Source organism: Actinoplanes derwentensis, assembly GCF_900104725.1.
GTDB lineage: Bacteria > Actinomycetota > Actinomycetes > Mycobacteriales > Micromonosporaceae > Actinoplanes > Actinoplanes derwentensis.
In genome coordinates, this window is record NZ_LT629758.1 from 9,900,001 (window position 1) to 9,957,671 (window position 57,671).

At 69.8% G+C, this 57,671-nt stretch carries 51 protein-coding genes and 2 rRNA genes (2 of these 53 only partly in view); 34 read left to right on the plus strand and 19 right to left on the minus strand.

Annotated elements, in window-relative coordinates; genetic code table 11:
• Positions 1-1,000, plus strand: a 23S ribosomal RNA gene (locus tag BLU81_RS44280) (it extends 2,115 nt beyond the left edge of the window).
• Between the two features lie 160 nt (positions 1,001-1,160).
• Positions 1,161-1,277, plus strand: a 5S ribosomal RNA gene (gene rrf, locus BLU81_RS44285).
• Positions 1,278-1,344: 67 nt separating this feature from the next.
• Here the strand turns inward: rrf and BLU81_RS51730 are convergent.
• Positions 1,345-3,354, minus strand: coding sequence for a beta strand repeat-containing protein (locus BLU81_RS51730; protein ID WP_092555328.1), 2,010 nt, complete (start codon positions 3,352-3,354; stop codon positions 1,345-1,347).
• Here BLU81_RS51730 and BLU81_RS51225 point away from each other — a divergent pair.
• The 3 genes from BLU81_RS51225 (at position 3,313) to BLU81_RS44305 (ending at position 6,947) form a co-directional block, all read left to right on the plus strand.
• On the plus strand, positions 3,313-4,407 hold the full coding sequence (locus BLU81_RS51225) for a tetratricopeptide repeat protein (RefSeq protein WP_092555330.1): 1,095 nt from the start codon (positions 3,313-3,315) through the stop codon (positions 4,405-4,407). The genes BLU81_RS51730 and BLU81_RS51225 overlap by 42 nt on opposite strands.
• The gene (locus BLU81_RS44300; protein ID WP_092555332.1) at positions 4,404-5,420 is read left to right on the plus strand and encodes an HAD-IIA family hydrolase; all 1,017 of its coding nucleotides are present in this window, start codon (positions 4,404-4,406) and stop codon (positions 5,418-5,420) included. The genes BLU81_RS51225 and BLU81_RS44300 overlap by 4 nt, the downstream gene beginning before the upstream one ends.
• A 525-nt stretch (positions 5,421-5,945) precedes the next feature.
• Complete coding sequence (locus tag BLU81_RS44305) at positions 5,946-6,947, plus strand: methyl-accepting chemotaxis protein (protein WP_407923908.1); 1,002 nt, start codon at positions 5,946-5,948, stop codon at positions 6,945-6,947.
• A 63-nt stretch (positions 6,948-7,010) separates the two neighbouring features.
• Here BLU81_RS44305 and BLU81_RS44310 read toward each other — a convergent pair whose 3' ends face one another.
• A complete protein-coding gene (locus tag BLU81_RS44310; protein ID WP_092555334.1) occupies positions 7,011-7,346 on the minus strand; it encodes an SCP2 sterol-binding domain-containing protein in 336 nt (111 codons plus the stop codon).
• Positions 7,347-7,441: 95 nt separating this feature from the next.
• Here BLU81_RS44310 and BLU81_RS44315 point away from each other — a divergent pair, with 95 nt between their 5' ends.
• The 13 genes from BLU81_RS44315 to BLU81_RS44375 all read left to right on the plus strand — a co-directional run bounded on the left by BLU81_RS44315 (position 7,442) and on the right by BLU81_RS44375 (position 22,675).
• Positions 7,442-8,347 carry a phasin family protein gene (locus BLU81_RS44315; protein WP_092555336.1) on the plus strand — a complete coding sequence of 302 codons (906 nt, stop codon included), beginning with the start codon at positions 7,442-7,444 and terminating at the stop codon, positions 8,345-8,347.
• 4 nt (positions 8,348-8,351) lie between these two features.
• Positions 8,352-8,654: a hypothetical protein gene (locus BLU81_RS44320; protein WP_092555338.1), complete on the plus strand. Its 303-nt coding sequence runs from the start codon at positions 8,352-8,354 to the stop codon at positions 8,652-8,654.
• Between the two features lie 42 nt (positions 8,655-8,696).
• On the plus strand, positions 8,697-9,527 hold the full coding sequence (locus tag BLU81_RS44325; protein ID WP_092555340.1) for a TlyA family RNA methyltransferase: 831 nt from the start codon (positions 8,697-8,699) through the stop codon (positions 9,525-9,527).
• Entirely contained in the window at positions 9,524-10,411 is an 888-nt protein-coding gene (locus BLU81_RS44330) for an NAD kinase (RefSeq protein WP_092555342.1), read from the plus strand. The genes BLU81_RS44325 and BLU81_RS44330 overlap by 4 nt, the downstream gene beginning before the upstream one ends.
• A gap of 51 nt (positions 10,412-10,462) precedes the next feature.
• The gene (gene recN, locus BLU81_RS44335) at positions 10,463-12,220 is read left to right on the plus strand and encodes a DNA repair protein RecN (protein WP_092555344.1); all 1,758 of its coding nucleotides are present in this window, start codon (positions 10,463-10,465) and stop codon (positions 12,218-12,220) included.
• Between the two features lie 53 nt (positions 12,221-12,273).
• Positions 12,274-13,467, plus strand: a complete 1,194-nt coding sequence (gene steA, locus BLU81_RS44340) for a putative cytokinetic ring protein SteA (protein WP_172890902.1) — start codon at positions 12,274-12,276, stop codon at positions 13,465-13,467.
• A gap of 7 nt (positions 13,468-13,474) precedes the next feature.
• On the plus strand, positions 13,475-14,404 hold the full coding sequence (locus BLU81_RS44345) for a copper transporter (RefSeq protein WP_092555346.1): 930 nt from the start codon (positions 13,475-13,477) through the stop codon (positions 14,402-14,404).
• Between the two features lie 25 nt (positions 14,405-14,429).
• Positions 14,430-15,257, plus strand: a complete 828-nt coding sequence (locus BLU81_RS44350) for a hypothetical protein (protein ID WP_092555349.1) — start codon at positions 14,430-14,432, stop codon at positions 15,255-15,257.
• Complete coding sequence (gene murJ, locus BLU81_RS44355) at positions 15,215-16,876, plus strand: murein biosynthesis integral membrane protein MurJ (RefSeq protein ID WP_231953823.1); 1,662 nt, start codon at positions 15,215-15,217, stop codon at positions 16,874-16,876. Before BLU81_RS44350 ends, murJ begins: the two co-directional genes overlap by 43 nt.
• 34 nt (positions 16,877-16,910) lie before the next feature.
• Entirely contained in the window at positions 16,911-18,032 is a 1,122-nt protein-coding gene (locus BLU81_RS44360) for a glycosyltransferase family 4 protein (protein ID WP_092555351.1), read from the plus strand.
• Positions 18,033-18,109: 77 nt separating this feature from the next.
• Positions 18,110-20,272 (plus strand): hypothetical protein, encoded by a 2,163-nt coding sequence (locus BLU81_RS44365; RefSeq protein ID WP_456236557.1) that lies wholly within the window; start codon positions 18,110-18,112, stop codon positions 20,270-20,272.
• Positions 20,273-20,391: 119 nt separating this feature from the next.
• Entirely contained in the window at positions 20,392-22,095 is a 1,704-nt protein-coding gene (locus tag BLU81_RS44370) for a CTP synthase (RefSeq protein WP_092555353.1), read from the plus strand.
• A 1-nt stretch (position 22,096) separates the two neighbouring features.
• Positions 22,097-22,675 carry an NUDIX domain-containing protein gene (locus BLU81_RS44375; RefSeq protein ID WP_092555355.1) on the plus strand — a complete coding sequence of 193 codons (579 nt, stop codon included), beginning with the start codon at positions 22,097-22,099 and terminating at the stop codon, positions 22,673-22,675.
• 4 nt (positions 22,676-22,679) lie between these two features.
• On the opposite strand, the gene BLU81_RS44380 is transcribed toward BLU81_RS44375, so the two are convergent.
• Positions 22,680-23,843, minus strand: coding sequence for a macrolide family glycosyltransferase (locus BLU81_RS44380; protein ID WP_092555357.1), 1,164 nt, complete (start codon positions 23,841-23,843; stop codon positions 22,680-22,682).
• A 116-nt stretch (positions 23,844-23,959) separates the two neighbouring features.
• On the opposite strand from BLU81_RS44380, the gene BLU81_RS44385 reads away from it, so the two are divergent.
• Positions 23,960-24,547: a TetR/AcrR family transcriptional regulator gene (locus tag BLU81_RS44385; protein ID WP_092555359.1), complete on the plus strand. Its 588-nt coding sequence runs from the start codon at positions 23,960-23,962 to the stop codon at positions 24,545-24,547.
• A gap of 66 nt (positions 24,548-24,613) precedes the next feature.
• Positions 24,614-25,033 (plus strand): VOC family protein, encoded by a 420-nt coding sequence (locus BLU81_RS44390; protein WP_092555362.1) that lies wholly within the window; start codon positions 24,614-24,616, stop codon positions 25,031-25,033.
• On the opposite strand, the gene BLU81_RS44395 is transcribed toward BLU81_RS44390, so the two are convergent.
• Positions 24,985-28,398, minus strand: a complete 3,414-nt coding sequence (locus BLU81_RS44395) for an NB-ARC domain-containing protein (RefSeq protein ID WP_231954898.1) — start codon at positions 28,396-28,398, stop codon at positions 24,985-24,987. The two genes, BLU81_RS44390 and BLU81_RS44395, sit on opposite strands and share 49 nt — an antisense overlap.
• Positions 28,399-28,495: 97 nt before the next feature.
• Here BLU81_RS44395 and BLU81_RS44400 point away from each other — a divergent pair, with 97 nt between their 5' ends.
• Both BLU81_RS44400 and BLU81_RS44405 read left to right on the plus strand, forming a co-directional pair.
• Positions 28,496-28,867 carry a VOC family protein gene (locus tag BLU81_RS44400; protein WP_197686045.1) on the plus strand — a complete coding sequence of 124 codons (372 nt, stop codon included), beginning with the start codon at positions 28,496-28,498 and terminating at the stop codon, positions 28,865-28,867.
• A gap of 33 nt (positions 28,868-28,900) precedes the next feature.
• Positions 28,901-29,296 (plus strand): PPOX class F420-dependent oxidoreductase, encoded by a 396-nt coding sequence (locus BLU81_RS44405; protein WP_092555368.1) that lies wholly within the window; start codon positions 28,901-28,903, stop codon positions 29,294-29,296.
• On the opposite strand, the gene BLU81_RS44410 is transcribed toward BLU81_RS44405, so the two are convergent.
• Complete coding sequence (locus tag BLU81_RS44410) at positions 29,286-30,065, minus strand: SAM-dependent methyltransferase (protein WP_092555370.1); 780 nt, start codon at positions 30,063-30,065, stop codon at positions 29,286-29,288. The two genes, BLU81_RS44405 and BLU81_RS44410, sit on opposite strands and share 11 nt — an antisense overlap.
• Positions 30,066-30,118: 53 nt before the next feature.
• Positions 30,119-31,327, minus strand: coding sequence for a barstar family protein (locus BLU81_RS44415; RefSeq protein WP_092555372.1), 1,209 nt, complete (start codon positions 31,325-31,327; stop codon positions 30,119-30,121).
• A 37-nt stretch (positions 31,328-31,364) separates the two neighbouring features.
• Between BLU81_RS44415 and xerD the strand changes: the two genes are divergently transcribed.
• The 5 genes from xerD to BLU81_RS44440 all read left to right on the plus strand — a co-directional run bounded on the left by xerD (position 31,365) and on the right by BLU81_RS44440 (position 36,767).
• On the plus strand, positions 31,365-32,369 hold the full coding sequence (xerD, locus tag BLU81_RS44420) for a site-specific tyrosine recombinase XerD (protein ID WP_092555374.1): 1,005 nt from the start codon (positions 31,365-31,367) through the stop codon (positions 32,367-32,369).
• Between the two features lie 112 nt (positions 32,370-32,481).
• Complete coding sequence (locus BLU81_RS44425) at positions 32,482-33,414, plus strand: ParA family protein (RefSeq protein WP_092555376.1); 933 nt, start codon at positions 32,482-32,484, stop codon at positions 33,412-33,414.
• An 11-nt stretch (positions 33,415-33,425) separates the two neighbouring features.
• Entirely contained in the window at positions 33,426-34,097 is a 672-nt protein-coding gene (locus BLU81_RS44430; RefSeq protein WP_092555378.1) for a zinc metalloprotease, read from the plus strand.
• Between the two features lie 538 nt (positions 34,098-34,635).
• Positions 34,636-36,024 carry an AAA family ATPase gene (locus BLU81_RS44435; RefSeq protein WP_092555380.1) on the plus strand — a complete coding sequence of 463 codons (1,389 nt, stop codon included), beginning with the start codon at positions 34,636-34,638 and terminating at the stop codon, positions 36,022-36,024.
• Positions 36,021-36,767, plus strand: coding sequence for an HNH endonuclease family protein (locus BLU81_RS44440; protein ID WP_092555382.1), 747 nt, complete (start codon positions 36,021-36,023; stop codon positions 36,765-36,767). The genes BLU81_RS44435 and BLU81_RS44440 overlap by 4 nt, the downstream gene beginning before the upstream one ends.
• 43 nt (positions 36,768-36,810) lie before the next feature.
• Here BLU81_RS44440 and BLU81_RS44445 read toward each other — a convergent pair whose 3' ends face one another.
• Positions 36,811-38,529 carry a glycerol-3-phosphate dehydrogenase/oxidase gene (locus BLU81_RS44445; RefSeq protein ID WP_092555384.1) on the minus strand — a complete coding sequence of 573 codons (1,719 nt, stop codon included), beginning with the start codon at positions 38,527-38,529 and terminating at the stop codon, positions 36,811-36,813.
• A gap of 27 nt (positions 38,530-38,556) precedes the next feature.
• Positions 38,557-40,035, minus strand: a complete 1,479-nt coding sequence (gene glpK / locus BLU81_RS44450; RefSeq protein WP_092555386.1) for a glycerol kinase GlpK — start codon at positions 40,033-40,035, stop codon at positions 38,557-38,559.
• 82 nt (positions 40,036-40,117) lie between these two features.
• Between glpK (BLU81_RS44450) and BLU81_RS44455 the strand changes: the two genes are divergently transcribed.
• The 3 genes from BLU81_RS44455 (at position 40,118) to BLU81_RS44465 (ending at position 42,721) form a co-directional block, all read left to right on the plus strand.
• Positions 40,118-40,876 (plus strand): IclR family transcriptional regulator, encoded by a 759-nt coding sequence (locus BLU81_RS44455; RefSeq protein ID WP_092558547.1) that lies wholly within the window; start codon positions 40,118-40,120, stop codon positions 40,874-40,876.
• The gene (glpK, locus tag BLU81_RS44460) at positions 40,873-42,339 is read left to right on the plus strand and encodes a glycerol kinase GlpK (RefSeq protein WP_092555388.1); all 1,467 of its coding nucleotides are present in this window, start codon (positions 40,873-40,875) and stop codon (positions 42,337-42,339) included. The genes BLU81_RS44455 and glpK (BLU81_RS44460) overlap by 4 nt, the downstream gene beginning before the upstream one ends.
• Positions 42,340-42,490: 151 nt before the next feature.
• On the plus strand, positions 42,491-42,721 hold the full coding sequence (locus tag BLU81_RS44465) for a hypothetical protein (protein WP_157752032.1): 231 nt from the start codon (positions 42,491-42,493) through the stop codon (positions 42,719-42,721).
• Positions 42,722-42,757: 36 nt separating this feature from the next.
• Here the strand turns inward: BLU81_RS44465 and BLU81_RS44470 are convergent, their stop codons facing one another.
• The gene (locus BLU81_RS44470; protein ID WP_092555390.1) at positions 42,758-43,282 is read right to left on the minus strand and encodes a GNAT family N-acetyltransferase; all 525 of its coding nucleotides are present in this window, start codon (positions 43,280-43,282) and stop codon (positions 42,758-42,760) included.
• Between the two features lie 118 nt (positions 43,283-43,400).
• Between BLU81_RS44470 and BLU81_RS44475 the strand changes: the two genes are divergently transcribed.
• The 3 genes from BLU81_RS44475 to BLU81_RS44485 are packed head-to-tail and all read left to right on the plus strand — an operon-like array spanning position 43,401 to position 46,112.
• On the plus strand, positions 43,401-44,372 hold the full coding sequence (locus BLU81_RS44475; protein WP_092555392.1) for a segregation and condensation protein A: 972 nt from the start codon (positions 43,401-43,403) through the stop codon (positions 44,370-44,372).
• Positions 44,369-45,388 carry an SMC-Scp complex subunit ScpB gene (scpB, locus tag BLU81_RS44480; protein WP_092555394.1) on the plus strand — a complete coding sequence of 340 codons (1,020 nt, stop codon included), beginning with the start codon at positions 44,369-44,371 and terminating at the stop codon, positions 45,386-45,388. Before BLU81_RS44475 ends, scpB begins: the two co-directional genes overlap by 4 nt.
• Complete coding sequence (locus tag BLU81_RS44485) at positions 45,357-46,112, plus strand: pseudouridine synthase (protein ID WP_092555396.1); 756 nt, start codon at positions 45,357-45,359, stop codon at positions 46,110-46,112. Before scpB ends, BLU81_RS44485 begins: the two co-directional genes overlap by 32 nt.
• A gap of 39 nt (positions 46,113-46,151) precedes the next feature.
• On the opposite strand, the gene BLU81_RS44490 is transcribed toward BLU81_RS44485, so the two are convergent.
• The 7 genes from BLU81_RS44490 to BLU81_RS44520 all read right to left on the minus strand — a co-directional run bounded on the left by BLU81_RS44490 (position 46,152) and on the right by BLU81_RS44520 (position 53,086).
• Positions 46,152-47,120, minus strand: coding sequence for an ABC transporter substrate-binding protein (locus tag BLU81_RS44490; RefSeq protein WP_157752033.1), 969 nt, complete (start codon positions 47,118-47,120; stop codon positions 46,152-46,154).
• 193 nt (positions 47,121-47,313) lie between these two features.
• Positions 47,314-48,606 (minus strand): ABC transporter permease, encoded by a 1,293-nt coding sequence (locus tag BLU81_RS44495; RefSeq protein ID WP_231953826.1) that lies wholly within the window; start codon positions 48,604-48,606, stop codon positions 47,314-47,316.
• A 58-nt stretch (positions 48,607-48,664) separates the two neighbouring features.
• Positions 48,665-49,354 (minus strand): ABC transporter ATP-binding protein, encoded by a 690-nt coding sequence (locus BLU81_RS44500; RefSeq protein ID WP_092555402.1) that lies wholly within the window; start codon positions 49,352-49,354, stop codon positions 48,665-48,667.
• Positions 49,351-50,331 carry an efflux RND transporter periplasmic adaptor subunit gene (locus tag BLU81_RS44505; protein WP_092555404.1) on the minus strand — a complete coding sequence of 327 codons (981 nt, stop codon included), beginning with the start codon at positions 50,329-50,331 and terminating at the stop codon, positions 49,351-49,353. The genes BLU81_RS44500 and BLU81_RS44505 overlap by 4 nt, the downstream gene beginning before the upstream one ends.
• A gap of 142 nt (positions 50,332-50,473) precedes the next feature.
• Complete coding sequence (locus tag BLU81_RS44510) at positions 50,474-50,713, minus strand: hypothetical protein (protein WP_092555406.1); 240 nt, start codon at positions 50,711-50,713, stop codon at positions 50,474-50,476.
• Positions 50,713-51,498 carry a metallophosphoesterase gene (locus BLU81_RS44515; RefSeq protein ID WP_197686046.1) on the minus strand — a complete coding sequence of 262 codons (786 nt, stop codon included), beginning with the start codon at positions 51,496-51,498 and terminating at the stop codon, positions 50,713-50,715. The genes BLU81_RS44510 and BLU81_RS44515 overlap by 1 nt, the downstream gene beginning before the upstream one ends.
• Positions 51,499-51,733: 235 nt before the next feature.
• Positions 51,734-53,086, minus strand: a complete 1,353-nt coding sequence (locus tag BLU81_RS44520) for an AMP-binding protein (protein WP_092555410.1) — start codon at positions 53,084-53,086, stop codon at positions 51,734-51,736.
• A gap of 119 nt (positions 53,087-53,205) precedes the next feature.
• Between BLU81_RS44520 and BLU81_RS44525 the strand changes: the two genes are divergently transcribed.
• Positions 53,206-54,936, plus strand: a complete 1,731-nt coding sequence (locus BLU81_RS44525; RefSeq protein ID WP_092555412.1) for an ABC transporter ATP-binding protein — start codon at positions 53,206-53,208, stop codon at positions 54,934-54,936.
• A gap of 121 nt (positions 54,937-55,057) precedes the next feature.
• Here the strand turns inward: BLU81_RS44525 and BLU81_RS44530 are convergent, their stop codons facing one another.
• The 3 genes from BLU81_RS44530 to BLU81_RS44540 form a co-directional block, all read right to left on the minus strand.
• Positions 55,058-55,573, minus strand: a complete 516-nt coding sequence (locus tag BLU81_RS44530; protein WP_197686047.1) for an AAA family ATPase — start codon at positions 55,571-55,573, stop codon at positions 55,058-55,060.
• Positions 55,574-55,591: 18 nt separating this feature from the next.
• Positions 55,592-56,260, minus strand: coding sequence for an aminoglycoside phosphotransferase/kinase family protein (locus tag BLU81_RS44535; RefSeq protein WP_092558549.1), 669 nt, complete (start codon positions 56,258-56,260; stop codon positions 55,592-55,594).
• 142 nt (positions 56,261-56,402) lie between these two features.
• Positions 56,403-57,671, minus strand: the 3' portion of a protein-coding gene (locus BLU81_RS44540; RefSeq protein WP_092555414.1) for a 3-hydroxyacyl-CoA dehydrogenase NAD-binding domain-containing protein. 876 nt of this gene lie beyond the right edge of the window; 1,269 of the gene's 2,145 nt are visible here — the last part of the coding sequence; its start codon lies off the right edge, out of view; it ends in the stop codon at positions 56,403-56,405.

Here is a 57,671-nt window from a genome sequence, read left to right on the forward strand (position 1 = left end):
ACGGCGGTGGTAACTATAACCATCCTAAGGTAGCGAAATTCCTTGTCGGGTAAGTTCCGACCTGCACGAATGGCGTAACGACTTCCCCACTGTCTCAACCACAGGCCCGGCGAAATTGCAGTACGAGTAAAGATGCTCGTTACGCGCGGCAGGACGGAAAGACCCCGGGACCTTTACTATAGCTTGACATTGGTATCTGAATTTAATTGTGTAGGATAGGTGGGAGCCGGTGAAGCTCGGACGCCAGTTCGGGTGGAGGCAATGTTGAAATACCACTCTGTTGGGTTTGGGTATCTAACTTGCGGCCCTGATCGGGTCGAGGGACAGTGTCTGGTGGGTAGTTTAACTGGGGCGGTTGCCTCCTAAAGGGTAACGGAGGCGCCCAAAGGTTCCCTCAGCCTGGTTGGCAATCAGGTGTTGAGTGTAAGTGCACAAGGGAGCTTGACTGTGAGACTGACGGGTCGAGCAGGGACGAAAGTCGGGACTAGTGATCCGGCACTTGCGAGTGGAAGCGGTGTCGCTCAACGGATAAAAGGTACCCCGGGGATAACAGGCTGATCTTCCCCAAGAGTCCATATCGACGGGATGGTTTGGCACCTCGATGTCGGCTCGTCGCATCCTGGGGCTGTAGCAGGTCCCAAGGGTTGGGCTGTTCGCCCATTAAAGCGGTACGCGAGCTGGGTTTAGAACGTCGTGAGACAGTTCGGTCCCTATCCGCCGTGCGCGTTGGATACTTGAGAAGGGCTGTCCCTAGTACGAGAGGACCGGGACGGACGAACCTCTGGTGTGCCAGTTGTTCCGCCAGGAGCATGGCTGGTTGGCTACGTTCGGAAGGGATAACCGCTGAAAGCATCTAAGCGGGAAGCCTGCTTCGAGATGAGGTATCCCACCACCTTGAGTGGGTAAGGCTCCCAGCTAGACTACTGGGTTGATAGGCCGGAGATGTAAGCACGGTAACGTGTTGAGTTGACCGGTACTAATAGGCCGAGGGCTTAACCACCCTAAATTTTGTGCTTAGCGTCCACTGTGTGATTCACAGCAAACGAACAACCACCCTGATTTTTTGAGGGTTCTGGTTGGTTCCGACCTTTTATGTCGGTGCCGGCTGGGCCGGAGAAAAGGATGTCAGGTTGCTGGTTTTTCGCTGTGCTGACAGGTGTTTCGGTGGTCATAGCGGAGGGGAAACGCCCGGTTACATTCCGAACCCGGTAGCTAAGCCCTCCAGCGCCGATGGTACTGCACTCGTGAGGGTGTGGGAGAGTAGGACGCCGCCGGACTCAACGTGATCGGTCGAGGGCCGCCCCACTTGGGGTCGGCCCTCGACTGCGTTTGTGGGCAGAAGCCCTAGTAACTTTGTGATTCGTGAACAGCGTGTGTCGGAGCAGGGCCACTCGGGCCTCGGTAACCCGCCGCCGTACTGGAAGGAAATGATCCGTGACTACAGGACCGCAGGACGGCGGCTCCAGCAACCGCGACGACAACAGTCGTTCCGGAGGCGGTCGCGACGGAAGTGGCGCCGGAGGCCGTGGTGACCGTGGCAGCTCCCAGGGCGGCGGTGACCGTGGCGGCTTCCGTGGCGGCGACCGCGACCGTGGTGGCTCGCGAGGCGGCTACCAGGGCGGTGGCGGCAGCGGTGGATTCCGCGGCGGCGACCGCGACCGTGGCAGCTCGCAGGGCGGTGACCGTGGCGGCTTCCGTGGTGGTGACCGTCCGCAGGGTGGCGGCGGCTTCCGTGGTGGCGACCGGGACCGTGGTGGCTACCAGGGTGGACGTCCCAGCGGCGACCGTCCGGGCTACCAGGGTGGTGGCGACCGCGGTGGATTCCGTGGCGGAGACCGTGACCGGTCCGCCGGCGGAGACCGTGGTGGCTTCCGCGGTGGCGACCGTTCCGTAGAGCGTGGCGGCTATCAGGGTGGCGGCGACCGTCGTCCCAGTGGCGACCGTCCGGGTTACCAGGGTGGCGGCGACCGTCGTCCCAGTGGCGACCGTCCGGGCTATCAGGGTGGCGGCGACCGTCGTCCCAGCGGTGACCGTCCCGGTTACCAGGGCGGTGGCGACCGTGGTGGTTACCAGGGTGGGCGCCCGAGTGGCGACCGTCCCGGTTACCAGGGTGGCGGCGACCGCGGTGGATTCCGTGGTGGCGACCGGGACCGTGGTGGCTACCAGGGTGGACGTCCCAGCGGCGACCGTCCGGGCTACCAGGGTGGTGGCGACCGCGGTGGATTCCGTGGCGGAGACCGTGACCGGTCCGCCGGCGGAGACCGCGGTGGCTTCCGTGGTGGGGATCGTCCGGGTTACCAGGGTGGCGGGGATCGTCGTCCCAGCGGTGACCGTCCGGGCTATCAGGGTGGCGGGGACCGTCGTCCCAGCGGTGACCGCCCGGGTTACCAGGGCGGTGGCGACCGTGGTGGTTACCAGGGTGGGCGCCCGAGTGGCGACCGTCCGGGTTACCAGGGTGGCGGCGACCGTCGTCCCAGTGGCGACCGTCCGGGCTATCAGGGTGGCGGCGACCGTCGTCCGAGCGGTGACCGTCCCGGTTACCAGGGTGGCGGCGACCGGGACCGTGGCGGCTACCAGGGTGGACGTCCCAGCGGCGACCGTCCCGGTTACCAGGGTGGTGGCGACCGTGGTGGTTACCAGGGTGGGCGCCCGAGTGGCGACCGTCCGGGTTACCAGGGTGGCGGCGACCGTCGTCCCAGTGGCGACCGTCCGGGCTATCAGGGCGGTGGCGACCGTCGTCCCAGCGGTGACCGTCCGGGCTACCAGGGCGGTGGCGACCGTGGTGGATACCGTGGTGGGGACCGTCCGCAGGGTGGCGACCGTGGTGGTTACCAGGGTGGGCGCCCCAGTGGCGACCGTCCGGGCTACCAGGGCGGTGGCGACCGTGGTGGAGCCCGGGAGAGCTTCCAGGGTGACCGTGGTGGGTTCCGTGGTGGCGACCGGGACCGTGGCGGCTACCAGGGTGGGCGCCCGAGTGGTGACCGTCCGGGCTACCAGGGCGGCGGCGACCGGCCCAGCGGTGACCGTCCCGGTTACCAGGGTGGCGGGGACCGTGGTGGGTTCCGTGGCGGCGACCGTGACCGGTCCGCCGGCGGAGACCGTGGCGGTTACCAAGGTGGCGGGGACCGTCGTCCCAGTGGCGACCGTCCGGGCTACCAGGGTGGCGGCGACCGTGACCGCGGTGGCTTCCGGAGCGACGCCGAGCGTCGGCCGCAGGACGAGCAGGACAACGGGCAGGCCTCGTTCGTGGCGCCGGAGATCCCTGAGGACATCACGGCCAACGACCTCGACGGGGAGGTTCGCGCCGAGCTGATGAGCCTGGCGCGGGAGGTCGCCGACCGGGTCGCGCGGCACCTGGTGGCGGCCGGCACGATCATCGACGAGGACGCCGAACTGGCGCTGCAGCACGCGATCACGGCGCGGCGGCTCGCCTCGCGGATCGCTGTGGTGCGGGAGGCCGTCGGTCTGGCCGCCTACGCGGCGGGGGATTGGACGACCGCTATCGCCGAGCTGCGGACCTACCACCGGATGACCGGTCGGCAGACGCACCTGGCCGAGCTCGCCGACTGCGAGCGTGCGCTGGGCCGGCCCGAGCGGGCGATCGACCTGTACCGCGGTGCCGACGTGGAGAAGCTGGAGAAGGCGACCGCGATCGAGCTGCTGATCGTCGCCGCCGGAGCCCGGGGCGACCTGGGACAGCATGAAGCCGCGGTGGCGATGCTGCAGATCGGTGAGCTGACCGCTGAGGGCAACGCCGAGTGGGCGGCGCGTCTGCGTTACGCCTTCGCCGACGCTCTGCTGGCGGCCGGCCGTCGCGAGGAAGCTCGCGAGTGGTTCGCCCGTGCGGCTGAGGTCGACGAGGACCAGGTCACCGACGCGGCCGAGCGGCTGCTCGAACTCGACGGCGTCACCATCGAGGGTGACGACGAGGATGAGGACGAGGACGCCGAGGCTGTCACCGACCGTGGCCCGTCGAACGAGGACGACTCGGACGATGACGACCAGGACGAGGACGACGACGAGGACGACGAGGACGACGAGGACGAGGACGACGACGATCTCGGCGAGGACGACGAGGACGACGACGATCTTGAGGACGACGACGCGGACCTCGACGACGAGGACGAGGACGAGGATGCGGTCGTCGCTGCGACGGACGTGAACACTGACGGGCTCGTCAAGAGTGCGCCGGGGAGCAAGGTTTCCGCGGTGACGTTCTCCGAGCCGGCCGAGTCCGAGTCCGGCAAGCCGGTCGAGGCCGAGAAGTCGGTGGAGAGCGAGAAGTCGGTCGAGGGCGAGAAGGTCGTCGCGGACAAGCCGGCCGGTTCGGTGGCGAAGTCCGAGGAGAAGGCCGCGGGCGACGAGTCCACCGGTCAGGCTGACGCCGAGGAGAAGCCGAAGGCGTGAGCGACCACCTGGCCGGCAGTCACGATCTGGTCATCTTCGATCTGGACGGCGTCGTCTTCCTGATCGACGAGCCGATCCCGGGTGCGGTCGAGGCCGTGGAGCGGTTGCGGGCCGACGGCACCGCGATCGTGTACGCGACCAACAACGCGTCCCGGCGTGCCGCCGATGTGGCGGCGCTACTGACCGGCATGGGTGTGAGCGCGGCGCCGGCCGAGGTCCTGACCTCGGCCGGCGCCTGTGCCGCTCTCCTCGCGGAACGGCTGCCGGGCGGCGCGAAAGTGCTGGTGGTGGGTGCGGAGGCGTTGCGTGCCGAGGTGCGTGACGCTGGGCTGACCCCGGTCGACCGGGTGGAGGACGAGCCGGTCGCGGTGGTTCAGGGGTTCGGGCCGGAGGTCGGCTGGAAGGTTCTGGCCGAGGCGGTGCTGGCGGTTCGGGCCGGAGCGGTCTGGTACGCGACCAACACCGACCGCACCCTGCCCAGTCCGCGTGGCCCGCTGCCGGGTAACGGCTCGCTGGTCGCGGTGCTGCGGACCGCCCTCGACCGGGAACCGGACGTGGTGGCCGGCAAACCGCAGCCGGGCCTGTTCCGGACGGCGGCGACACTGTCCGGTTCAGTGCGCCCTCTCGCGGTCGGCGACCGCCTCGACACCGACATCCAGGGTGCGGTCACCGCGGGTTTCGACAGCCTGCTGGTGCTGACCGGGGTGAGTGGTCCGGCCGATCTGCTGGTGGCCGGGGAGAACCAGCGACCGACGTACGTGGCAGCCGACCTGTCCGGGCTGTTCCGTCCGGCGGACGGTGCCCGGGTGCCGGCGCCCGGTTCGGAGGCCGGTGGCTGGCGGGTCGTCCGGGAGGGTTCGCGGGTGTCACTGGACGGTTCCGGTGACCCGGTGGACGCGTTGCGCCTGCTGTGCGGGGCCACCTGGACCGGTGTTCCCCTCTCCGGGGTCACTCCGGTCTCGGGCGAGGCCCGGGAACTCCTGAACGCCTGGGGAGTCCGGAAGGACGATTGACGGGGTACTTCGACGCGGCCGGTTCCGGCCGCCGTCTCCTGACATGGGGACGGCGGCCGGAACCGGCCGTTTTTTCGTCTCCACCGCATTCGGCCCGGCGGCCGCGTCGAGGCCGGGACCAGCGGTGTTCTCGCGGGGATCGCCACGTGAGGTGTGGTGTGGCTGGGGAGGCGCCGGGCGTACCAGATGATGGGTTTTGTCCTTGGGGGTCATCGGGTGGGGCGATGTGCCGAAAGGATCGGTGTGAGCTCAATGACATTGCCCCGGGGCGCGCGGTTGTCCGAGACGTCCTGGCTGGCCCGGCACCGGATCGTGAGCCGGTTGCTCTGGTGGCACGTGCCGGTCTTCCTGGTGGTCGGGATACTCGGCCCGAGGCCGCCTTGGGAAGCTGTGCTGCTGACCGTGGCCGTCGCCGGGTGGGCCGCCGCGACGCCCGCCCTGCCGTCGCCGAAATCCAGGGCGAGCCACACCAGCGTCGGGCTGATCGCGTGTACGTTCGTGGCGATCGAGCTGTCCGGCGGTGCGATGTCGGCGCACATCCACCTCTACGCGGTGCTGATCTTCGTCGCCCTCTACCAGCAGTGGGCGCCGCTCGTGTCGTCGGTCGTGGTGGTCGTGGCACATCACGGTGTGCTCGGGCTGATCGCGCCGGAACGGGTCTTCGGTGATCACCACACCGGGATCAGCGTGGCGCTCGGCCTGGTCGCCCTGCATGCCGGGCTGGCCACCCTCGAGGTGGTCGGCATCGTGGTCTTCTGGCACTTCGCCGAGCAGGCCGAGCGGGAGAACGAGGTACTGTCCGGGCAGGCCGAGGACGCCCGCCGGGAGGTGGAACGAGCCGAGCAGGAGTCCCGGGAACGTGCCGCCGAACAGTTGCGGGCGCAGTCCGAGGAGGCGGCCGGCCGGGCCCGGCGCATCACCGCTGACGTGGCCGGGATCAGTGTCGAGGCGCACGCGGCGATCTCCGCGGTCGCCGCCGTCGACCAGGAGCTGGCCGCGCTCACCGCGTCGGTGCGTGACATCGCCGAGCGGTCCGCGCAGGCCGCCGGGACGGCGTCGGACGGCAAGGACGCGGCCTCGTCGGCGGGGGACAAGGTGCGGCGGCTGGAGAAGTCGGTCGGGGAGATCGCCGATGTCAACGCGATCATCGCTTCTCTCGCCGAACAGACCAACCTGCTGGCCCTCAACGCCACCATCGAGGCGGCCCGCGCCGGTGAACTCGGCAAGGGTTTCGCCGTGGTGGCCGGTGAGGTCAAGGACCTGGCCCGAGAGACGGCGACGTCGGTGGAACGGGTGAATCAGGTGATCACCGCGATCGTGGCGGAGACCCGGGACGTGGCGCAGACCTTCGCCGCCACCACCGAAGCCGTGGACGGCATCCACCAGCTCCAGCTGAACATCGCCTCCTCAGTGGAGGAGCAGGCCGCTGTGCTGGCCGAGGTGACCACCCAGTTGTCGACGGCGACGGCTTCCGCCGGGCACGTCCTCACCGGGCTCGAGACGCTCTCCGCTACGGCTGATCGCTGATCTTTGAACCGCCCTGCCGGTGGTGACCGTATCTCCGGGCGTCACCGGCAGGGCGGCGTCGTGTCAGAGGAGTTTGCGGAGCTTGAGCAGGTCGAACGGGTTCGCCTTGATGGCGATCTGGCGGCTCGCGAGTGCGCGGGTGACGTCCAGCTCGCCCGCGACCAGTTTCAGCAGGTCGTCGCTGGTGGTGACCAGGGCGATCTTCGCCTTCGGGTCGTCGCCGTCGGTGATGTCGAGCAGCAGGCCGCCGGCGATCCGGCCGTGGAAGGCCGTCCCCAGGTCGGTGACCCGGCACGCCAGAGTGCGGTCCAGGTCCAGTTTGCCCCGGGCCTCGGCGTTCGCCTGGAGGCGGGCGGCTAGGTCGTGCAGTGCTTTGCGGCAGTCGTCCACGGTGGCCATGGGGCCATCCTGCCTCACGACACCAGCCTGGTACCTCAGGAGTTTCCCGGACGTGCCCGGTAGCGTGGCACCCGACGCGCAAGAGGAGGCGGGACGTGGCGGACGCATGGCGGGCGTATCTTGACCTGGCACTCGGCTTGACGGAGGCACCCCGGAAGAAGGCCCAACAGGTCGCCGGGGACCTGCTCAACCGGGGCGGGACCACAGCGGCACAGGTGCAGGGACTCGTGGAGGACCTGCTGTCGACGGGGCTGGCCAACCGTGAGGCGCTGACCAGCATCGTGCGCTATGAGGTGGATCGGGCCCTCGTGCGGGTGGGATTGGCCACCGCTGAAGAGGTGTCGGATCTCACCGGGCGGGTGCACGACCTGGAACGGGAGTTGCGGGCGGCGCAGGCAGTGAGCACCGAGGGGGCGCGGCCGGACGAGCCGTTGCGGCCCGCTAAGAAGACAGTGGCCGTCAAGGCGGCTCCGAACGCGATGCCCGCAGCGGGTACCGAAGGCAATGGGCTCTCCGGGAACGCGGCGGCCGCTTCGGTTCCGGTCAGTGCGGCGCCCGCGCCGGTCGAGTCCGCGCCGGTGAAGCGTGCGCCGGTCAAGCGCGCCCCGCGGAAGGTGGCCGGTCCCGTCGCGGAGGTCGCGGCGGCTCCGGCCGCCGTGCCCGTTGCGAAGAAGGCGCCCGCGAAGAAGGCGCCCGCGAAGAAGGCTCCCGTGCGGAAGGCCGCCCCGGTGAAGCCAGCCGGGACCGCCCCGGTGAAGCCCGCCGTGGCGGCGCCGGTGAAGGCTGCCGAGGCGACGGCGGTGCCTGCGAAGAAGGCGCCGGCCCGGAAGGTTCCGGCGGCCTCGTTCGTCGCGCCGGTGACCGAAAACGATCCGCAAGCGGTGGAGGGTCCGCGACCGGTGCGGGCGCCCGCACCGCGGAAGGCTCCGGCCAAGCGGGCGCCGCGGGTGCCCAGCCAGGCGAAGCCGCGGCCGGAGACCGTCGAGAGCACGGAGGTGTGAGCCGGTGACGTTCGCCAGCGCGGCACAGCCCGGCCCGCGTCCGGGGCCGCCATCGGGTGGCTTCCGGCCGGGCCCGCCGCCGGTCGGGCCCCGGCCCGCCGTCACCGACACGGGTGCCGTGCCGCGGCCCGCGGTTGTCGATCCGGGTGTGGTTCCGGGAGACGGTGAGGGCAGCGGGCACCCGGCGGTGGACGCGGTGCTACGGTCGCTCGCCAATGCCGCGCGGTTGGCGCCGGCCGAGCAGATCGCCGAGTATGAGGCCGCGCATCAGGTGCTCCAGGAGACCCTGGCCGGCATCGATCGCTGACCGTCACCGAACCGTACCGCCGTACCGAATAAAAGGAACCTGATGGCCCGCCGTGCGCGTCTCGACGCGGAGCTCGTCCGTCGTAAGCTCGCCCGCTCCCGGGAGCAGGCCGCCACGCTTGTCGCGGCCGGCCGGGTGCAGGTGCGCGGCACCGTCGCCCAGAAGGTGGCGGCCATGGTCGACCCCGCCGACCCGATTCTGGTGACCGGGGAGGATCCGCAGACCGAGTACGTGTCGCGGGGTGGCCACAAGCTTTTCGGCGCGCTGGCGGCGTTCGGTCGCCAGGGTCTGCGGGTCGAGGGCCGCCGGTGTCTGGACGCGGGTGCGTCGACGGGTGGTTTCACCGATGTGCTGCTGCGGGCGGGGGCCCGGCAGGTGGTGGCGGTGGATGTCGGGTACGGGCAGCTGGCCTGGCCGATCCGGACCAATGAGCGGGTGGTGGTGCAGGAACGCACCAACGTCCGGACGATCACGCCCGAGTCGATCGGTGGCGAGGTCGATCTGACGGTGGCGGATCTGTCGTTCATCTCGCTGCGGCTGGTGTTGCCGGCGTTGTCGGCTTGTACCGGTCCGGACGGCGATCTGGCGCTGATGGTGAAGCCTCAGTTCGAGGTCGGCAAAGAGCGGGTGGGTACGGGTGGTGTGGTCCGGGACTGGCGGCTGCGTGCCGCAGCGGTCCTGGATGTGGCGGCGGCCGCCGCCGGGCTGGGTCTGGGGGTGGCGGATGTGACCGCCAGCCCGCTGCCGGGCCCGAGTGGCAACGTGGAGTTCTTCGTGTGGTTCCGGCGGGATGCCCCGCCGGCCGATTCGGCCTACATCGAGACGGTGGTCGAGGCCGGACCTCATGCTGTCGAGCTCTTGGAGGAGAAATGAGCCGCTCGGCCCTGCTGGTGACGCATACCGGGCGTCGGCAGAGCACGCAGCACGCCCGGGCGGTGGCCCTGGACCTGATAGCTGCCGGCTTCGAGGTCCGGGTGATCGCCGAGGAGGTCGACGACCTGGAGTTGCCACCGGGGGTGGAGCCGGTCGAGGGGCCGGCGGCGGCCGAGGGTGTGGAGATCGTGCTGGCGCTCGGTGGGGACGGCACGATTCTGCGGGCCGCCGATCTGGCCCGGCCGGCGAAGGCTCCGCTGCTCGGGATCAACCTGGGCAAGGTGGGGTTCCTCGCCGAGACCGAGATCGATCACATCGACGCGGCGGTCGCCGAGGTGGTGGCCGGTAACTACACGGTCGATGAGCGGTTGACGCTCGACGTGCGGGCGGAGTACGACGGCCGCCTGATCGCCGAGTCGTGGGCGCTCAACGAGGTGACCGTGGAGAAGGGGCAGCGGGCGCAGATGCTCGAGCTGCTCGTGGATGTGGACGGGCGGCCGCTGTCCCGCTACGGCTGTGATGGTGTGGTGTGTGCCACACCGACCGGGTCGACGGCGTACGCGTTCTCGGCCGGTGGGCCGGTGGTGTGGCCCGAGGTGGAGGCGCTGCTGCTCGTGCCGATCAGTGCGCACGCACTGTTCAGCCGGCCGATCGTCACGGCTCCGACGTCGACCTTCGTGCTGACGGTCGACCCGTACACGTCATTTGCGGTGTTGTGCTGTGACGGCCGTCGCACCTGGGACCTTCCGCCGGGCTCGCAGGTGACGGTCGAAAGGGGTCAGCTGCCGGTCCGTCTGGTGCGTCTGGCGCCGCGCCCGTTCACCGACACGCTGGTCGCGAAGTTCGGTTTGCCGGTGGTCGGCTGGCGGGGGAATCGACGCTGATCAGACCGACGCCGTTGGGCAATTGTCGGGGGGTGCCGATACTGTCTGGCTGTGCTGGAGGAACTGCGCATCACCGGGCTGGGTGTCATCGACGACACCACGCTGCGGCTCACGTCGGGAATGAATGTGATCACCGGCGAGACCGGCGCCGGCAAGACCATGGTGGTCACCGGCCTCGGGCTGCTGTTCGGCGGACGGGCTGACGCCGGCCGGGTTCGTGCTGATCCTGGCCGGGCGGTGGTCGAGGGCCGGCTGAAACTGCGCGGCAACCTGGGTGACGCGGTGCGGACCCGGGTCACCGACGCCGGTGGCGAGGTCGACGACGACGGCTCGATCCTGCTGACCCGCACCGTGACGGCTGAGGGCCGGTCCCGGGCGCACGTGGGCGGCCGGAGCATGCCGGTGTCGACGCTGAGCGAGCTGGGCGAGCAGATTCTGGCCGTGCACGGTCAGTCCGACCAGTTGCGGCTGCTGCGGCCGTCGGAGCAGCGGTCGGCGCTGGACCGGTTCGCCGGCCCGGGGCACGAGAAGCTGATCGAGTCGTACCGGGAGGCGTTCGCCCGCTGGCGTTCGGTGGTCGAGGACCTGGCCGATCGGCGGCGCAACGCGCGGCAGCGGTCTCAGGAGGCCGACCTGCTCAAACTCGGCCTCGACGAGATCACCCGGGTGGATCCGCAGCCCGGTGAGGACGACGATCTGCGTAACGAGGTGCAGCGCCTGGAGCACGCCGAGGGCCTGCGGGTGGCCGCCGCCCTGGCCGGGCAGGCGCTGGCCGGTGGGGTGGAGGCGGCCGACGACACCCCGGACGCGACGCAGCTTCTCGGGCTGGCCCGGCGGACCCTGGAGGGCCAGTCCGGCGTCGACGCGTCACTCGGTGACCTGGCGTCGCGGATCGAGGAGGCGGCGACCCTGGTGGCCGACGTGTCCTCAGAGTTGTCGGCCTACCTGAGTTCGCTCGACGCCGATCCGGCCCGGCTGGAGGCGATCTACGAGCGGCGGGCGGCGCTGCGCGCGCTGACCCGGAAGTACGCCGACGACGTCGATGGTGTGATCGCCTGGGCCGAGCACGCGCGCACCAAGCTGGGTGAGCTGGACTCGTCCGACGAGCTGCTGGACGAGCTGGACTCCGAGCGCAAGCGGCTGGAGGCGACGGTCGGCGAGCTGGCCGGGCGGCTGACCGCGGCGCGGCGCGAGGCGGCCGGGCGGTTCTCCGAGGCGGTCAGCGTGGAGCTGGCCGGGCTGGCGATGCCGCATTCTCGGGTCGAGGTGGCGGTGCTGACCCGGGCGCCGTCGCGGGACGAGCCGGCGGTGACCGTCGACGGCGAGACCCTGGCCGCCGGGGCGGACGGCGCCGACGAGGTGGAGCTGCGGTTGCACGCCCATCCGGGTGCCCCCGCTCTGCCCCTGCAGAAGGGCGCTTCCGGTGGTGAGCTGTCCCGGGTGATGCTGGCGATCGAGGTGGTGTTCGCCGGTGCCGGTGGCCCGCCGACGCTGGTCTTCGACGAGGTCGACTCCGGGGTGGGTGGCACCGCGGCGGTGGAGATCGGGCGTCGGCTGGCCCGGCTGGCCCGCACCCATCAGGTGCTCGTGGTGACGCACCTGCCGCAGGTCGCGGCGTTCGCCGACCGGCACCTGGTGGTCGCCAAGGACACCGGCGGGGCGATCACGACGAGTGGTGTCCGGATCGTGGAGGAGACCGAACGGGCTCGCGAATTGTCCAGGATGCTGGCAGGTCTGCCCGATTCTGACCTGGGTATCGCCCATGCCGAGGAGCTACTCTCCGTGGCTGCTCGGGAGAAACGCGCCTGATAAAGGTGAGCTGGCGCATGTCGTGGGGGAACAGTGTGCGACGGCATGTCAGGATGGCCGGGATGCGACTTCCCATTCCCACTCTGCGCCGGACCAGGAGTGCCGATCCTGGCCCGGTCTCCGGTGTGGCCAGGCTGGACCGGCGGACCAAACGCCTGACCGGCCGGCTGCGTCCCGGCGAGATCGCCGTGATCGATCACGTCGACCTCGACCGGGTGGCGGCCGATTCGCTGGTCGCCGCCGGGGTCATGGCGGTGCTCAACGCCAAGCCGTCGATCTCCGGGCGTTATCCGAACCTGGGCCCCGAGGTGCTGATCCAGGGCGGCGTGATCCTCGTCGACGACCTGGGTGAGGACGTGTTCACCGGGCTGCGCGAGGGCAAGGTGGTCGCGATCGAGGGCGACACCGTGTTGCTCGACGGTGAGCCGGTCGCGTCCGGGGTGCGGCAGGACGCGGAGACCGTCGCCTCGTCGATGGCCGACGCCCGCGAGGGCCTGTCGGTGCAGCTCGAGGCGTTCGCGGCGAACACGATGGACTACCTGAAGCAGGAGCGTGACCTGCTCCTGGACGGTGTGGGCGTGCCCGACGTGCAGACCCGGATCGGCGGGCGGCACGTGCTGATCGTGGTGCGGGGCTACGACTACAAGGAGGACCTGGAGGTTCTCCGGCCGTACATCCGGGAGTACAAACCGGTTCTGATCGGTGTCGACGGCGGTGCCGACGCGCTGGTGGAGAACGGCTACACCCCCGATCTGATCATCGGGGACATGGACTCGGTCACCGACGACGTGCTGCGCTGCGGTGCCGAGATCGTTGTGCACGCCTACCCGGACGGGCGGGCGCCCGGCCTCAAGCGGGTGGAGAACCTGGGTGTCGACGCGGTGACCTTCCCGGCCGCGGCGACCAGCGAGGACCTGGCGATGCTGCTCGCCGACGAGAAGGGCGCGTCCCTGATCGTGGCCGTCGGCACGCACGCCAACCTGGTCGAGTTCCTCGACAAGGGCCGCGGTGGCATGGCGTCGACGTTCCTCACCCGGCTCAAGGTCGGCGGCAAGCTGGTCGACGCGAAGGGCGTGAGCCGCCTCTACCGGCAGAGCATCTCCGGTTCGGCGGTGCTGCTGCTGGTGCTCTCCGCGGTCGCCGCGATGGCTTCGGCGGTGGCGGTGTCCACGGTGGGGAAGGCGTACCTCACCGTCGTGTCCGAGTGGTGGGACAATTTCGTCTTCCAGCTCGGCAATCTTTTCTGAGGGCGTCGTGATCAACTTCCGGTACCACGTGGTGTCGCTCACCGCGGTCTTCCTTGCGCTGGCGATCGGCCTGGTGGTCGGCACCGCCGCGCTCAACGGCCCGGTGTCCGAGAACCTGCGTAACAACCTGGCCGCGCTCAACAAGGACAACAACGTCCGCCGCGAGCAGGTCAACAAACTCAACGACGAGGTCAACCGCAACCAGGAGTTCGCCACCGAGATCGCGCCCATGCTGCTCGGCGGCAAACTGGCCGGCCGCAAGCTGACCGTGGTGTCGCTGCCCGGTGCGGAGGACTCGGCCACCGGCGTCGTCAAGATGCTGACCGCGGCCGGGGCCACGATCACCTCCCGGGTCGCGGTCGAGGAGAAGTTCTTCGACCCGAACTTCGTCAACGAACTGCTCGACCTGGCCGACCAGTCGACCCAGCCGAGCATCCAGGCGACCGGCCTGCCGCTCAACAGCAATGGTGTGGAGACGGCGAGCGCGCTGCTGGCGCTCACCCTGATGCAGGGCACCAGCACCCCCACTGCTGATGACGTGACCGCGGTGCTCGCCGCTTTCACCCAGCCCGGCTATCTGACCGTCGAGGACGGCGCGGCCGGTGGAGCCGAGGCGATCGTGCTGGTCGCCGGAGTTCCGGCCACCGATCAGGACGCGACGAAGAAGAGCGGGTACGCGCTCACCATGGCCGACCAGCTCGGCAAGGGCCGTGCGATGGTGGTCGCCGGTGACGACGCGGGCGAGGGCAACCTGGTCACCGGTATCCGCAACGACCCCACCCTCAGCCTGAGCATCTCCACGGTGGACAACGTCAGCACCGTGCAGGGCCAGGTCGCGACCACACTGGTCATGTGGGACCGGCTGGTGCAGGGCAAGGTCGGGCACTACGGGCTGGGCACGGGGGTCACCTCCATCGTGCCGTCGACCGCTCCGTAGCCCGGCCCCGATAGACTCCGCTGCCATGGCTTACCTCCGTTCCGCTGGTCTCGGTGCCCTGGTCGCGCGGACCGTTCTCGCCTGGGTGCGGCAGGATCCCCGCGCCGGTGAGCTGCGGCGGACCAACTTCCACGGGCGGACCGTCACGCTCGCCGGTGGTCCTGCGCTGGCGGCCGGCGCCACGTTCGGGGCGGTCTCCGGCGCGCCGACCGTCCGGCTCGCCACCGCTGCCGGGGTGGCCGGTGCGGTCAGCGGCGCGGTCGGTTTCTACGACGACGTGGCCGGCAACCGGCCCGAGCAGAAATCCGCCAAGGGTTTCGCCGGGCATCTGGGCGCGCTGCGCGAGGGTTACGTCACCAGCGGCCTCGTCAAGATCGTCGGAGTGGGCGCGGCCGGTCTCGCCGCGTCCGCGCTGATCGGCAGCAGACGTGGCAGCCGGCTCGGTCGCACCACCGACGTGCTCCTCGGCGCCGGGGTGATCGCCGGGACCGCGAACCTGCTCAACCTGCTCGACCTGCGTCCCGGCCGGGCGTTGAAGGCGGGCGCGGTCATCGGCGCGCCGCTCGCGGTCGGCCGCAACGCGGCGATGACCGCCGGAGCCCTCGGCGCCGGTGCCGCGATGCTGGGCGACGACCTCGGCGAACAGATCATGCTCGGCGACGCCGGGGCCAACTCGCTCGGCGCGCTGCTCGGGGTGGCGCTCACCGCCCGCACCGGCACCACCGGCCGGGCCGTCACGCTGGCCGCGCTGGCCGCCCTCACCGCGGCCAGTGAGAAGATCAGCTTCACCCGGGTCATCAACGACACGCCGTGGCTGCGCACGCTCGACGAGCTCGGCCGCCGCCCGCAGTGACCGGCCAGCCCGGCACCGGCCGGTCTTCCGGGCAGCTTCCTTCCGGCGCCAAGCTCGCCGGTGCCGCCGCGCTGATCGCGATCCTCACCGTGCTGGCCCGGCTCGCCGGCTTCGGCCGCACGATGGTGTTCTTCCACACGGTCGGCAACGGCGCGGCGGACGGCGGCCTGGCCAGCCTCTATCTGGCCGCCAACACGATCCCCAACATCGTCTTCGAGTTGGTCGCCGGTGGTGCCCTGGCCAGCCTGGTGGTGCCGCTGCTGGCGGGCGCGGTGGCCGTGGGTGACCGGGAACGGGCCGGCCGGGTCACCTCGGCCCTGCTGACCTGGGTTCTCGCGCTGACGATCCCCCTCGCTCTGGTGGTCTGGTTCGCGGCCGGGCCGATCACCGGGCTGTTCCAGGGGGTGCCGCCGGAGTACCAGGAGATCGCCGCCCGGATGTTGCGGATCTTCGCGCCGCAGCTGCCGCTCTACGGCATCGGGATCGTGCTGACCGGTGTGCTCCAGGCCCATCACCGGTTCGCCTGGCCGGTGATCGCGCCGCTGTTGTCCAGCGCGACGGTGATGGCGGCCTATCTCACCTACGCCGGGATCGATGGCGCGCAGAGCGGGTTCGCCGGTCTGAGCCGGGCCGGTGAGCTGACCCTGTCGGTGGGTACCACGCTCGGTGTCGTCGCGTTGAGCCTCTGCCTGGTGATCCCGGTCGCGCGTCTGCGGCTGCGGATCCGGCCGTCCTTCCGGTTCCCCGGTGACGAGGGCCGGCAGGCGGTGCGCCTCGGCTGGGCCGGCGCGGTCACGGTCGGCGCGCAGCAGGTGGTGGTCGCTCTGATCACGGTGCTCGCGTTGTTGCAGATGGCGCCCTACACCGGTGCGCAGACGCTGTTCCTGCTGCCGTGGGCGGTGCTGGCGGTCCCGCTGGCGACCGCGGTCTACCCCCGGCTGTCGGCGGCGGCCGCCAACGGTGACGAGGACGGTTACGCCACCGCGCTGTCCGGCACGGCCCGTTCGGTCGTGCTGCTGGCCGGTCTCGGGACCGCCGGACTGGCCGGACTGGCGGTCCCGATGACGTCGCCCTCGCTGATGAACGTGCCCAACGCCGTCCCCGGAGTGCTCGGGCTCGCGCCGGGCCTGCTCGGTTACGCCTTGTTCGCGCTGCTCTCCCGGGCCCTCTACGCGCGGGGCGCCACGGTCGCGGCGGCGGTCGCCTCGGCCGTGGGGTGGCTCACCGCCGGCCTCGGCGTGATCGTCACCACCCTGGTCGCCGACGGGGACGGGGAGGTGTTCGGTCTCGGGCTGGCCACCGCGACCGGGATGTCGGTGACCGGGGTGCTGCTGGTCCTCGCCGTTCGCCGGAACGCCGGTGCGGCGGCGCTGGCCGGACTGGGCCGGGCCGTGGTCGCGGCGGTCGTCGCGGCGGTGTTCGGCGGGCTCGCCGGGTGGGGCACGGTCGCCTGGATGGGGTCGGCCGTCTGGCCCACCCCGGGCGTGCTCGGCAGTCTCGTTGAGGGCATGCTGGGCGGTGTGGCGGTCGTGGCCGTGTTCGGTGCGGTGGCCTTCGCGCTCGACCGCCGGGACCTCGGGCCGCTGGCCGCCACCGTGACAAGACGTTTGCGCAGGTGATGGCCGTAGCGAGGCGATCACCGAGGAGAGGGGAATGCGGGTCGTGAGCAGCGACGAGGGATGGCGCGGCTCAGTCGTGCTGGTGGTCGCGTCCAGTACCGGCGGGATCGGCCAGCACGTCGCCTCCCTGGCCCGCGGCCTGGTCGCCGCCGGTTGCCGGGTGCTGGTGTGCGGGCCGTCCGCGGTCGACCAGCACTTCGGGTTCTCGGCGTCGGGGCTGGAGTTCTCGGTGGTGGAGATCCCGGCCGACCCCGGCCCGCAGGACTCCGGCGCGATCCGTCAGCTGCGCAAGGCGATCGCCGGCCGGGAGACCGAGGTGATCCACGCACACGGGCTGCGGGCCGCTTTCGTGGCCTCGGTCGCCCGTACCGGCGTGCCCCTCGTGGTGACCTGGCACAACGCCGTCCTCGCGCGGGGCATCAAAGGCCAGGCCGGAGCCCTGCTGGAACGGATCGTGGCCCGCAACGCCGCGATCACCCTGGGCGCCTCCGACGACCTGGTCCAGCGGGCGGTGCTGCTCGGCGCCCGTAACGCGCGCCTCGGCCCGGTCGCGACGCCGCAACTGGCGGCCCCGAAACGGTCCCGGGCGGCGGTGCGCGCCGAGTTCGGGCTGCGTGGCGGCACCCCGCTGATCGTGTCGGTCGGCCGGCTGCACCCGCAGAAGAACTACGACATGCTCGTCGACGTCGCCGCCCGCTGGCGTGAGCTGACACCCCCGCCGGTGGTGGTGATCGCCGGGTCGGGGCCCAGTTACATGCCGCTGGCCCAGCGCGCCTCGCGGCTGCACGCCCCGGTGCAACTGCTCGGGCACCGGGCCGACGTGCCGGACCTGCTGGCCGGCGCGGACCTCGCGGTGATCACCAGTGACTGGGAGGCCCGGCAGTTGTTCGCGCAGGAGGCGCTGCACGCCGGGGTGCCGCTGATCGCCACCGCGGTCGGCGGGCTGCCCGGCCTGGTCGGCGACGCCGCCGTGCAGATCCCGGCGCGGGACCCGGAGGCGCTCGACGAGGCGGTCCGCCGCCTGCTGGGCGATCCGGCGCTGCGTGCCGACTACGCAGCCCGCGGGCCCCGGCAGGCCGCCACCTGGCCCGGCGAACAGGACGTGGTCGTCGACGTGCGTTCGGCCTACGCGGAAGTCGCGGCGGTCCGCAGGTGACGCCGGCGACCGTGCCCGGTGGTGGCCTGGCCCGGCTGCGGCGGGTGCGCCCGCCGGGGACTCCGCCCGGCCCGCGGGTGCCGACCTGGGTTCCCTACCTGCTCACCGTGCTGGTCGCGGCGGTGAGCCTGGCCGGGCTGACGTTCCGTCCGGCCGGGCAGTCGGTGCGTGGTGACGCCGACTACGTGGTGGTCGCCGCAGCGGCCGGGCTGCGCTGGGAGGATCTCGATCCGGTGCGCACGCCGGCCCTGTGGCGGGAGGCGCAGACCGGTTCGGTGGGCTGGCTGTCGGTGCGCTCGGCACACGCGGTGACCTGTCCTGCCGACGGCTGGCTGACGCTGGGAGCGGGAAACTACGCGGCGTGGGACACCAGGGCGGTCTCCGGGCGCTGTCCGGACTCGGCGCCCGCGCTCACCCAGCCGGACGGGATCGGCGCGAACCTCACCGACCAGCCGAGCGTGGTGCGGACCAATCAGGACCGGCTGCCGTACGGGACGACGCCGGGCGCTCTCGCCGAGTCGGTCCGGTGTTCGGTGGCGGTCGGCCCCGGTGCCGCGATCGCCGCGGCCCGGCCGTTCGGGCGGGTCGACCGCTATGTCGCCGCACTGCCCGACGACCCGGCGCAGCTGCTCGACGACTGTGTGCTCAGCGTCGTCGACCTGGGCACGATCGCCGGTGACGGGGCGCAGCGCGCGGCCGCGGTTGAGGCCGCCGACCGGACCCTGGCCCGGGTCCTCGCGGCCCGCCCGCAGAACTCGATGATGCTGATCGCCGGCCTCGCCGACACCGACACCACCTCCCGCCTGCACGTGGCCATCGCCGAGGGCCCCGGCTGGCCGGCCGGCTGGCTCACCTCGGCCGGCACCGGCCGGGAAGGCTACCTGCAGCTGGTCGACCTGGCGCCGACCGTGTTGTCCGCGCTGGGCCGGAAGGCGCCGGAGAAACTCTTCGCCGGGTACGCCGCCACCTCCGCCCCGGGCCGTCCCGCCGACCCGGCCGAGGCCATGCAGGGCGCCCGGGACGCCGACCGGCGGGCCATCGCCCAGCGTGGTGTCACCGAGATCTTCTTCACCGTGCTGGCGATCCTGCAGCTGGTGCTCTTCGTCGCGGTGATCCCGGTGCTGATCCGGGCCCGCCGGCACGCCGGTCCGCTGGGGCCGCCGCTGCCCCCGCGCCGTCTGGTGGTGCTGGCCGAACTGGCGCTGATCGCGGCCGGGCTGGCCATCCCGGCGGCTCTGCTCGCCGACGTGGCGCCGTGGTGGGACAGCGACCACCCGGCCTGGCTGTTCGGGGCGACCACGGCCGCCCTGATGGCCGTGGGGACCCTCGTGGTGCGGCTGGTGCCCCGTTTCGAGCGGACGTTGTGGCCGATGGCCGCGGTCTCCGCGGTGAGCGTGCTGGTGGTGGCCACCGACCTGGTGACCGGGTCGCAGCTTCAGCTCAACGGTGTCGCCGGCTACTCGGCGATCCACGGCGTCCGGTACTCCGGGCTGGGCAGTGTCGGCCTCGGCGTGTTCGTGGCCGGGCTGCTCCTGCTGGCCGGATCGCTGGCCCAGTGGGTGACCCGGCGCTGGCGTCCGCTGGTGGTGGTCACCTTCGGCGGCCTCGGCGTGGTGATGGTCGGCAGCCCCTACCTGGGTGCCGACCCGATCGGTGCGATCGCGGTCACCGCCGGGGTGTGCGTGGCCGCGGCGATCAGCACCGGTGGCTGGCTGACCTTCCCCCGGTTCGCCTGGGCGGCGTTGTCCGGGGTCGCGGTGACGATCGCGTTCGCCGTGACGGATCTGCGCCGGCCGCCGCTGGAGCAGGGTGCGCTGGGCCGGATCCTGACCGCGCTCGGTGACGGTTCGGCCGGTCCGGCGATGCAGCGGTCCACCGCGGCCAACGGGGTGGCCCTGGTGGAGAGCCCGCTGACGCTGCTGGCTCTGCTCGGCGCGGTGATGATGGTGTTCTGCCAGTTCTCCCCGTGGGGCGGCCTGAACCGGGTCTACGGCCTGCATCCGGCGGTCCGGGCCGGGGTGGCCGGGACGGTGGTGGCGACCCTGATCGCGGGTGTGCTGAGCGGCACCGCGCTGGGTGCCGCCGGGGCCGCCGCGGCCGCTGCCGTGCCGGTGGCGGTGCTGACCGCGCTGCGGGTGCTGCTGCACGCCGCCGACCGGACCCCGCCGCCGGGCGAGACCGACGGCCCGGGTGGGCCCCTACTACGGAAGGCCGACGAGGATCAATTGACTGTGTCGTGACACGCAGGTCAGCCAGCCCGAACGTGGCGGTGGCGGCAAACAGTGTTACGGTGAACTCCCGTGGATGGGGCTTGCCCCGGCCGCAAGAACCGTAAGAACGGCGACCACGGGAGCGGGCCTTGGCCTCAACAGTGCGCGACACTCGGCACATCTTCGTCACCGGGGGCGTCGCCTCCTCGCTCGGTAAGGGCCTCACCGCCTCGAGCCTCGGCAATCTGCTCACCGCCCGCGGTCTCCGCGTCGTGATGCAGAAGCTGGACCCCTATCTCAACGTCGACCCCGGAACGATGAACCCGTTCCAGCACGGCGAGGTCTTCGTCACCGAGGACGGTGCCGAGACCGACCTCGACGTCGGGCATTACGAGCGTTTCCTCGACCGGGACCTCTCCGGCAAGGCGAACGTCACGACCGGCCAGGTCTATTCGGCGGTCATCGCCCGGGAGCGACGCGGCGAGTACCTGGGTGACACCGTCCAGGTAATCCCGCACATCACCAACGAGATCAAGAGCCGGATCTTCGCGATGGCCGATCCGGACGAGAACGGCCTCGTCCCGGACGTGGTCATCACCGAGGTCGGCGGCACGGTCGGCGACATGGAGTCGCTGCCGTTCCTGGAGGCGATCCGGCAGGTCCGCCACGAGGTGGGCCGCGATCACGTCTTCTACCTGCACGTCTCGCTCGTGCCCTACCTGGCCCCGTCGGGTGAGCTGAAGACCAAGCCCACCCAGCACTCGGTGGCCGCGCTGCGCAACATCGGCATCCAGCCGGACGCCCTGGTCTGCCGCAGCGACCGGGAACTCCCCGAGAAGATGAAACACAAGCTGGCGCTCTACTGCGACGTCGACGCGGAAGCCGTCATCGCCTGCCCGGATGCGCCGAGCATCTACGACATCCCGAAGGTCCTGCACGACGAGGGACTGGACGCGTACGTCGTACGCCGCCTGGGTCTGTCCTTCCGCGATGTGAACTGGAAGACCTGGAACGACCTGCTCGAGCGGGTGCACCACCCCAAGCGCACGATCACCATCGCGCTGGTCGGCAAGTACGTCGACCTGCCGGACGCCTACCTGTCGGTCAGCGAGGCGATCCGGGCGGCCGGTTTCGGCAACACGGTGAAGATCAAGCTGCGGTGGGTGCCGAGCGACGACTGTGTCACCCCGGCCGGTGCCGCGGCGGCGCTCAAGGGTGTCGACGGCATCGTGATCCCCGGCGGTTTCGGGGTTCGCGGCATCGAAGGCAAGGTCAACACTTCGCGGTACGCCCGGGAGAACCTGATCCCGATCCTCGGCCTGTGCCTGGGTCTGCAGTGCATGACCATCGACGCGGCCCGCAACCTGGCCGGTCTCTCCGGGGCCAACTCGGTCGAGTTCGACGAGAAGGCCGGTTACCCGGTCATCTCGACGATGGCCGACCAGGAGGACATCGTCGCCGGCAAGGGTGACCTGGGTGGCACCATGCGGCTCGGGGCCTACCCGGCGAAGCTCAAGGACGGTTCCATCGTCGCCGAGGTCTATGGCGCGACGGAGATCTCCGAGCGGCACCGGCACCGCTACGAGGTGAACAACGACTTCCGCGACAAGTTGTCCCAGGCCGGTCTGGTCTTCTCCGGCACCTCCCCGGACGGGCGCCTGGTCGAGTTCATCGAACTGGACCGCGACACCCACCCGTACTTCGTGGCCACCCAGGCCCACCCGGAGCTGAAGAGCCGCCCGACCCGGCCGCACCCGCTCTTCGACGGTCTGGTCAAGGCCGCTGTCGCGTACGCGTCGGCGGACGAACTGCCGGTCGCCCTCGAAGCGGCCGAGACCGTCGAGGCCTCCTGAGATGGGATTCGCCCACGAGACGGTGTCCCGGGACGAGCGGTACCACGGTGCGATCTTCTCGGTCTACACCGACCAGGTGACCATGTCCGACGGCAGCACCGCCGCCCGTGACGTGGTGGAGAACCGGGGCGCCGTCGTCGTGGTCGCCCTCGACGATCAGGACCGGGTCGTCCTGATCCGGCAGTACCGGCACCCGGTCAAGCAGCACCTGTGGGAGCTGCCGGCCGGGCTGCGCGACGTGGTCGGCGAGGACGAGGCCCTCACCGCCGCCCGTGAGCTGGCCGAGGAGGCCGATCTCACGGCCGGGCGGATCGAGTCGCTCATCGACCTGCACACCTCACCGGGTTTCGCCGACGAGTGGGTGCGGGTGTTCCTGGCCCGTGACCTGGCGCCGGTGCCGGAGGCGGACCGTTACGTCCGGACCGCTGAGGAGGCCGACCTCCAGGTGCGCCTGGTCGACCTGGACGAGGCCGTCGCCATGGTCTTCCGGGGCGAGATCACCAACGCGGCCGCGGTCGGCGGCATCCTGGCCGCCGCCCGGGCCCGCGACACCGGCTGGAAGATCCTCCGCAGCGCGTGACCTGTCATGCCGCGGCGTTCTCGATGAGCGTCGCGGCATAACCGGCACCACTGCGCCGGTGCAGTTCCGTGCTGATCTCGGTGCTGGCCCGGCGTACGGCCGGGTCGGTGATCAAGGCCTGGAAGATCTTCCGCAGGTCCACCGCGCTGATCTCGGTGTCGATCCGGTGGGCTACTCCCAGCTCGACCAGGCGGTCGGCGTTGCCGAACTGGTCGGCGGCCTGCGGCGCCACCAGCATCGGGGTGCCGGAGAACAGGCCCTCCACGGCGCCGCCCATGCCGCCGTGCGTGAGGAACGCGTCGGCCTGGCTGAGGATCCGCAGTTGCGGCACCCAGCGGTGGACTTCGACGTTCGGCGGCAGTACGCCGAGCGCCGCCTCGTCGACGTTCTTGCCGATCTGGAGAACCGTGTGCCAGTCCGGCAGGCCACCGAACGCCTCCACACAGCGCCGGTAGAACTCCGGGTGATCGGTGAACGTGGAACCCAGCGAGACGAGCAGCACGTTCTCGGCGGCCGGCGGGCGGGTCCAGTCGCCCTGGTCGGCGCGGTCGCCGAAGATCGGGCCGGCGAAGGTGAACACCTCCCGGTCGACTTTGCCGGCGGACGGCTGCATCGCCTCCGGGATCAGCACGATGCCGTGGTCGGGGTGGGCCATGAACGCGGTGCTGTCGGTGTTCCGCACGCCGATCTCGGACAGCCAGCGTCCGAACCGGTCGTAGTAGTCGGCGCCCCGCGGGTCGGCGCGCATCTGCTCGACCATCGGGGCCATCTCCTGCTCGTAGCCGTCCCACACGACGAACGTGGGGGACAACTGGATCGCTGGGACACCCCACTCGGCAGCGAGTACCCGGGCCGGGGCGCCGGCGATGTCGTACAGGAAGATGTCGGGTTCGTCGTTCTGGTAGGCCTCGCGGAGCTGGGGGAGCATTGCGATCGCGTCGTCCAGGAAGAGCGTCAGGTGGTCGATGGTGTCACCCGCCCAGTCGTCGTCCTTCGGCAGGGTGGACCGGTATCCCTTGAACTCGGCGCCGGTGGCCTCGACCTGATCCCGCCAGGACGGATCGTTCGCGTAGGTGACCCGATGGCCTCGGGCGACCAGTTCGCGGATCACCTCGATGCTCGGGTTGACGTGGCCGGGGAACGGGATGCTGACCATGGCGATGTGCATTGCGGGCTCCTTGGTGCGAATTTTCGGGACGGGACAAGACGAGACGTAGCGTCTCGCCGATTGGGGTCGCTGTCAAGACGAGACGTTGCGTCTCGTCATGAGTTAGGCTCGCGGCTGTGCCGAAACCACCCGACCCCGCCCGCCGCAGCGAACGCTCCCGCAAAGCGGTCCTCGACGCCGCCCTCACCCTGCTCGGCGAAACCGGTTACACCGGCCTGACCATCGAAGCCGTCGCGGCCCGGGCCGGCGTCGGCAAACAGACCATCTACCGCTGGTGGAGAGGTCGAGGAGAGATCGTCCTCGACGCCCTCGCCGATCAGCTCGGCGCCGCCGGGCCGCAAGCACTGCCGAACACCGGGGATCTCGACGCCGACCTGCGTGCCGTCGTCCGCGCCACCGTCGCCGAACTCGCCGATCCCAAGCTCTCCGAGATCACCCGGGCGCTCACCGTCGAATCGCTGACCAGCGAGAACTTCGCCGACCAGGTGCGGGACCGGATCCTGCGGCCGCAGCTCGACACGATCAAGGAACGCCTGTGTGGCCACGTGCGGGCCGACGTGGACCTGGACCAGGCGGTCGAACTGTTCGTCGGCCCGATGTACCACCGGTGGATGCTGCGCACCGGCCCGCTCACCGACGAGTACGCGGACGGCATCGTCGACCTGGCGCTCGCGGCACTACGGCCCGCCCCGAATCCGCGCTGACAGCACCTCGTGCCGATCAGCGGCCAGGGCGCGCATCAATCCACTGTGGGCGGGTACCCGAAGCCCATGACAGTGCCGATTCTTCGCTCGTTCGTGCTCGACTCCACCGACGCGCGGCGCCTGGCCGAGTTCTACCGCGAACTGCTGGCCCTGGAATACCGCAAGGGCGACGAGCCGCCCCCGGCGGGCACCGACGACCCGCGAGGCCGCGACTGGCTGGTCCTGCGCCCGGCCGACGGTGCGTGGCAGTTGGCGTTCCAGCAGACCTCGGGCGTACGCCCGACAAGCTGGCCGTCCGACGAGGTCCCCCAGCAGATGCACCTGGACACCGGCGTCGACTCGATCGAGGAGCTGAACCGGCAACACGATCGTGTGCTGTCCCTGGGCGGCGCGCTGCGCCTGGACCGCAGCGAGGACCCGGAGGAACCGCTCCGCGTCTACGCCGACCCCGACGGCCACACCTTCTGCGTCTTCGTGGCGGGCTGATTCCGGAACTCGAAGCGGTACTGCGTGTTGTCACTGCTGGTCAGCACGTGTCGTCCGTCTGGACTCCAGGTACATGTCTGGAGCGTGGAGTCCACACGGGTGACGGCGAGAAGACGGCCCGACACGATGTCGCTCACCCATAGTTCTCTGGAGTCGCTGACCGTGGCTACGAAACGGCCGTTGGGGCTGAATGCCAGGGATTCCACCCATTCGGGGGCTTTCGACACGGCAATCTGTCGCCCACTCTGGGCATCCCAGATGTGGGTCTTTCCGTCTCCGCAGGTGACGACACGCGTGTCGTCCGGCGTGAACGCGATGTACGACATCCAGGTGCCCGCGCTCCGCAGGACGAGGATCGGCCGACCCGTCTTGAGGTCCCAGAGATACGACTCGGCGCCCCCGGCCGCAGCTATCCACGACCCGTTTCGGGAGAAGGCTAGGCTGCGGAGCCATCGCTTTCCCCAGGAATCGGGAGCGAAGCGGCGTTTCCTGCCGGTTTCGACGTCCCAGACGAGAATCCCTCGACGACCTGGCGCGGCGACCCGTCTTCCATCAGGTGCGATACTGATCGAACGTGTCGATTGTCTGACGTCGAGAATGGTGGCCTCACGCTGGCCGGCCGCCACATTCCAAATTTCCACATATCCTGGGGAGAAGGTCCTCTCCACGGCGAGACGGCTTCCATCGGGGGTCAGATCGACCACCGCGAAGTGTTCGGAGCCGAGGTCGACCGTGTCCATCCGGTCCTCGTCGAATCCCGAGACGGCCACCGTCCCGATAAAGTTGTGGGTGGCCAGCACGGTGCCCTTCTGGATGATCCGGGTTCGTCGGTCCGGCACCGCGACCGGAGACGACTGGGTGAGGGCGGCGGCCACATCCCAGATGCGAACGAGTCCACCGACGCCGGCTGTGGCCAACGAGGTTCCGCTCTCGGCGACGGCGACAGCCTCCAACGAGCCAGTACGGTCCGTCAGCGATCCGATTCGCTCCCCGGTGCGCACTTTCCAGAGGTTCACCGTTGTGGCGTCCTCGATCGTGGCCACCCAGGTGCCGTCGGCGGAAGCAGCGATGCCTTTGACTGAACCAGAGGTCATGAAATTCGTTTGTTCACGGCCTGTGCCGATGTCGACGACTCGGATGACACGGTCGAATCCGGCTACGACGATCGTGGTCTTGTCACGGCAGAAGGCGATGTCTGAGACGAACTCGCCGTCGACAGCCAGAGTCATGACCTTCCGGCCGGCTCTGAGGTCCCAGAGGGTGATCGGCTTGCCTGAACCGGCGCAAGCCAGCAGGCTCCCGTCCCTGGAGACCGCTACCCTTTTGGCGTCGTCGGTGATGCGTCTGAGGAGCCGACCAGTGCTGGGGTCGGAGATGGTCACCACGCCTTCGGCATGGCGCGCGACAGCGAGTGTTCCGCCATCCGCAGAGAGCGCCGTATCCGACACACCAGGAGTTTCCCGAGATAGTGCGCGGTGGGGGAGCCGTCGGCCGGTCTCCCTGTCCAACCGTCGCACGGTCCCCCAGATGTCGACCACGGCGACCCAGTCGTCCTCCGGCCCGAAGACAATGTCCCGGGCAAGAATCGTCTCCGTGTCGAAGGCCCTGCGGAGTGCCGGATCAGGTAGGTCAGGAGGTGGAGTGATGCTGACGAGCCGAGGGCGTGAGCGCCTCTTGGCGAGTCGCCGTGTCTGTGCCTGCCAGATGGGATCGTGGGCCACCCGGTCCAGCAGGATGTCGGCACACGAGTGCGCGGCGGCGGTCGGGCCGAACAGGTGCGCGTTCCGGCCGAAGACCCCGGCGACATGGGCTGCACGCTCGGTAGCAATGAGTGCCAGATCCGCGGCCGGTCCGGCCGGTCCGGTCTCCTCCAAACGGGAGAGGACCCAGCGCAGATCCGTGGCCACGGCTTCCGCCTCGTCCTGACGGCTGGCACCCAGCAGGTGTTCTACGAGGTGATCACGGAGGTAGCGGCTACTTTCCGGAAGGGCCCACCAAGCGGTCACTGGCGGGCCACCGGGTCCGGTCGGTGCCGGACCTGCGGGGAGGGACTCCCGCGCCGAGTCGACGAGCGTGTGGTGCAGTTCGATCAAGGCCTTTTTCCCGAGGCTTTCGGCCAGGAAATCGCGAACGACGTCGTGCAAAGTGATTGCACCGCCGGCGTCGGTAGCGGTGAGATTCAGGAGCGCCAGGTCGGCCAGGCGGGCGCAAAGAGCCCGGGAACCGGCTGGGTCGAGATCGCCGGTGGCCGCCCACAATGTGGTGATCAGAGTGACCGGGACGGTCTCGTCCTCGGCGAAGACGGCGAGTTCGGCAAAACGGGCGTGCTCGCTGGTGCCGAGAAGGCCGGCACTGGCCTCGATGGTGGCCCGAATCGCCTCGTCGCGCTGATCCGGGTCGTTGACGTCGAGTTGCCGGACGCTGGCACCGGTCAGTTTGTCGACTTGGAGCGGCCCGTCGGTGCGGAGCTGGTCGAGGAGTTCACGAGCGACGTCGGCGACGTCGGTGCGGGAGCGTGCCTGATCCAGGATGATGCGGTTGACCAGCCGGAGAAGCAACGGCCACCGTCCAGTCTCTTCCAGCAAGCCGTCGATGATGGTCTGCGGCAACTGCTGTGGCAGTTTGGCGGTCAGGACGCGGCTGGCCTGAGCATCGGACATCTGGTCGACTTTCACCGGGACGGCTTCCGCTACCAGCGACGGGATGCGAGTGGTCACCAGACGGGCGCAGCGGCCGGCGACCGGGAACGCATCGAGTTGGTCCTCGAACCACACGTCGTCGACGATGATCAGGCGGCGGGGGCCGTCGGCCAGCACCGATGCCAGGTGCTCTGCTGCTAGACGTACGTCGGTGAAAGGTTGTGCTCTTGCCGAGTCGACTTGTTTGACCAGGTCGTTGATCTTCTCTACCAGAGCGCCACGGCGGGCGTCGCGGCCGAGCGTCACCCAGTAGACGCGACCTCCGAAACGTCGCAGCACGTGGCGATTCGCCCGAACCAGGCGCGCGACCGTGGTTTTACCGAAGCCACCGGCGCCATGCACGGCTGTGGTGATCCCGACTGTTGCCGCAGCCCGGCGGCGAGTGAGTGCACGGACGACCGCCGCGAGTTCCTGCGGCCGGTCGATCACCCATGATTCGGGCCGCTGCGTGACTGGAACCGTGGTGAGCAGACTCGCCGCGTAGGAGGCCTGGGCCCACCAGAGGGCCAGGCCAGCGATCAGGATCGCCACCAGTGAACCGGCGAGCCAGGGCAGCGGGTGGTCGTTCATGCTGGGGAACCACTCTGCCGGGCTGTTCGTGGCCACGTTTATCGCCAGCCCGGACAGTGCGGTCGCCAAGACCATCACCACCGACGTCATGATCACGGTGATCAACCATCGTCGTCGCACGCTGTACATCTAATCCGAAGAGGACGCCGGGGTACACCGCCCCTTGTACGGTTGGCCGAGTGGAGAAGAAGACGTGACCGTGATCCGTGGGATCGACAATGTGCTGTTCACCGTCGGGGATCTCGATGCCGCCGTGGAGTTCTACGCCGAGCGGCTCGGGCTTCCGGTGGCTTTCCGGCGGGACGAGTCGGGGGTGGCACTGTTCCGTCTCGGTGACGAAACGCCGGGTCTGCTGGTGCGCCGGACGGGTGAGGAGCCGCGCAACGTCACCGGGCCGCGGCTGTGGCTGGAGGTGGCGGACGCCCGGGCCACCGCCGACGAGCTGACCGAGGCCGGGGTGACGCTGCTGGCCGAGCCGTTCCCGGTGGCGATGGGCTGGACGGTGGAGATCGCCGACCCGTGGGGGAACGTGCTCGGTTTCACCGACTACACCGAGAAGGCTTGACCTGAATCCAGGTTGAGGTCGGAGGCTGGGCGGATGACGTTCACCGCATCGGAACTCGAATATCTCGCCGGTCAGCCCCTGGGCCGGCTGGCCACGGTCCAGCCCGACGGGACGTTGCAGAACAACCCGGTCGGGTTCCGCTGGAACGCGCAGACCCAGACGATCGACATCAGTGGTTTCCGGATGGCGGCCAGTCGCAAGTTCCGCAATGTGGCGGCGAACGGGCGGGTCGCCTTCGTGGTCGACGACGTGCCGTCGGTGGACCCGTGGCGGGTGCGCTGCGTGGAGATCCGCGGGCACGGTGAGGCGATCGACGGGCCGGAGCCGATCATCCGGATTCACCCGCGCCGGATACTCACTTTCGGTCTGGACGAGCCGGACCGTGAGGCACACAGCCTCACCGTGAACAAGCGGGACGTCAGCGTTTGACGGCGACTCCGCCGGACATCTGGACGTGGAAGTCGTCCGGGACCGGGCCGGCCGGCCGCCAGCGGTTGACCAGGGTGACGCCCGGTTCGACGATCTCCAGGTCGCGGAACAGGGCCCGGACCTCGTCGTCGGTGCGCGGCTTGGCCGGGATCCCGCGGGCCGTGTAAGCCTTGGCACCCTGGACGGCCTGCTCGTTGTGGGCGGTCACGGTGGAGATGGCGAGGGCACTGCCGGGGACGAGCCGTTCGGTCAGCGTGTCGATGATGGCGTACGCCTCAGCCTCGTCGGTGACGAACTGGAGGATCGCGAGAAGACTGATCGCAATCGGACGGCTGAAGTCGAGCGCCTGGATCTCCGCGGAGTCCAGGATCGCCTGGGCGTCCCGCAGGTCGGCGTCCAGGTAGGAGGTCGACCCCTCCGGCGACGAGGTCAGCAGCGCGCGGGCGTGCACCAGCACGATCGGGTCGTTGTCGACGTAGACGATCCGCGACGCCGGGTCGACACCCTGGACCACCTCGTGCAGGTTGGGCGAGGTGGGCAGCCCGGTCCCGATGTCCAGGAACTGGCGGATGCCGAGATCCTCAGCGAGGAAACGGCCGGCCCGGGCCAGGTAGTCGCGGTTGGCGCGCGCCGAGACCGGCAGGCTGGGCGAGTGCTTGACGATTTCCGCGGCGGCCTTGCGGTCGGCGTCGAAGTTGTCCTTGCCACCCAGCAGGAAGTCGTAGATCCGTGCCGAATGGGGAACGGACGTGTTGAGATCGACCGGCATGGCGGCAACCTACACGGTCCATAGTGAGCTATCCAAAAACTATTCGTAAACGGTCATCGAAGCTCTACCTCGACACCTGAGTCGGCGAGATAGCCGAGCAGATCGTCCATGGTCACGGCCGGGGCCCACCAGCGCCGGTCGTACCCGCTGCCCAGTTTTTCCCGGGCCACCTCGGAGTCGTGCCAGACCAGCCGGAACGCGGGTGCCGCCCCCCAGCCGCCGTTGGCGCAGTCGTGCAGGGCGCCCAGGTTCCAGCCGAAGTAGCCACCCGGCCCGTTGATCGCCTCACCGATGGCGCAGAAGAACCCCTCCACGTCGGTGATGTGCACCCCGGCCAGGTGGTAGGTGGCTCCGGACGGCCGGTCGGGGCGATGCTCGTGATGGGCCAGGGCCACGCCGACCCATTCGTGGCGCAGGTCGGCGTCGTGTTCGGCCCATTCGCCGAGCACGTCGGGGCGGCTGGCCCGCCACTGCTGCCACACGGTGCGGGCGCCGGCCGGGCGCGGGCCGCCGATCGCGTCGCCGTACGTCGGCTCGACCGTCACGTCGACCAGTCCGTCACCGAGCCGGGACGGGCGTACCTCCGCGACCTCGGCCCCCAGGGCCGCTCCGACCATGCCGACCGCGGTGCCGTCCCGGTCCACGCTGAAGATCGAGCCCTGCACCCAGCGCCGCCGCCGGGCCCCGCCCCGGGCCAGGGCGTCCAGGGCGCGCTGCAGCGGCGGCTCGGGCCGGCAGCCGATCAGGGTGGCGCCGCGCGGTGCCGGGGCGGGCCGACCACGGAAGACCCCGTCGACATCCCGGCAGGACCCGAAGTCCTGGTCACCGTGCCCGGTGACGCCGACCAGCCGGTAGCCGTCGGCCTCCGGCGCCTTGTCGGCGCCGCGAGCGAACCGGGCCAGCTCCTCGATCCGCAGCCGGCCTTCCAGGGTGACGTCGACCAGTCCCGGCGCGACCAGCGACGGCCGGGAGTCGAGCACGGTGATGTCGAGCAGTTCCTCGGCGCAGTGCCAGCAGTGCGCCGGATGTTTGGAGGACGGCGGGTGGACGGCGTCGAGGCCGACGTTGCCGAGCCAGGGCGGGCCGAAGCCGTCGCAGGCGTCCCGCAGGCGGCCCGCCGGGTCGCAGCCGAGCAGGGTGTACCGCTCGATCGGCGGCTGTGGCGGGTCGACGAACAGGCCGTCGATGTCCGAGCAGGCGGCGATCACGAGTTCACCGTCGTCGGTGTTCTGGTCCACCAGAAGCCAGGGAAAGCCGCTCATCGGGTGGAACCGTACAGGCCGGACCTTCGATGGGCGGATGCCGGTCGGTGAATCCGGGAAGATCAGCAGCTCAAGCGTAGGATCTGCCGAACACGAGGACGGACGCGACCCGGATGGAGGTGCCGCTCTGAGCCTGGACCAGGCGATCAGGACCTATCTCGACCATCTGACTGTGGAGCGTGGCCTGTCCCGCAACACGCTCTCCTCCTACCGCCGTGACCTGCAGCGATACGCCGAATGGCTGGCCGCCGCCGGGGTCACCGACCTCAGTGGGGTGAAGGCCGCCGACGTGTCCGGTCACCTGGCGGCGCTCCGCGAACAGGGCCTGGCGTCGTCGTCGGCGGCGCGGGCCGTCTCCGCGGTGCGCGGGCTGCACCGGTTCGCGGCCCGCGAGCGGCTGGTCCCGCACGACTCGGCCGCTGAGGTGCGCCCACCCGCCCCGCCGAAGCGCCTGCCCAAAGCCCTCGACGTGGAACAGGTCGGCCGGCTGCTGGCGGTGCCGGACGCCGACTCCCCGCTCGGGTTGCGCGATCGCGCGCTGCTGGAGTTCCTCTACGGCACCGGCGCCCGGATCTCCGAGACGGTCGGCGCCGACATCGACGACCTCGAACTCGACATCGATCCGGCCGTGGTGCTGCGGGGCAAGGGCGGCAAGGCCCGGCTGGTCCCGGTCGGCGGTTACGCGCGGTCCGCGGTGCAGGCCTATCTGGTACGGGCGAGGCCCGCACTGGCCGAGTCCGGCCGGGGCACCCCGGCAGTGTTCCTGAACGCCCGCGGCGGCCGGCTGTCCCGGCAGAGCGCCTGGACCGTACTGCACCGGTGTGCCCTCGCGGTGGGCCTCCCGGTCGACGGTCCGTACGCGGTGAGCCCGCACACGCTGCGTCACTCCTACGCGACACATCTGCTCGACGGTGGCGCCGACGTACGGGTGGTGCAAGAACTGCTGGGACACGCCTCGGTCACCACGACGCAGGTGTATACCCTGGTGACCGTCGAACGTCTCCGGGAGGTGTACGCGACCGCACACCCCCGGGCTCGTTAGAGGCTATGGATGCGTAGGAGCGACACGCCGACCAGCTGACCCCGGCACGGCGGCACGGTTGGCGTACAGTCGGGCATCGGCTCCGGCTGTGAGTCGAGAGGGGGCGAGGACGATGTCAGGGAACGGCGAGCGTGCGGAGGCCTGGACCTCCACGCTCCGCGAACAGCAGAACTCCCTGGATCTCGGCGCTGACCTCGGCCCTGCCGACCCCACGGCCTACACGATGCGACGCCCCATTCCCGAGCCGATGCCGAAGGACCGGCACGGCCCGGCCCGCATCATCGCGCTGGCGAACCAGAAGGGTGGCGTCGGCAAGACCACGAGCACCATCAACCTCGGTGCCGCCCTCGCGGAGTACGGGCGCAAGGTCCTCCTCGTCGACTTCGACCCGCAGGGCGCCTGCTCGGTCGGCCTCGGAGTGAACCCGCACAACCTCGACCTGAGCATCTACAACCTGCTCATGCAGGACGACGTCGCCACCGAGGACGTCATCATCAAGACCGACGTGGCCGGCCTGCACGTGCTGCCCGCCAACATCGACCTCTCCGCGGCCGAGATCCAGCTGGTCAACGAGGTCGCCCGGGAGATGGCCCTGGCCCGGGCGCTGCGCTCGGTCCGCAAGGAGTACGACTTCATCCTGATCGACTGCCAGCCCTCGCTGGGCCTGCTGGCGATCAACGCGCTGACCATCGCGCACGGTGTGCTCATCCCGCTGGAGTGCGAGTTCTTCTCGCTGCGCGGGGTGGCCCTGCTCCTGGACACCATCGACAAGGTGCGCGAGCGGCTCAACTTCGACCTTGAGCTGGAGGGCATCCTCGCCACCATGTACGACTCCCGCACCACCCACTGCCGCCAGGTGCTGCAGCGAGTGGTCGAGGCGTTCGGCGACAAGGTGTACCAGACGGTCATCACCAAGACGGTGAAGTTCCCGGAGTCGACCGTGGCGGGCGCTCCGATCACTACGCTGGACCCGGCGTCGTCCGGCGCCCGTAATTACCGTCAACTCGCTCGCGAGGTCATCGCCGCCCAGGCAGAACGAGGCTAGGTTCCGCACCCGTGCTCTTCGCCCTCGGCGAGCCGGTGGCTTTCGTCGCCCTGGTGGTCGCCTTCCTTCTCGGCATCGTCCTGCGTTCGGTGGCGATGCGGTTCACCGCGCGCGTCGTCGGCCTCAACGACGGCCGCCCACCCGCCCGTTTCAACGCCCGCCAGGAACTGGACCCGTTCGGCGCGGTCTGCGCCGCCATCGGCGGCACCGGCTGGGGCCGCCAGATCACCGTCGACGAGGTCCCCCGATGGCGGGGCCGAGGCCGGGCCGCCGCGGTGTTCGCCGCCGGGCCGGTAGCCTGCATCCTCGCCGGTGAGCTGGTGATAGCCGGTTACGCCCTGGTCTACGGCGGCGACATCCTGGCGTTCGTGGAGCCCGGCGTGCTGCTGCGCGGCAGCCTCCCCTTGCCTTTCGACCACCAGGCGATCCTCTCCCTCGGCGGCGGCCTACTCGGGTTCGGCCTGCTGGCCTTGATCCCGATCCCCCCACTGGACGGCTTCGGCATCCTGTGGCACGCGCTGCGCCGCCCCGGCCCGAGCATGAACTGGATGCGCCTCTGGTTCGAGGACAAGAACGTCGGCGCCCTGATCCTCCTGATCTTCGCCTTCTTCCCCCTCGGCTACCCGCTGCTCCTATGGGTCATCGACATCCTGGGCATCCTCTTCCTCCGCATCTGGGCCTGACCCCCACCCACCGCCAAAGTGCAAGATCAACCGCTTTGCGCCGGTACGATCAGCACCTCCCGCCGAACTCCACACGTCCCGCCCCGCCCCGCGAGGCGGCCCCACTCCAGGCCGTTCCCGCGACCGCCGGGACGAATGCGGTGGTAACCGCCGATCAGCTCATCTTTCGGGGATAAGTACGTTGGAGTACTCGATCCGCCCGGGAGCCATGGATGCACACCTACCGAGGAGCATCACGATGGACCAGGTTCGCCACTTCGAATCCCCTCCACCGCCCGTCACCAGTTCCGGCAGAGGCGCCCGGTAGTGCCCGCCAGGCAACTTCGGAGCGAGCTGGCCAGGCTCCGGCCATCCAAGGCCGAGGTGCTCGCCGAGGGCGGCGGTTGGGCGGTCATCCTGCCGGGCCTGCCGCTACACGGCGACGGTGACACCATGACAGTTGCCGCCGCGCGCACCTCGGCCGGATGAGCGCCGACCGCCACTTCTTCGGAGTCGCCGTCCGGGCGGCCGCCCGCGCCCGGCTGGATAGGCTGTTCGGGTGTACATCAAAGAGATCAAGCTGGAGAACGTGCGGGGATTCCACGGTTCCCGGCGGGTGTCACTCGATCTCACCCGGCCCGACGGCTCTCTGGCCGGCTGGACCGTCATCGCGGGCCGCAACGGCTCCGGCAAGACCTCTTTGCTGCGGGCGGTCGCGTTAGCCCTCGGCGGTCAAAGCGCCGCTCATGCACTGGTCAATGACTTCACAGCATGGGTCTCTGTCGGGTCGGCTTTCGGCTCGGCGGTCGTCGAACTGATCCGCGACACCGACGTCGACAAGTTCGTCGACGTCGGTCACGAGTCGTCGGAGACGTTCCGGCTGGGGCTGGGATGGAAACTTCCCCGAACGAGCCCCGCCGAGCCGGGTGATCTTATGCCCCTGATCGGACGGATGCATTTCGACGGTCAGGAGTTCCATGCGGACGACCGGATCGTAGACGTCGAGATCGCCGGTCCGTGGAACCAGAACTCCGTCGGTTGGTTTTGCGCGGCATATGGGCCTTTCCGGCGGCTGGCCGGAGGTTCGGCTGATGCCCAGCGGCTTGCTGCCACTCGCGGACCGGCAGCCCGGATGACCAGTCTGTTCCGGGAGGACGCCTCCCTTGCAGAAGGTGTGACCTGGCTTATCGAGCAGCATCTGCGGGCGCTGGAGGGCCGTCCCGGCGCTGAAGAATTGAAGCGAGGCACACTGGAGGTTCTCGGCGACGGGCTTCTGCCGGATGGCTACCGGATCCGTGAGGTCAACTCGGAAGGGCTCTGGGTCGAGAACGACGGGCGGCGGTTTCCGTTGCGGGAGATGAGTGACGGCTACCGCACGGTGGCGGCACTGGTCGTCGACCTGCTCAAGCAATTGCACGAGACCTATGGTTCGGTGTCCTTCAAACGCGAAGGCGGGTCGATATCCGTAGCCGATCCTGGAGTGGTCCTGATCGACGAGGTGGACGCGCACCTGCACGTCTCCTGGCAGAAACGAATCGGTGGCTGGCTCAAACAGCACTTTCCGCAGATCCAGTTCATCGTCACCACACATAGTCCGTATATCTGTCAGGCCGCTGACGAGCACGGTCTGATCAGCCTGCCCGGCCCTGGTGAAGACGAGCGGCCCCGGATCATCGGCACCGAGCAGTACCAGCGAATCATCTACGGCAGTGGTGACGACGCCATCATGTCCGACCTGTTCGGGCTGGACACGCCCTATTCGGCGACAGCTCTTCGTCTTCGCCAGGAACTCGCCGTTCTCGAAACCGACGTCCTCATCGGCCGGGCGGACGCCGCCGGCATTCGCCGTTACGAAGATTTGCGTGACCGTCTCAGCAGCTCACCCGCCGCACACGCCGAGGAGCTTGCGGCGAGGATCATCGTCGACAGGGAACGGCCCCGCCCGTGATCCCGATCGCCCGGGCCGCCCTGCCACCGGAAGTCGTCGACCGAATGACGGTGCTGACCGACCGTATCCTGCTGACAGCAGTGGAGGACCAAGCGTCGCGGGCGAAGGCCCTGTGGAGACAGGGCAATGTCCGTCGCGATGTCAAAGAGCCGGTTCGGGCTGTTCTGAAGCGGATGGCCGGCGGCCGTGACCGTTGTATGTATTGCTGGGACAGCGAGGGGACCGCTGTCGACCATCATGAACCTCTGGCAAGAAATCCGGTTCGAGCCTTCGATTGGCTGAACCACCTGCTGGCCTGCGAGGGGTGCAACAGTGATCGGAAAGGCGGCCGCTATCCGGTCGATTCCCGGGACCGGCCACTACTGATCGACCCCACCGCGGAGGACCCGTTCGACCGCCTGGTGCTGTCGCTGACCGTTGGTCATTATCTCCCGTTGACCGAGAAGGGCCGCCGCACCATCGAGGTCCTCGACCTGAACCGCTCCATCCTGACCCGAGGTCGTGTGACTTGCTATTCCACCGTGGTCCTCTGGCTTCGGCAATGGCCGGACGCTGTTGTGGGGAGAGGGTTCTATCGGCCGGAAGAGCTACTGGAGCAGATCCGGTGGCAGCCGTTCGCCGATGTGTGTCAGTCGATGTTGCGGCAGGTCGGGTTGCCCGGAGCGGCGACGATCTTCTCTCGCGAACCTGATGTGATCGACGTCTTGCGGGATGAGGCTGTGCGGCGGGCGTTGATGGTCTGACGGTTCCGGCGTATTTCCCCCAGCCGGAACCGTCAGACCGGAATCAGGACGCGGAGGCCAAGGTGACCGTGGGGACGCCTCGGAGGGTGGCGTCGGCGGTGGTGTCGTCGGGCTGGGTCTGGGCGGACAGTTCGGCGATCACGTGGGACTCGTAGGCGGCGGCCTCGCGTTTCGCGTCGGCTTCGGACCAGCCGAGAGCGGGGGCGATCAACACCGCCGCCGCGTGGGCTGCGGTGACGCCGCGGTCGGGGGTTTCGAACGCCACCCGGGTCCGGCGGGTCAGCACGTCCTCCAGGTGGCGGGCGCCCTCGTGGGTCACCGCGTAGACGATCTCGGCCCGCAGGTGGTCGGGCGCGCCGTCCAGGGGCAGGCCCAGCGACGGGTCGTCCCCGATCAGCGACAGCACCTCGTCGATCAGGGTGCCGTAGCGGTGCAGCAGGTGTTCGATCCGGTTCACCGTCAGGCCGGAGGATCGGGCCAGGGCGCTGCGGCGGTTCCAGGCGGCGCGGTACCCGTCGGCGCCGAGCAGCGGGACCTGGTCGGTGCAGGACGGCGGCACCCGGGTGGACATGTCACGGGCGGCGGCGTCCACGGCGTCCTTCGCCATCACCCGATAGGTGGTGTATTTGCCGCCGGCCACCACGATCAGGCCGGGGACCGGGTTGCCGACCGCGTGTTCGCGGGACAGTTTGGCCGTGCTGGCGGCTTCCGCGGACAGCAACGGGCGCAGTCCGGCGTACACACCCTGCACGTCGTCTCTGGTCAGCGGGGTGGCGAGAGCCTTGTTGACCTCGTCCAGCAGATAGTCGACATCCTTGCCGGAGGCGGCCGGGTCGGCCTTGTCCAGGTCCCACTTGGTGTCGGTGGTGCCGATGATCCAGTGCTGGTCCCACGGGATGACGAACAGGACGCTGCTGGCCGTACGCAGGATCATGCCGGTGTGGCCGGCGATCCGGTCGCGCGGGACCACCAGGTGGATCCCCTTGCTCGCGGTGACGGTGAACTCGCCGCGTTCGCCGGCGAGCATCGCCTGGCTGTCGCCGGTCCACACACCGGTCGCGTTGATCACGGTGCGGGCCCGGATCTCGAACTCGGCGCCGGTGGCCAGGTCACGGGCGCGGACACCGACGACGCGGCGGCCGTCGCGCAGGAAGCCGATCACCTCGGTACGGGACGCGACGTGCGCGCCGTGGGCCATCGCGGTCCGGACCAGGAACATGGTGTGCCGGGCGTCGTCGACCTGGGCGTCGTAGTAGCGGATCGCGCCGACCAGGGTCTCCGGGCGCAGCGACGGGAACGCCTTGAGGGCTTCGACCCGGCTGAGGTGCCGGTGCATGGGCACCCCGGCCCCGTTTCCGGACAGCGCGAGAATGTCGTACAGGGCCAGGCCGGCGCCCATGTAGAGGCGTTCCCAGGCACGCTTCTGCAGCGGGTACAGGAACGGCACCGGCCGGACCAGGTGCGGGGCCAGTTTCTGGATCAGCAGGCCGCGTTCCCGCAGCGCCTCCCGGACCAGGCTGAAGTCGAGCATCTCCAGGTAGCGCAGGCCGCCGTGGATCAGTTTGCTGGACCGGCTGGAGGTGCCGCTGGCGAAGTCACGGGCCTCGACGAGGCCGACGGAGAGTCCGCGGGTGGCGGCGTCGAGGGCCGATCCGGCCCCGACCACGCCGGCGCCGACGACCAGAACGTCCAGCTCATCGCCGGACGACAGGGCCGCCAGGGCCTTCTCGCGGGCCTGAGGTGAGATCACTCCGGTGTTCATGAAAGGGTCCTCTTTTCCTTCAGGCGGTCAGCTGACGCTGACCCAGTCGAGGGTGCGGTCGATGGCCGCGTGCCAGCGGGTGATGCCTCCGGCGCGGCGTTCCGCCGACCAGGACGGCTGCCAGCGCCGGTCCTCGTGCCGGTTGGCGCGCAACTCGTCGAGCGACTTCCAGAACCCGATGGCGAGCCCGGCGGCGTACGCGGCACCGAGCGCGGTGGTCTCGGCGACGACCGGCCGGCTGACCGGGACGCCGAGGATGTCGGACTGGAGTTGCATGCAGAGCGCGTTGGCGGTGACACCGCCGTCGACCTGCAGGGCGTCCAGGGCGGTGCCGGTGTCCTGAGCCATCGCCTCGACCACGTCACGGGTCTGGTAGCTGATCGCCTCCAGAGCGGCCCGGGTGATGTGGGCGGCGGTGTGGAAGCGGGACAGGCCGACGATGGCGCCGCGCGCGTCGGGACGCCAGTAGGGCGCGTACAGGCCGGAGAACGCCGGGACGAAGCAGACGCCGTCACTGTCGTCGACGCTCGCGGCGAGAGTCTCGCTGTCGGCTGAGGTCTCGAACATGCCGACCTGGTCCCGCAGCCACTGGATGGCGGATCCGCACGCGGCGATCGAACCTTCCAGGGCGAAGACCGGGGCCGCCTCGCCGAAGCGGTAGGCGACCGTGGTGATCAGGCCGTGGCTGGACCGGACCGGGGTGGTGCCGGTGTTCATCAGCAGGAAGCCGCCGGTGCCGTACGTGCACTTGGCCTCGCCGGGCTCGAAACAGGTCTGCCCGAACAGGGCGGCCTGCTGGTCACCGAGGGTGGCGGCGATCGGCACGCCGGGCAGGGCGGCGTCGGCGGTCCCGTAGATCTCGCCGGACGACTTGATCTCCGGCAGCATCGCCCGCGGGATGCCGAAGATCGCCAGGAGTTCGTCGTCCCAGTCCAAGGTCGAAAGGCTCATCAGCATCGTACGACTGGCGTTGGTGACGTCGGTCAGATGCTTTCCACCGGTCAGGTTCCAGATCAGCCACGAGTCGACGGTGCCGAACAGCACCTCGCCCTTCTCGGCCCGTGCGAGCAGGCCGGGGGTGTTCTCCAGCAGCCACTGGACCTTGGTGGCGGAGAAGTAGGTGGCCGGCGGCAGCCCGGTGCGGTCCTGTATCAATGCGGCGTCGAGCCGGGCCACCAGGTAATCGGTGCGGGTGTCCTGCCAGACGATCGCCGGGGCGACCGGTTCGCCGGTCAGCCGGTCCCACAGCACGGCGGTCTCCCGCTGGTTGGTGATCCCGATCGCGGCCAGGTCGGCCGGGGCCAGCCCGGTGTCGGCGAGCGCCACCGCGATGGTCTTGAGGGTGTTCTCCCAGATCTCCGACGGGTCGTGCTCGACCCATCCGGATCGTGGCTGGATCTGCCGGTGTTCCAGCTGGTGCCGGCCGATCTCGTGCCCCGCCCGGTCGAAGATCATGAACCGCGTGCTGGTGGTGCCCTGATCGAGCGCGCCGATGTACTGCGCCACAAGTGCCTCCCGTCCTCGACTTGCGCGACGTTAGGGAGCCGATCCGGGGTGCGGCAACGCGGTGCGTGCGACAATGTCGCACGTGCCCGGCCTGATCCAGTCCATCGAGCGCTCCTCAGCCGTGTTGCGCCTGCTCGCCACGGGGGAGGACCGGCTGCGCGTCAAGGAGATCGCCGACGCGCTCGGCTGGCCGAAATCGACCGCCCACGGCATCCTGCGCACCTTGGAGCACGTCGGTTTCGTCGAACAGGACCCGCGCACCGCCCGCTACCGCCTCGGCCGGGGGCTGCTCGACCTGTCCTCAGCCGGCATCGACGACAACGAGCTGCGCGGCCGCGCCCTGAACTGGGCGGACGCTCTCGCGGCACGCAGCGGCGAGGAGGCTCGGCTGGGAGTGTTCCGCGACGGACAGGTGCTCGTGGTGCACCACGTGTTCCGTCCCGACGATTCCGCCCAGAATCTGGACACTGGCGTACGTCTACCCGCGCACGCCACGGCCCTCGGCAAGGTGCTGCTGGCGTACCACGCCACGGCCGCCGCCTCGGTGCTGACGGCCGGGCTGGACGCGTACACCAGAAGAACGGTGACCAGCCACGACGGCCTGCGCCAGGACCTGACCGTGACCCGCGCCCGCGGCTGGGGTCTCTCCGTCGAGGAGTGGCGTCCCGGACTCGCCGCGGTCGCCGCGCCGGTGCGCACGTCCGGTGGCCTGGTCGTCGGGGCGATCGGCATCGCCGGCCCGGTGGAACGGGTCACCGACACCCGGCGCCAGCCCCGCCCGCACCTGGTGGACCAGGTCGTCGCGGCGGCCCGGTCGATCTCCCGCGAGGTGCAGTCATGAGTTACGTGCTGGCGGTGGATCAGGGGACCACGTCGACGCGGTGCATCCTGTTCGACCGGCGCGCGACAGTGGTGTCGGTGGTGCGGGTCGAGCATCAGCAGTCCTATCCCCGGCCCGGCTGGGTGGAGCACGACGCCGCCCGGATCTGGCGGGACCTGCAGAAACTGATCAGGAAGGCACTGCGCGAGGCGGGCATCGAGTCGTCGCAGGTGGCGGCGATCGGGATCGCCAACCAGCGGGAGACGACGGTGCTGTGGGACCGGGCGACCGGCGTCCCGGTGGCTCCGGCGATCGTCTGGCAGGACACCCGCACCGACGTCTCCACCATCGACGTGGACTTCGTGCGGAACAAGACCGGGCTGCCACCGGCCACCTACTTCTCCGCCACCAAGATCCAGTGGCTGCTGGACCACACACCCGGGCTGCGGGACCGTGCGGCACGCGGGGAAGTGCTGTTCGGCACCATGGACAGCTGGCTGATCTGGAACCTGACCGGTGGCCTGCACATCACCGACGTGACGAACGCCAGCCGTACCATGCTGATGAATCTGTCCGATTTGGAATGGGATCCCGAACTGCTGGCGCTGTTCCGGATCCCGCGGGCGATGCTTCCGGAGATCCGGTCGTCGTCCGAGGTCTACGGGACGGCCGAGGCGGTGCTGCCGGGCGTGCCGATCGCCGCCGCGATCGGGGACCAGTCGGCGGCACTGTTCGGGCAGACGTGTTTCGAGCCCGGTGAGGCCAAGTGCACGTACGGCACCGGCGGTTTCCTGCTGTTGAACACCGGCACCACGCCGGTGTGGTCCCGGCACGGCCTGATCACCACGGTCGGTTACCGGATCGGCGCCGAGAAGCCGGTGTTCGCGCTGGAGGGTTCGATCGCGATCGCCGGTTCGCTCGTGCAGTGGGTGCGTGACGGCCTGGGACTGATCGGCACCGCCTCCGAGATCGAGACCCTCGCCGGTGCGGTCGGCGACAACGGTGGCTGCTACATCGTCCCGGCGTTCTCCGGCCTGTTCGCGCCCTACTGGCACAGCGAGGCCCGGGGCGTGATCGTGGGCCTGACCTCGTACATCACCAAGGGTCATCTGGCTCGTGCGGTCCTGGAAGCGACCGGCTGGCAGACCCGGGACGTGGTCGACGCCATGAACGCCGACTCCGGCCTGGCTCTGACCGCCCTCAACGTCGACGGTGGAATGACCGCCGACAACCTGCTGATGCAGATCGTCGCCGACTTCCTCCAGGTGCCGGTGGTCCGGCCGATGGTCGCTGAGACGGTGTCGCTGGGTGCCGCCTACGCGGCCGGGCTCGCCGTCGGGTACTGGTCGGACCTGCGGGACCTGCGCGCCAACCGGCACCGGGCCGGCAGTTGGCGGCCGGTGCTGGACGCCGGTCGCCGGGAACGGGAGTACACCAACTGGCGGCGGGCCGTCGAGTGTGCCGTCTTTTTCAGCCGCGAGTGAGCCGCTCACCTTCGCTCTGCACACGCCGGTGAACCGATGGTGAACATCTCACTTTGGTCACCTGAATGCCAGATTTTGCGAGAGCGTCTACAGTCGCCGTCACCACGCGCTCTCGTTCGGTAGCGCGGGATCACGACGAAGGGAGGCTGACATGGCGAAGACCAAGGAAGCCGTCAAGGCCAAGGCGAAGAAGGCCGTCAAGGCCGTAGAGGCTCCGGTCAAGGAGAAGAAGGCCAAGAAGGCCGTCGTCGCACCCGTCGTGGTCGAGACCCCGAAGGCGCCCAAGGCCAAGAAGGCCGAGAAGGCTCCGAAGGCCGTCAAGGCCGTCAAGGCGCCCAAGGCCGTCAAGGTCGAGAAGGCTCCCAAAGCCAAGAAGAAGTGATCCACCGGGCCGCCGGGCCACCCGCCCGGTGGCCCGTCACTTCTGGTTGGTGAACAGCTCGCACGTCATGTTGTAGTAGCGGTCCGTCTGTCCGACGTGGCTCATGCCGAGCCGTCGGCACACCGCCTGTGAGGCTGTGTTCTCCGGCCAGGTGACCGCGAACACCGGCGAGATCCCGGACCGGGCCGCGTACGCCATCACCGCGTTCGCCGCTTCGGTGGCATAACCCTTACCCCACGCGTTCGGGTGCAGATGCCAGCCGATCTCGGTCTCCTCAGCGGGTGTCAGCTCCTCGCCGGAGGCCATCAGCGGCACGAGCAGGGCGGTGCCGAGCAGATGACCGGTCGCCCGGTCCTGGATCGCCCAGATGGTGTGCACGTCGTCCTGCCGGTTCCGCCAACGGGTGAGGGTCGCGACCGCGTCGTCGGGGCCGTCCAGAACCCTTGGTGCCGCACCGAGATAACGCGACACCTCCCAGCGCGAGTACATGTCGAGAAGGAAGTCGACATCCTTCTCCTCCCACTCGCGCAGGAGCAGCCGGGGCGAGATCAGTGACCGCATCGCCGCAGCGTAACCGGGATCGTGAAGAAACGTAACCGGCCGGTAACGCAGGTGCGGAGCAACCCCGCACCGCTGATGGCGTTGAAGAAGCGTGCGCCAGGATCAACTAGTCACCGGCATGGTCTACGGTCGGCACGTGCTTGACGAGCCCGACCAGCCGACGCCCGCAGATGCCGAGACCACCGGCTTCACCGTCCGGCTGGAGAACTTCACCGGCCCCTTCGACCTGCTCCTGCAGCTCATCGGCAAGCACAAACTCGACGTCACCGAGATCGCGCTGCACCAGGTCACCGACGACTTCATCGCCTACATCCGGGCCATGGGCGACGACTGGGACCTCGGCGAGACCAGCGAGTTCCTGCTGGTCGCGGCCACTCTGCTCGACCTCAAGGCGGCCCGGCTGCTGCCCGCCGCCGAGGTCGAGGACGAGGAGGACCTCGCCCTGCTGGAGGCGCGCGACCTGCTCTTCACCCGGCTTCTGCAGTACAAGGCCTTCAAAGAGGCCGCCGCGCACATCGCCGAGCTCGAGGCGGTCGGGGCGCGTCGCTGGCCGCGGCAGGTCTCTCTGGAGGCGCGGTACGCCGACGCCCTCCCCGAACTGGTCCTCGGTGTGGGGCCGGAGCGGATGCTGAAGCTCGCACTCCGCAGTTTCCTGCCCAAACCCGGGCCGCCCGAGGTCTCCATCGCGCACATCCACCAGGTGCGGGTCAGCGTCCGGGAACACGCCGGGCTGCTGCGGGACCGGCTGCGGCGGGCCGGATCCGCCACGTTCACCCTGCTCATCGCGGACTGCGAGAACACCCTCGAAGTGGTGGCCCGGTTCCTGGCGCTGCTGGAGCTGTACCGGGAAGGGCTGATCGAATTCGAACAGCCGGTGTCGCTGGACGAACTGATCGTCCGATGGGTCGGCGGTGACGATGCGGCCGATGTCGACCTCGACATCGACGACTACGAGGGCAGCAAACCGGTCGAGGAGACCACCGGTTCGGACGAACCTGCGGGTGCGGCGCTTGACTCGGGCGCCCACCCCGCCGATCTTGACGAGGAGGCTCCGGCGGACGAGCCGGCGGCCGTGGAGGAGACATCGTGAGCAGCGAGGAGCGTCCGGAGAGCCTGGCCGCGCAGGCGGCGGCGTGGGTGCCCCCATGGGAACGCCGCCGAGACCCGGACCCGGACTTCCCGGCAACGGTCCAGGACCCCGAGTCGCCGGCGGAGGATCCCGAGCCACTGGTCGAAGCGCCCGAGCCGCAGGCCGAGGATCCCGAGCCGCCGGTCGAGGAGCCCACTCCCTCCTTCCCCTCGATTCACGACATTTCTGAAATGTACGACAATGGGGCCGAGGGGCCCGAATCCGTGCCGGTCGAGGCCGTCGCGGAGCCGGAGTTCGTGCCGGTTGCTGTCGTTGCTGAGCGTGAGCCGGTCGTGGCCGTGCCGGAACCCGAGCCTGAATCGCGCGCGGTGGAGCCCGTCGCGTCGGTGCCGGTTCAGCCACGGCGGCCCCGGGAGGGGGCCACGGCGGCGGTCGAACAGGTCATTCGTACCCCAGCGCCGGTTTTGATGGACGACGCCGAACTCGCGGCGACCCTCGAATCGATCATGCTGGTCGTCGATGAGCCGGTCGGCGAGTTGCAGTTGGCGCAGGTCCTGGAACAGCCGGTGGAACGGATCGCCCGGTCCCTGGAGAACGTGTCGGCGCGTTACACCGCGGCCGGGCACGGCATCGACCTGCGGCGGGCGGCCGGTGGGTGGCGGCTCTACACTCGGCCGGAGTATGCGGCGTACGTCGAACGCTTCGTCCTGGACGGCCAGTCGGTGCGGCTGACCCAGGCGGCGCTGGAGACACTCGCCGTGGTCGCGTACAAACAACCGGTGACTCGTTCCCGCATCTCAGCCATCCGCGGTGTGAACTGTGACGGGGTCATGCGTACGCTGGTCACTCGCGGCCTGATCGAGGAGTGCGGCACCGAGCCGGAAACCGGGGCATACCTGTACCGGACGACGCCGTTGTTCCTCGAGAAGCTGGGCCTCAACTCGGTTGATCAGTTGCCGCCGCTCGCTCCATTCCTGCCCGACGATGTGGAAGAAGTGCTCGATGCCTCAGGCTGACACCGCCGAACGCCTCCAGAAGGTCCTGGCATCTGCCGGTGTTGGATCCCGGCGCGCCTGCGAAGATCTGATCTTCCGGCGGCGCGTCACCGTCAACGGCCGGGTCGCCAGGCTCGGCGACAAGGTCGACCCCGCCACGGCGGAGATCCACGTCGACGGGCAACGGGTGATCACCAACACCAAGCTCGTCTACGTCGCGCTCAACAAGCCGCGCGGCGTGGTCTCCAGCCTCGACGACGAGAAGGGCCGCACCGAGCTGGCCGACTTCCTCGGCGCCAACTTCGAGCAGCGGCTGTTCCACGTGGGCCGGCTCGACGCCGAGTCCGAGGGGCTGCTGCTGTTCACCAACGACGGCGGGCTGGCGCACAAGCTGATGCACCCGTCGTACGAGATCAACAAGACCTACCTGGCCGAGGTGGTCGGGCCGCTGCCGCGCACCGTGGGCCGGGCCCTGCAGAAGGGCGTCGAGCTGGAGGACGGCCCGGCGAAGGTCGACTCGTTCCGGCTGGTCGACGCGATGGGCAAGACGGCTCAGGTGGAGATCGTGCTGCACGAGGGCCGCAAGCACATCGTGCGCCGGATGATGGACGCGGTGGGGCACCCGGTGACCCGGCTGATCCGTACCGCGGTGGGCCCGATCCGTCTCGGTGATCTGCGCCCCGGCGGTTTCCGGCACCTTTCCGCCGCCGAGGTGGCCGCCCTTTTCAAGGCCGTCGGAGATTGATCTTCAAGGCGGTCGCCTTTCGGTATGGGCGGCCGCCTTTCAGTACGGGCGGTCGCCCAGAACGTCTTTCGCGGAATCTGAGTCGAAGACGTTCTTCTCCGACGAGATGCGCTTTTCGACCCGCGCGCCGAGGAAGATGGCGACGACCACGCCCATCAACTGTTCGCCGATCAGCGGGCTGCACTCGACGACATAGTTCAGTTTGCCCGCGGCCAGGCTCTGCAGGCCTTTCTTGGTGGCGTCGACGGTGACCAGCCGGACGTCGGTGCCGGGTTTGCGGCCGACGGCCTCCAGCGCCTTCACCGCACCCAGTCCCATGTCGTCGTTCTGCGCGAACACCGCGTCGATGCGCGGCACCCGGCGGATCAGTTTGCGCATCGCGGCCTCGCCGCCGTCGACCGTCCAGTTCCCGGTCTCACTCGCGACGATCTTGAGTTTCCCGGTCCGGCTCGCGGTGGCGGCGAACCCCTCGGACCGCAGCTTGGTCGGGGTGGCGCCGGAGGTGCCGAGGATCTGCACCACGTTCACCGTCTGGTCGACGCCGTTGTAGTCGTTCTCCAGGTAGATGGCGGCCAGGTTGCCCTCCGAGGTGAACTCGGCGCCGATCGAGCTGATGTAGAGCGACGGATCCGCGGTCTCGATCAGCCGGTCGGTGAGGATCACCGGGATCTTCGCATCCCGGGCCTGGCGCAGCACGTCGTCGTAGCCCTTCTCCACCACGGGGGAGAAGGCGATCGCGGTGACCCGGGCGTCGATGAACGAGCGGATGTCCGCCAGCTGCCGTTTCTGGTCGCCGTCGGCGTCCTTGAAGAGCAGGTCGACCCGGTTGCGCTCGGCAGCCTTCTTGATCGAGGCGGTGTTCGCCAGCCGCCAGCCGCTCTCCGCGCCGACCTGGGAGAAACCGAGGACGATCGGGCCGCTGGGCGGGTTGTGCAGATCGATGCGGCCGGTCTCGTCGCGGCCGCAGCCGGCCAGGGCGAGACCCAGACCCGCCGCGACCGATGTCACGAATGAACGTCTTCGTAGCAAAGCCGACCCCGTTCGCCGATAATGATCATGATCAATTCTCGGAACGGGGGAGACGATAGCAACGTCATTGGCAGGGATCCACCCCGCTAAATGAATTGTCGGACTTCTGTCCGCGATTATTTCTCGCCATTCCCCCGGGCTCTGGTGATACCCGGGGGAATGTCGGGAAATATCAGGCCCGCATGACCGTGGCGATCGGAATGCCGGCCGCACGGATCGCCGGGATCAGACCACCCAGCACGCCGGCGATCAAACCGGCGATCACCCCGGCCACCCCGGCGTCCCAGGGGAACACCACACCCTGCAGGAACGGCTGCGAACTACCCGCCACGCTGACCACCACCTTCAGGGCGGCCGCGCTGGCCGCGATCGCCAGCGCCGCGGTGAGCAGACCGGTGATCAGGGTCTCGGCCAGCACGATGCCGGCCAGCAGAGCCCGTGGCGTGCCGACCGCCCGGCGCAGCGCGAACTCCTCGACCCGCTCGCCGACCGTGGCCAGCCCGACGTTCAGGATGCCGGCCACACCGATCAGCAGGACCAGGCCCGCCATCGCCAGGAAGATCATCCGCATCAGGGCCAGCTGATCCTGCTGGTCCTCACGGGAGTTGACCACATGGGTGTACGGCTCGACATTGATCGCCTTGAGCTTCGAGGTCAGCACCTGCTCCACCGGCGTCGGCGTGGTCATCATGACCCGCACCTCGGTCCAGTTCGGGTCGACCAGCTTGCTGACCGGCACCCAATGGGTCAGCTCGTCCATCCGCACGTAGGCGCGCGGCTGCGAATCGGCGTCGTCGACCACCCCGACGATCTGCGGAGTCAGGTTCGACGAGGAGCCGGGGATCCGCATCTCGGCCGGAACCCGGTACCGCTCGAAGCCCTTCGCCGCCTCCTTGTTCAGCACCAGTTTCGGCGCCAGCGACGGCATGGTGGTGAAGTCCAGCCACTGCCCTGACTGCGGGCGGTACGGCCGGAACTTCCGGACGTCACCCGTCAGAGCAGTCAACCGGACCTCGATCGCCTGCCCCTGCGGCGCCAGCTCTGCCGCCGGGATCTCGTAACAGCCGGTGTTGTCACAGTTCATCGGCGGGCCGCCGCCCCCGTAGTTCTCGTCGAACGGGCTGGCCCCCTCGTTCACCGGCCGCACCCCGGGCTCGCCGATGATCGCCGACATGCCGGTCATGGCGACCGCGTCGTCCCGGCCGGCGACGGTGTCCACCACGACCGGGCCGATCTGGGCCGAGCTGCCGCCCATCTCCATCACCGTGGTGCCGTCCAGGCCCTCGTAGAGTTCCAGGTCGGCGAGCACGGCCCGCTCGGCGATGCTCGCACCGGCCTGCACCACCACCACGGCCAGCACGCCGAGGAAGAGACTGACCATGGACAGCAGGGTGCGCGTCTTACGGGACCGGATCCCCTGCAGCCCGATGATCAAGGCCGACCGGAACCGTCCCGACAGCCGCATCAAACTGTGCCTCCGAAATCCCGCGAAAAGGCGCGATCATGACGCTCGCTCCGCCCGGTCATACCGCCACCTGCTCGGTCAGCACGCCGGCCTCCAGGTGCACGACGCGGCCCATCCGGGCGGCGTGGTCCCGGTCGTGAGTGACCAGGATCAGCGAACAACCGCGTGCGGTCACCGACTGCAGCGCGTCGATCACCAGCGTGCCGGTCTCGGTGTCCAGGGCGCCGGTCGGCTCGTCGGCCAGCAGGATCTTCGGCTCCCGGACCAGGGCCCGGGCGATCGCCACCCGCTGCTGCTCACCACCGGACATCCGGCCCGGCCGGTTCTTCGCCAGATGCGCGATGCCGACCTCCTCGAGGGCCTGCATCACTCTGACCCGGCGCTGCCGCCGTGGCAGCCAGCCCTGCCCGTTGACCAGCGCCATCGCCACGTTCTGCGCGGCCGTCAGGTGCTTGAGCAGGAAGAACCGCTGGAACACGAAACCGTAGTGCGAGCTGCGCAGCTTCGCCGCCCGGCGTTCGGGCAGCCGGCTGATGTCGGTGCCGTCCAGGACGTAACTGCCCTGGTCCGGGCGGTCGAACAGGCCCAGGATGCTGAGCAGGGTGCTCTTGCCGGAGCCGGAGCGGCCGACGATGGCGAGGCTCTGCCCGGCGTGCACGTCGAGGCTCACACCGTCCAGGATCGTACGCGGCTGCTCCTGTCCTTTGAGGATCTTGGTGATCCCGGAGAGCTGGATCAGCGCCGTCACCCGGTCACCTCGGCCGGCGCCGGAGTCGGCAGGTTCGGCCCGGGAACCGCGATGGTCTCGTTGCCGACCAGGCCCTTCTTGATCTGGACCACCTTGCCGTCGGAGATGCCCAGTTCCACGTCGATCGTCTTGCGCTGCCGATCGTCACCGATCACCAGGTCGACCTTGCCCTTGCCGGACAGCCCGGCGACAGCCTCGACCGGCAGGACCAGGGCGTTCTTCGCCCGGCCGGTGATCACGTCGAGTGTCACGTCGGAGCCGTTGATCAGCCGGGTCTTCGCCGGGGCGACACAGACCAGCCGCAGACCGGTCGGCTCGGAACCCTCGCCCCCGGAAGCCGCGCCCGGCTCCTCGACCGGTGCCACCGGCTTTCCGGACGGATTCGCCTCCGGCTTCGTGGTGCCGGTCGGTTCCGGCTCGGGCAGGATCCCGGCCGGCAGCGCCGCGATGGTGCCCACCGGCTCACACTCGAACGGGCCCGGCCCGTTCTTGATCTGCGCCTTGATCGACTCGACGGACCCGGAGATCCGGTACGCCTGGGCACTGTCGATGTCCGCCACGATGCCGTAACCGATGTGCTTGGCCGACACGACCGGCATCCCCTTGGAGACCGGTGCCCGGTCCTCCATCAGACGGCCGGCCATCACCGACCCGATCGGGATCTCCACCCGGCGCGGTGCGCCGTCCTTCCAGACCGTGGCCACCCAGGTCCGCCGGTCCACCGGATTGCTGCTCGGCTTGCGGTCGACATACCGGATCTCGCCGGCCGCCGGGGCGACCAGGCCGAACACCGGGTTGATGGTCACCTTCCCGGTCAGGCTGATCTGGTTCGTCAGGTCCTTGCGGGCCGGCTTCACGGTGGTCAGCACGGTTCCCCTGGCTTCGAGGCCCGGGGTCTGCGCCGGCTCGGACTCCGACGAACAGCCACTCAGGACAACGGCGGCGGCCAGGGCCGTCACGCCCACACGTCTCTTCACAAAATCCCCGTTCCGCGGCTACTCGGGCATGCCGGTATCGACGATGATGCCTGCGAACCGGCGCGGCGAAACGGTACCGTATGGACGCAACGGTGTTCATCGCGAACCTGTGCCAAACCTGTGGACCGGACGGCCGGGAAAGTCAGTCCACCGGGTAACCGTGCGCGGCCAGCACGGTCAGCAACTGCTCATCCCACCCGGTCTCGTCGGCGTCCCACCATCGATGACCGTGCGGACACTGCCAGTTCGGCGGCTCGGCGGGCATCATGCAGCCGCCGAGCGCCAGCTCCCCGTGCCGGGCGGCCTCCTGGGCCTCCGGCACCGGCAGACCGAAGATCAGCGGAACCCCGGCCGATCCGCACTCGGGACACGAACAGGTCATCACCGAACCGTACTCAGCTCCGCGACCAGGAGGCGGCCACCCTCGAAAACGCCGCCGTCGATCGCCAGGACCCGGCCGTCGCCGTACCGGTGCGGCTCCTTGATCGTCTCCGGGGTGTAGCCGAAGTAACTCATCAGCGTGCTGTGCCCGTGCACGATCACCGATCCGCCGTACGCGCCGAGCAGCGCGTCGACCGCAGCCGGGGCGGACAGTTCGCCGCGGCCACTCATCCGGCTGACGAAATAGAGCCACACACCCGAGTCGGTGCCGGTGATCTGCTCGGCCACGATCGTGTTCACCTCGTCGAGGTCGCCGGCGAACTCCAGATAGCGGGTGCTGTCGCAGTGCATCAGCAGATGATCACCGACCAGGGCCAGCGCCGGCAGCGAGGACAACCACGCGAGGTGCTCGGGAGTCAGGCCGCGCAGGTCGCTGTCGCGGCCGCCGTACTGCAGCCAGGCCCCGTACCAGCCGTCGGCCCGCGCCTCCCAGCCCGGGATGGGGGCCGCACCGAACCGGTGCGCGCCGAGAAGCTGCACCTCGTGGTTGCCGAGCAGTGCACCGACCTCACCACCGGCCGCCGCGGCCTGCCCGGTCAGCCGCCGGATGTCGTCGATCACGCCCAGCCCGTCCGGCCCCCGGTCGAAGTAGTCACCGAGCAGCCACAGCCGGGCATCGGCACCGGACCAGTCCCCGGCGGCGTCGGTCAGCCCGGTGTCCCGCAGGACGGCACGGAACTCGTCGCGGTGGCCGTGGATGTCGCTGACAGCGAAGAGAGGAGGCACGATCGCGCACTCTAACCAGCAAATGTGTCGATCGGGGTCAGGAATTCCGGCAGCCTACACCGGCCCGAACGACCTGTTCGCCGACGGGCCGGGACGCTCTCGAAGTGTCCCGGCGGACGGTCAGCCACGGGACGCTCTCCGCCCGGCGGTCGCGGGAAGGGCCGGGCGGGCCGCCCGCCTTGCGCGGACCCGGCGGGACCCGTGGGTTCGACGGGCGGTGTCAGGCGTACCGGAGCTAGGTTTTGATCTGGGTCAATGCGCTTTTCTGGACCTTGCCCATGCCGTTGCGGGGCAGGCTGTCGACCAGGTGGACGGCTCGTGGGCGCTTGTGGGCGGCCAGCCGTTCGGCGACGAAAGTGATCAGGTCGGCGGGGGCTACCGGGTCGGCTACCACGAACGCGGTGATCTGTTCGCCCAGGTCAGCGTGCGGCAGGCCGACAACCGCGGCTTCCCGGACGGCCGGGTGCAGCAGCAACGTGTCCTCGACCTCGCCGGCGCCTACCCGGTACCCGCCTGTTTTGATCAGGTCGGTGGAGGCCCGGCCGACGATGCGGTGCCAGCCGTCGGGGCCGATCACGGCTACGTCGCCGGTCGGGAACCAGCCGTCGGTCAGGGCCGGTGGGCGCACTCCGCCGTCGTGCAGGTAACCGTCGAGCAGGGTCGGGCCGCGGACCTGCAGGTGACCGATGGTTTCGCCGTCCGGGTCCAGGAGGGTGCCGGAGTCGTCGACCAGCCGGGTGAGCACGCCGGGTAGTGGGGTGCCGACGTGGCCGGGGCGGCGTTCGCCGTCGGCTCGGGCGCTGACCGTGATCAGGGTTTCGGTCATGCCGTAGCGCTCGACCGGGGACTGGCCGGTCAACGCGGTGAGATTGTCGAAGACCGGTACCGGTAGTGGGGCGCTGCCGGAGACGAGCAGCCGGGCCGGGGCCAGGGCGCGCGCCGCGGACGGGTCGGCGGCGATCCGGGACCACACGGTCGGGACGCCGAAATACATCGAGCCGGGCGTCGAGGCGTACGCCGCCGGGGTCGGCTTGTGGGTGTGGACCAGCCGCGAACCGAGCCGTAGCGGCCCGAGGACGCCGAGGACCAGGCCGTGCACGTGGTAGAGCGGAAGCCCATGGACCAGGGTGTCGTCGGCGGTCCACTGCCAGGCCGCGGCGAGACCGTCGAGCCCGGCGGCGACCGCCGACCGGGAGATGACGACACCTTTCGGGGCGCCGGTGGTGCCGCTGGTGTAGAGGACGAGCGCCGGTGCCGACGACGGTGGCTCCGGCGGAACCGTGCCATGGCCGTTGCTGAAGGCATCCAGCAAGGTCGCGCCCGAGTCGCGCAGGATGTGCGCCCGCTCCAGCGAACCGGCGTCCGGCGGGATCGGCACGATCGGTACCCCGGCCAGCAGCGCCCCGGTGACCGCCACGATCGTCGACAGTCCGGGGACCGCCTCCACCGCGACGATCGGCGCTCCCGCGATCGCCGACGCCACCCCGGCGGCCCGGCCGAGCAGCTCATGGCGGGACAGCTCGCCTTCGGGGGTGACCACGGCCCGATCGAGATCGGCTTCCTGATGCAGCGAGTCCAGCAGACGCATGACCCCGATCCTACGAAAGGACGACCGGCCGCCCCTTGCCGCGCTCGCACCCGGAGACGTCGATTGCCGCCGCCGCGAGCACCCGCTTACGGTCGGATCTCCTGGTGAGAGGGGGGTTGATGGACCTGCGCCGGCTCACTCGCGGGTACCGTCGCTCGATCGTCGCCGCGGCCGCGCTCAGCCTCCTCGGCACTCTGCTGGCTCTCGCTCAGCCGCTGCTGGCCCGTGAGGCGGTCGACTCGGCCGCCGCCGGACGGCTGCCGTGGCCGTTGATCGGCACGCTGATCGCCCTGTTCGCCGCGCAGGCCGCCGCTCTCGCGCTGGCCCGCTGGGTGCAGGCGCACACCGGCGAGACGATGACCCGGGACCTGCGCCGGCACATCACCGGGCATCTGCTGCGGGTGCGGCTGTCCGCACTGGACGGTGGCCGGATCGGTGACCTGATCGCCCGGGCCTGCGGCGACACGGCCGCGGTCAAGACCCTGATCGCGCAGAGCCTCGGTACCGGGCTGGCCGGGGCGATCGGGCTGGTCGCGGCGATCGGGGTGCTGGCCTGGCTGGACCGGTGGCTGCTCGGCGCGGTGGTGGTGCTGTTCGGTGGCTCGTTCGCCGCATTGTTGGCGGTGGTTCGGCGGGTCCGTACCGAGTCCCGGGCGGCACAGACCGCCGAAGGGGTGCTGCTCGCCGATCTGGAACGGGCCCTCGGCGGCATCCGGCTGGTCCGGGCGTGCCGGGCCGAAGCGGTCGAAGCGGGCCGGCTGGACTCGTCGGCCCGGGGGGCGTACCTGGCGAACCTGCGGATGGCCGGCATGGTCGCCCTCAGCGGCCCGGCCAACGACCTGGCGGTCAGCGGGGCGTTCCTGGCGGTGCTGCTGGTCGGTGCGAGCCGGGTGTCGTCCGGGGCGATCACCCTCGGTGAACTGGTCGCGTTCACGCTCGCGATGACCTATCTGGCCGCGCCGATCTACGAGATCTTCCAGGCGGTCAGCGCCGTGCAACAGGGCACCGGCGCGTTGCAGCGGATCAGCGAGGTGCTGGCCCTGCCGGTGGAACGGGACCGCCCGGTCGCGGTGGTCCGGGTGGCCGGCACACCCCGGCGGTCCGGCCCGGTGCTGGAGTTCCGTGACGTCTGGTTCGGCTACGACCCGGCCCGCCCGGTACTGCGCGGCGTCGGCTTCACGATCCCGGCCCGCGGCCAGACCGCCCTGGTCGGGCCGTCCGGAGCGGGTAAGTCGACGATCTTCGCGCTGGCCGAACGCTTCTACGAACCGGACCACGGCGCGATCCTGCTGCACGGCCGGGAGTCCCGGTTCACCTCCTACGCGAGGCACCGCACCGCCATCGGCCTGGTCGAACAGGACTGCCCCCTGCTCGCCGGAACCCTGCGTGACAACCTGCTCTACGGCGCCGCCCCGGTCACCGATGGTGAGATCCGCCGGGTCCTGGCGATGACCGGCCTGCACCGCATGATCGAAGCCCTCCCCGCCGGCCTGGACACCCCCGTCGGCGACCACGGCCGCAGACTGTCCGGCGGCCAGCGCCAGCGGGTCGCGATCGCCCGCTGCCTGCTGGCCCGCCCCGACCTGATCCTGCTCGACGAACCCACCGCCCACCTCGACCCGGACAGCGAGCACGCCCTCACCGCCACCCTGAACGAGGTAGCCGCGGTCTGCGCCCTGGTCGTCATCGCCCACCGCTTCTCCACGGTCCGCGCCGCCGACCGCATCCTGGTCGTCGACGAGGGCCGGATCCGAGCCGACGGCACCCACGACACCTTGCTACGCACCGACCCGTACTACCGCCGGATGGCAAACCCCACCCCACCGCAGACCTTCCCTCGGTACGCCTGACACCGCCCGCCGAACCCACGGGTCCCGCCGGGTCCGCGCAAGGCAGGCGGCCCGCCCGGCCTTTCCCGCGACCGCCGGGCGGAGAGCGCCCCCTCACCGGCTACCCGGCCCGTCCCCCCGCTCATCCCGCCGCCCATCGGGAGACGATGTCGTCGATGTCGCTCACCAGACGCTGCCAGCTTTCGAGCTTGGTGACCGCCCCGTTCCGATCCAGCTGTTCGAGGAGCTGCCGCCGGTTCTGGTTGAACCGTTTCGCAACCCGTTCCCGGCGCCGGCCTGTCTCATCGGCGACCTTGAGCAGTCCGATGCCGCCTTCTCCGTCGGCTGCGGAATAACCCAGCGTCACCTCGTACCGAAGGAACGTGGTGGTGGGGGTGGTCGGGGCGCCGAGATCGTCCTCCACCTCGGCCGGGACAAGCATCTCCGCGGCGAGACGGATCTGCCGGGGGTGCTCCCGGTAGCCGTCCCAGAAGAGGTCACGCGGATCGCCGCTGATGCCGGAAGCACCTCGCACCCGCCGGGCCGCCTCCACCAAGGAATCGCTCGCCGGGTACGACAGGAACTCGATGGCGTCGAAGACGTTGGACTTCCCGATGCCGTTTGCTCCGGCGATGCTGGTGAAGGGGCCGAAATCCACACTTAGTGGGTGCGTCGTCTATGCGGGGAACGCGGCCAGCTCCTTGACGGCGGCGGCCAAACGGAGGTCGAGGCCGGAGTGGATCAGTTCGCGGCAGTCGTGGTCACCGTCGGTGGCCAGGCGGCGGATGTCGTGGATGGCGGCGCTCATCCGGTCGCGGACCTCGCGGATCATGCTGCCCGCGGTGCCGCGCCAGCCGTAGGCGTCGAGTAGGAGCCGCAGGCGCCGGGGGCGGTCGTCGAGTTCGGTCCAGCCGTCCTCGAAACTGAGCGGCACCCAGGCGAAGGCGGTGAACGCCAGGTCGGCCTCGCGGGTGACGGGGCCGGCGAAGTCCCAGCCGACGAAGCCGGTGAGGCGGCGGCCGTCGCGGGTGGCGTTGTACGGTGCCGCGTCGTTGTGGCCGATGATCAGGCCGGGTTCCCAGGCGCCGCCTTTGCGCCAGACCGCGTCGGCGGGTGGGACGAAACCGGCCACCGCCTGGTGGTATTCCCGCAGCCACTGGGCGACCTGCCACAGGGTGTCGTCGTTGCGGGCCCATTCCGGCCAGGGCAGTGCCGGGCCGGCGGCGCCGCCGACGGGTGGCGCGCCGTCGAAACCCGTGTTCTCTAGATGCCGCAGCAGGGACTGGACCGCGGGGGTCCACGGTTCACCCACCGGGCCGATGGGTAACTCCGGTTCGAAGCTCATGATCAACCTCCGGGGTGGACGGTAGTCCGGAGATCATCGATCATGCATCGGCCGGGTGTCCTGCCGGAAGCCGACGTTCATCGGAATTCATGCAGGTGATGTCTCGTGGATCACGTGACCCACGAGACATCGGCCCGTGTTCTTATACGAACGTCTCGTTGGCTTCGGCCTTGGCGAGCAGCAGCGGCGGCGGGGTGAACCGGTCGCCGTACCGGTCGGCGAGCTGCCGGGCGCGGGCGGCGAAACCGGGGAGACCCCCGTCGTACTGGTTGATGTACTGGAGCACACCCCCGGTCCAGCCCGGGTAACCGATGCCCAGGATCGAGCCGATGTTCGCCTCGGCGACCGAGGTCAGCACCCCTTCGTCCAGGCATTTCACGGTCTCGATGGCCTCGATGAAGAGCATCCGCTCCTTGAGGTCCTCGAACGGGATCGCCACGTCCGGTCTGGCGAACGCGGACAGTCCCGGCCAGAGCCCGGTGCGTTTGCCGTCGGTGTACTCGTAGAAGCCCGCCCCACCGGACCGGCCGGGGCGCCCGAACTCGTCGATCATCCGGTCGATGACCTCGTCGGCCGGGTGCGTCTCCCGTTCCCGGCCGGCGGCGGAGGCGGCCGCCCGGTACTCGTCGCGGATCTTGCGGGGCAGGGTGAGGGTCAGCTCGTCCATCAGCTGCAGCACCGGCGCGGGGTATCCGGCCTGGCTGCTGGCCTGCTCGATGCTGGCCGGGGCGACACCCTCGGCGAGCAGCGCGATGCCCTCGTTGGTGAACGTGCCGATGACCCGGCTGGTGAAGAAGCCGCGACTGTCGTTGACCACGATCGGCGTCTTACGGAGCCGGCGGACCACGTCCAGGGACCGCCGTACGGTCAAGTCGCTGGTCTTCTCGCCTTTGATCACCTCGACCAGGGGCATCTTGTCGACGGGGGAGAAGAAGTGCAGCCCGATGAAGTCGGCCTGGCGGCTGACCCCGTCGGCGAGCGCGGTGATCGGCAGCGTGGAGGTGTTGGAGCAGAGCAGCGCGTGCGGGGCGACCACTGTCTCGATCTCGGCGAACACCTTGTGCTTGAGCGCCGGGTCCTCGAAGACGGCCTCGATCACCAGGTCGGCTCCGGCCAGATCGGCGATCTGATCGGTCGCGGTGATCAGGCCGAGCAGGGCCTCGCCCTTCTCCGGCGTGATGCGGCCACGGCTGACATCTTTTCCGACCAGTTTCTCCGAGTACGCCTTGCCACGCTGCGCGCCTTCGAGGGTGACGTCGCGCAGCACCGTGGGCAGCCCGGCGCGGGCGCTGACGTACGCGATGGCCGCGCCCATCATGCCGGCGCCCAGCACCGCGACCTTGGTGATCGGCGGGACCTCGCCGATGTCCCGCTGACTCACCTCGTTCAGGTCGAAGAAGAACGCCTTGAT

Bases quoted from the DNA above. Each gene is read 5' to 3' on its own strand.
- BLU81_RS44495 (WP_231953826.1), bottom strand. From the start codon at position 48,606: ATGCGGCTGTCGGGACGGTTCCGGTCGGCCTTGATCATCGGGCTGCAG.
- BLU81_RS44410 (WP_092555370.1), bottom strand. From the start codon at position 30,065: ATGCCGGTCGATCTCAACACGTCCGTTCCCCATTCGGCACGGATCTAC.
- BLU81_RS44360 (WP_092555351.1), top strand. From the start codon at position 16,911: ATGCGGGTCGTGAGCAGCGACGAGGGATGGCGCGGCTCAGTCGTGCTG.
- BLU81_RS51225 (WP_092555330.1), top strand. From the start codon at position 3,313: ATGAGCCTGGCGCGGGAGGTCGCCGACCGGGTCGCGCGGCACCTGGTG.
- BLU81_RS44445 (WP_092555384.1), bottom strand. From the start codon at position 38,529: ATGAACACCGGAGTGATCTCACCTCAGGCCCGCGAGAAGGCCCTGGCG.
- BLU81_RS44510 (WP_092555406.1), bottom strand. From the start codon at position 50,713: ATGACCTGTTCGTGTCCCGAGTGCGGATCGGCCGGGGTTCCGCTGATC.
- BLU81_RS44325 (WP_092555340.1), top strand. From the start codon at position 8,697: ATGGCCCGCCGTGCGCGTCTCGACGCGGAGCTCGTCCGTCGTAAGCTC.
- BLU81_RS44380 (WP_092555357.1), bottom strand. From the start codon at position 23,843: ATGCACATCGCCATGGTCAGCATCCCGTTCCCCGGCCACGTCAACCCG.
- BLU81_RS44305 (WP_407923908.1), top strand. From the start codon at position 5,946: ATGTCGGCGCACATCCACCTCTACGCGGTGCTGATCTTCGTCGCCCTC.
- BLU81_RS44425 (WP_092555376.1), top strand. From the start codon at position 32,482: ATGTCAGGGAACGGCGAGCGTGCGGAGGCCTGGACCTCCACGCTCCGC.
- BLU81_RS44405 (WP_092555368.1), top strand. From the start codon at position 28,901: ATGACGTTCACCGCATCGGAACTCGAATATCTCGCCGGTCAGCCCCTG.
- BLU81_RS44390 (WP_092555362.1), top strand. From the start codon at position 24,614: ATGACAGTGCCGATTCTTCGCTCGTTCGTGCTCGACTCCACCGACGCG.
- BLU81_RS44375 (WP_092555355.1), top strand. From the start codon at position 22,097: ATGGGATTCGCCCACGAGACGGTGTCCCGGGACGAGCGGTACCACGGT.
- BLU81_RS44350 (WP_092555349.1), top strand. From the start codon at position 14,430: ATGGCTTACCTCCGTTCCGCTGGTCTCGGTGCCCTGGTCGCGCGGACC.
- BLU81_RS44415 (WP_092555372.1), bottom strand. From the start codon at position 31,327: ATGAGCGGCTTTCCCTGGCTTCTGGTGGACCAGAACACCGACGACGGT.
- BLU81_RS44330 (WP_092555342.1), top strand. From the start codon at position 9,524: ATGAGCCGCTCGGCCCTGCTGGTGACGCATACCGGGCGTCGGCAGAGC.
- BLU81_RS44485 (WP_092555396.1), top strand. From the start codon at position 45,357: ATGTGGAAGAAGTGCTCGATGCCTCAGGCTGACACCGCCGAACGCCTC.
- glpK (WP_092555388.1), top strand. From the start codon at position 40,873: ATGAGTTACGTGCTGGCGGTGGATCAGGGGACCACGTCGACGCGGTGC.
- BLU81_RS44475 (WP_092555392.1), top strand. From the start codon at position 43,401: ATGGTCTACGGTCGGCACGTGCTTGACGAGCCCGACCAGCCGACGCCC.
- steA (WP_172890902.1), top strand. From the start codon at position 12,274: ATGGCCGGGATGCGACTTCCCATTCCCACTCTGCGCCGGACCAGGAGT.
- xerD (WP_092555374.1), top strand. From the start codon at position 31,365: ATGCCGGTCGGTGAATCCGGGAAGATCAGCAGCTCAAGCGTAGGATCT.
- BLU81_RS44310 (WP_092555334.1), bottom strand. From the start codon at position 7,346: ATGGCCACCGTGGACGACTGCCGCAAAGCACTGCACGACCTAGCCGCC.
- BLU81_RS44470 (WP_092555390.1), bottom strand. From the start codon at position 43,282: ATGCGGTCACTGATCTCGCCCCGGCTGCTCCTGCGCGAGTGGGAGGAG.
- BLU81_RS44535 (WP_092558549.1), bottom strand. From the start codon at position 56,260: ATGAGCTTCGAACCGGAGTTACCCATCGGCCCGGTGGGTGAACCGTGG.
- BLU81_RS44465 (WP_157752032.1), top strand. From the start codon at position 42,491: ATGGCGAAGACCAAGGAAGCCGTCAAGGCCAAGGCGAAGAAGGCCGTC.
- BLU81_RS44525 (WP_092555412.1), top strand. From the start codon at position 53,206: ATGGACCTGCGCCGGCTCACTCGCGGGTACCGTCGCTCGATCGTCGCC.
- BLU81_RS44520 (WP_092555410.1), bottom strand. From the start codon at position 53,086: ATGCGTCTGCTGGACTCGCTGCATCAGGAAGCCGATCTCGATCGGGCC.